This is a genomic window from Hydrogenophaga sp. 2FB (genome assembly GCF_005503365.1).
Lineage (GTDB): Bacteria > Pseudomonadota > Gammaproteobacteria > Burkholderiales > Burkholderiaceae_C > Hydrogenophaga.
This window is the reverse complement of sequence record NZ_SCML01000037.1, coordinates 1-56614: the sequence shown is the minus strand read 5'-3', so window position 1 is coordinate 56614 and position 56614 is coordinate 1. Positions and strand designations below refer to the sequence as shown.

Here is a 56614-nt window from a genome sequence, read left to right as displayed (position 1 = left end):
TGCCCACCATCACCGTGGTGGCGGCCCTGCCGGGTGCCTCGCCCAACCAGCTCGAGAACGACGTCGCGCGCATCATCGAGAACAGCCTGGCTTCGCTGCAAGGCCTGAAGCACATCTACACCAAGGTGCAGGACGGCACGGTCTCGCTGACGGTGGAATTCCGCATCGAGAAGAACACGCAGGAGGCGCTGGACGACGTGCGCTCCGCCGTGGCCAAGGTGCGCAGCGAACTGCCCTCCGACCTGCGGGACCCGATCGTCAACAAGGTCGAGCTGGCCGGTGGCGCGGTGCTGGCCTACACTGTGTCGTCCGACAAGATGGACGCCGAGGCGCTGTCCTGGTTTGTCGACAACGACGTGTCCAAGCAACTGCTGTCCGTCACCGGTGTGGGCGCGGTCAGCCGCGTGGGCGGCGTGGACCGCGAGGTGCAGGTGCTGCTGGACCCGCTGAAGCTGCAGGCCCTGGGCACCACGGCCACCGATGTGTCGCGCCAACTGGCGCGGGTGCAGATCGAAAGCGCGGGTGGCCGCGTCGACCTGGGTGGCAGCCAGCAGCCGCTGCGCACGCTGTCGCAACTGGCCTCGGCCGAGGCGCTGTCGAAGATGGAGATCGCGCTCTCCGATGGCCGCTACGTGCGCCTGGAGCAGATCGCCGAGGTGCGCGACACCGTTGCCGAGCCGACCGCGGCCGCCTTCCTGGACGGCAAGCCGGTGGTGGGCTTCGAAGTGGCGCGCAGCCGGGGTGCGAGCGAGATCGAGGTGGGCGATGGCGTGCGCGCGCGGCTCAAGCAATTGCAGACCGCGCGGCCCGACCTGCACATCACCGAGTCGTTCGACTTCGTGACGCCGGTGCAGGAGGAGTTCGACGCCTCCATGACGCTGCTCTTCGAAGGCGCCTTGCTCGCCGTGCTGGTGGTCTGGCTGTTCCTGCGCGACATCCGCGCCACCTTCGTCTCCGCCGTGGCGCTGCCGCTGTCGGCCATCCCGGCCTTCATCGGTATGTACTACATGGGCTTCACCATCAACGTGGTGACGCTGCTGGCGCTCTCGCTGGTGATCGGCATCCTGGTGGACGATGCGATCGTGGAGGTCGAGAACATCGTGCGCCACATGCGCATGGGCAAGTCGCCGTACCAGGCCTCGATGGAAGCGGCCGACGAGATCGGGCTGGCCGTGATCGCCACCACGTTCACGCTGATCGCGGTGTTCCTGCCCACGGCCTTCATGGCCGGCATTCCGGGCAAGTTCTTCAAGCAGTTCGGCTGGACGGCAGCGCTGGCGGTGTTCGCCTCGCTGGTGGTGGCGCGCGCGCTCACGCCCATGATGGCGGCCTACATCCTCAAGCCCTTCATCAAGAAGGACATCCCGCGCTGGGCCGACTCCAACCCCGTCACACGTGGCTTCTGGCGCTGGTCGAACAACCACGAAGAGCCGGCCTGGCTCAACCGCTATCAGGGCTGGGCGCGCTGGTGCATCCGCCACCGCTGGCTCACCAGCGTCGGTGCGGGCCTGTTCTTCGTGGGCTCGCTGATGTTGATCCCGCTGCTGCCACAGGGTTTCATTCCGCCCGACGACAACTCGCAGACCCAGGTGTTCCTGGAACTCTCGCCCGGCGCCACGCTGGAGCAGACCATCGCCACCGCCGAGCGCGCGCGCCTGTTGGTGGTCGCCGTGCCGCACGTGCGCTCGGTCTACACCACCATCGGTTCGGGCACGGCCGGCTCCGACCCGTTCGCGCCGCAGGGCGCGGCCGAGTCGCGCAAGGCGGCGCTGACCATCCAGCTCGACCCGCGCGGTGAGCGCCCGCGCAAGCAGGGCATCGAAAATCAGATCCGCGAGGCCATGTCCAACCTGCCAGGCGTGCGCAGCAAAGTGGGGCTGGGCGGATCGGGCGAGAAATACATCCTCACGCTCACCGGCGCCGATGCGCACGCGCTGAGCACCGCGGCGCGCGCCATCGAGCGCGACCTGCGCACCATCCGCGGCGTGGGCAGCATCCAGTCCACCGCAGCGCTGGTGCGCACGGAAATCATCGTCACACCGGATCTGGCGCGCGCCGCCGAACTCGGCGTGACGAGCGCGGCGATTGCCGAGACCTTGCGTGTGGCCACGGTGGGCGACTACGACAACGCCCTGCCCAAGATGAACCTGCCCGAACGGCAGATCCCGATCGTGGTCAAGCTCGACGTCGGCGCGCGGCACGACCTGGACGTGCTCAACCGGCTCGCCGTGCCCGGCAGCCGGGGCCCGGTGATGCTGGGGCAGGTGGCCACGCTCGAGTTCGGCGGTGGCCCGGCCGTGATCGACCGCTACGACCGCGCGCGCAACATCAACTTCGAGGTCGAGTTGGCCGGCATCCCGCTGGGCGACATGAAGATGGCGGTCGAGAAGCTGCCCAGCCTGCGCAACCTGCCGCCAGGCGTCTCGGTGCTGGAGATCGGTGACGCGGAAGTGCAGGGCGAACTCTTCGCCAGCTTCGGCCTGGCCATGTTGACCGGGGTGCTGTGCATCTACATCGTGCTGGTGCTGCTGTTCAAGGCCTTCCTGCACCCGGTCACCATCCTGGCGGCGCTGCCCTTGTCCCTGGGCGGTGCGTTCGTGGCGCTGCTGCTGGCCAACAAGAGCTTCTCCATGCCCTCGCTGATCGGGCTGATCATGCTGATGGGCGTGGCGACGAAGAACTCGATCCTGCTGGTGGAGTACGCCATCGAAGCGCGGCGCGAACACGGCCTGAACCGGCTCGACGCGATCCTGGACGCGTGCCACAAGCGCGCCCGTCCGATCGTGATGACCACCATCGCCATGGGCGCGGGCATGTTGCCGATCGCCATCGGCTGGGGCGCGGCGGATGCCAGCTTCCGTTCACCGATGGCGGTGGCGGTGATCGGCGGCCTGATGACATCGACCTTCCTGAGCCTGCTGGTGATCCCGGCGGTGTTCACCATCGTGGACGATGTGTCGATCTGGTTCGCGGGCTTGTTCCGCCGCAAGCCGGCGGTGCACGAACTGCCACCACCGGAACCGGTCGTGCGCTGAAGAAGACAAAGGGGCCAGACGGCCCCTTCGAATTTCAACCTTCCAGCGTCTCCAGCAGCTCCGTTTCCAGCTCGATCTGGCGCTTGTTCACCTGCAGCTGCGCGCCGCTGATGAGGAAGGTGTCTTCCACCCGCTCGCCCAGCGTGGTCACCTTGGCGAGCTGCACGCCGATCTCGTAGCGCGCCAGCACCCGTGAGATGCCGTACAGCAGGCCGGCGCGGTCGCTCGCCGAAACCGACAGCAGCCAGCGCTGCGCCTTGTCATCGGGCCGCAGGTCCACGCGCGGCGTGACCGGGAAGCTCTTGACGCGGCGCGAGAGCCGTCCCTTGACGGGTGTGGGCAAGGGGCCGCGTTCGTCGATCGTGCGGGCCAGGTTGTTTTCCACCATCGCGATGAGTTCGCGGTAGTGCTCGGACATGTCGGGCGCGACGACCTGGAAGGTGTCGAGCGCATGCCCGGTGAGCGTGGTGTGCACGCGCGCGTCCAGGATGCTGAAGTGCGAGCTGTCGAAATAGCCGCAGATGCGGGCGAACAGGTCGCTCTGGTCGCTGGCGTACACCAGCACCTGCAGGCCCTCGACATCGGGCGAGATGCGCGCGCGCACGATGCATTTGTCCGGCGCCACCGGCGATCCCGCATCGGGGTCGCTCTTCGCCGCCGCTTTGGCGTCGGCCTGCCGTTGCTGTGCGATCTGGCGCGAGAGCACGCGTGTGTGCCAGGCGATTTCGTCGGCCTGGTGGCGCATGAAGTAGCTCACGTCGAGCGTGTCCCACAGCGCCTTGTGCGCCATGTGGGGCAGGGCGTGCAGCGCCAGCATGGACAGCGCCTCGCGCTTGCGGCCTTCGATCACCGCACCCGGGTCGGGTGCGCGGCCGCCCAACGCCCGCAATGTGTAGCGGTACAGGTCTTCCAGCAGCTTGCCCTTCCAGGCGTTCCACACCTTGGGGCTGGTACCGCGGATGTCGGCCACGGTGAGCAGGTACAGCGCGGTGAGGTAGCGCTCGTTGCCCACGCGCTTGGCGAAAGCGGCGATCACGTCGGGGTCGCTCAGGTCTTCCTTCTGCGCCATGCGGCTCATGGTGAGGTGCTCGGCCACGAGGAACTGGATCAGCTTCGTGTCTTCGCGCGCGATGCCGTGCTGGCGGCAGAAGGTGCGCACGTCACGCGCGCCCAGGTCGGAGTGGTCGCCGCCGCGGCCTTTGGCGATGTCGTGGAACAGCGCGGCGATGTACAGGATCCAGGGTTTGTCCCAGCCCGCGGCGAGCTGCGAGCAGAACGGGTATTCGTGCGAGTGCTCGGCGATGAAGAAGCGGCGCACGTTGCGCAGCACCATCAGGATGTGCTGGTCCACCGTGTAGACGTGGAACAGGTCGTGCTGCATCTGCCCGACGATGTGGCGGAACACCCAGAGGTAGCGTCCGAGCACGGACGTCTGGTTCATCAGCCGCATGGCGTGGGTGATGCCTTCGGGCTCCTGGAGGATCTGCAGGAAACGCGCGCGGTTCACCGGATCGGCACGGAAGCGCGCGTTCATCACCGGGCGCGCGTTGTACAGCGCGCGCAGCGTGCGCGCCGACAGGCCCTTGATGCCCACGGTGGTCTGGTAGAGGTGGAAGGTCTCCAGAATGGCGTGGGGCTGCTGCACGTAGAGGTTGTCGTTCGCCACCTCCAGCATGCCGCCCTTGTCGAAGAAGCGTTCGTTGAGCGGACGCAGACGGTCGACGCCGGCCACGTCGCTTTGCAGCCGTTCCTGAATATTGAGCAGCAGGATCTGGTTGAGCTGGCTCACCGCCTTGGCGGCCCAGTAGTAGCGCTTCATCAGCGCCTCGCTGGCGCGGCGTGTGCCGCGCGCGTTCGGGCCGGGCTCGGCCGGCGCCTGGGCCTTGAAGCCGAAGGACTCGGCGACCGCGGTTTGCAGGTCAAACACCAGACGGTCTTCGCGCCGGTGGGCCAGCAGGTGCAGGCGCGCGCGGATCAGCGTCAGCAAGCTTTCGTTGGCCTTGATCTGGCGCGCTTCCAGGGGCGTGGCCAGACCCTTGCGGGCCAGTTCGTCCCAGCTGCGGCCCAGGCCCGCGGCCTTGGACACCCACAGAATGATCTGCAGGTCGCGCAGCCCGCCCGGCGACTCCTTGCAGTTCGGTTCGAGCGAGTAGGGCGTGTTCTCGAACTTGTGGTGGCGCTGGCGCATCTCCAGCGTCTTGGCGACGAAGAAGGCCTTGGGGTCCATGGCCTCGGCCAGCTGGCCCACCAGGCTGGTGAAGGCCTGCTTGCCGCCGCAGACGAGCCGGCATTCGAGCAGCGAGGTCTGCACCGTCACGTCCTTGGACGCCTCCTCGACGCAGTCGGCGATGGTGCGCACGCTCGATCCGATTTCCAGGCCCAGGTCCCAGCAGGCGCCGATGAAGCCTTCCAGGCCGGCCTTGAGCACGGCGTCGGTCTCGGGCGAGCTGCCGTCGGGCAGCAGCACCAGCACGTCCACATCGGAATAGGGGAACAGTTCGCCACGGCCAAAACCGCCCACGGCGACCAGGGAGATGCCGGGGCCGAGGTTCGCCCGCGACCAGAGTTCGCGCAGGGTCCGGTCGGTCAGGTGGGAGAGTTGCCGCAGGGCCTTGTGCACGCCACGGGTGGACGAGCCTTGCACGCCCAGTTCGGCGAGCAGGGCAGCCTTGTCGTGGCGGTATTGCTGCCGCAGGGCGCCGAGGTCGGCGGCCTGCGCCCCGTGCGCCATGACCACCTCAGGCAAGGGCTGCAGCCGTCGGCGTCACGAAGGCGGGGGCGGGCAGGCTGCCGGCGGACAGGGTGAGCACCTCGTAGCCGGTGTCGGTCACCAGCACGGTGTGTTCCCATTGCGCGGAAAGGGAGCGGTCGCGTGTGACGATGGTCCAGCCGTCGCCCAGCTCCTTGATGTCGCGCTTGCCGGCGTTGATCATGGGCTCGATGGTGAAGGTCATGCCCGGCTTGAGTTCTTCCAGCGTGCCGGGGCGGCCGTAGTGCAGCACCTGGGGTTCTTCGTGGAAGCGCTGGCCGATGCCGTGGCCGCAGAACTCGCGCACCACCGTGAAGCCATTGCCCTCGGCGAAGGTCTGGATCGCGTGGCCGATGTCGCCCAGGCGGATGCCGGGGCGCACCATCACGATGCCTTTCCACATGGCTTCGTAGGTCACTTGCGTCAGGCGGCGCGCCTGCACCGAGCAGGCGGCTTCGCCACCGATCAGGAACATGCGGGAGTTGTCGCCGTACCAGCCCTCGGGCGTGATGACCGTGACATCGACGTTGAGGATGTCGCCCTTCTTGAGCGGCTTCTCGTTCGGGATGCCATGGCACACCACGTGGTTGATCGAGGTGCACAGGTGGCCGGGGTAGGGCGGGTAGCCGCTGGGCTGGTAGCCGATGGTGGCCGATACCGTGCCCTGCTGCTTCATGTACTCGGCCGCGAGGCGGTCGATCTCGAGCGTGGTGACGCCCGGCTGGATCAGCGGCGTGAGGTAGTCCAGCACTTCGGAGGCCAGGCGGCAGGCGGTGCGCATGCCCGCGATGCCGGCTTCGTCTTTGTAGGTGATGCTCATGGGTGCAGATTATCGCGCGCCCGTCCGAGGCATCCAACAACCATGGACATTCATGGCCGGTTCCGCGCATGGCCCCAAACGAGCGGCGAGACGCCGCGGATTTCCCCGCTGATTGGCACACAATATGACATCGTTCGATGATAAGATTTGTGCCTTTCAACATGCTGGAGATAGCCACATGCGCACCACGCTCGCATTGGACGATGACCTCTTGGCACAGGCGCAACAGTTGACCGGTCAGCTCGAAAAGTCCTCCCTCGTTCGCGAGGCCTTGCGTGCCTTGATTCAGCGCGAAAGTGCCAAACGCCTTGCGTTGCTGGGCGGAACCGAGCCCGCCCTGGTGGACGTGCCGCGCCGGCGGACGACGGAGCGGGCAGACAAAGCGTGATCCTGGTGGACACCTCCGTGTGGATCGACCACTTGCGCAGTGGCGATGCCCGGCTCGTACAAAGGCTCAACCAGGGCGACGTGTTGGGACATCCGCTCGTGACGGGCGAACTGGCACTGGGCAGCATGCGCCAACGGACCACTGTGCTGGAGGCCCTGCAGGCGTTGCCGCAGGCGACGCAGGCCCGCGACGATGAGGTCTTGCATTTTGTCGCGCGACATGCCCTGCATGGACTGGGCATTGGTTGGGTTGACGCTCACCTTCTGGCCTCTGCCCGGCTCACGGCAGGCGCGCAAGTCTGGACGCGGGACAGACGTCTGCTGGCCGCGTGCCAGCGGTTGGGGCTGGCCCACGAGGTGGCGCATTGACACCTGTTTGAACACTTTCATCGGCAGACTTGGCCGATGGCCGCCGGGTAAAATCGCGGGTTTTCCCACCCGTCCCTTCGGGTCAACGCACCTCAGGCTCAAAGTGTCCCTGCACCTGCGCTTTTTTGAAGGCGGCAATGCCGTCAGCGACTTCAAAGTCCAGCAAATCCTGCCCCGTCTCGCGGGCATCTCCGACAAGATCACCAGCCTCTCGGCCCGCTTCGTGCACCTGGCGTGCTTCGACGGCGAGCCGGACGCGACCGCGCTGCAGCGCGTGGGCGAACTGTTGACCTACGGCGAGCCCAGCACGGCGGCCCACGACCAGCTGGAAGCGGCTGGCGCACCGGCTTTGCTGGTGATGCCGCGCCTGGGCACGGTCTCGCCCTGGGCGTCCAAGGCGACCGACATCGCCCACAACTGCGGCCTGGCGCTGCACCGCGTGGAACGCCTGGTGGAGTTCCGCGTGGGCCTCAAGTCCGGCCTGCTGGGCAAGAAGGGCAGCCTGTCGGAAGAGCAGTTGCGCGCCGTGGCCGATCTGCTGCACGACCGCATGACCGAAAGCGTGTCGCTCGACCGCAGCCAGGCGCAAGCCCTGTTCACCGAACTGCACCCCACGCCGATGGAGCAGGTGGACGTGCTCGGTGGTGGGCGCGGTGCGCTGGAGCGCGCGAACACCGACTGGGGCCTGGCCCTGGCCGACGACGAGATCGACTACCTCGTGAACGCCTTCAACGGCTTGAAGCGCAACCCGACCGACGTCGAACTGATGATGTTCGCGCAGGCCAACAGCGAGCACTGCCGCCACAAGATCTTCAACGCGCAGTTCACCATCGACGGCGTGGCGCAGGACAAGAGCCTGTTCGGCATGATTCGCAACACCCACCAGTTGGCGCCGCAGCACACGGTGGTCGCCTACTCGGACAACGCCTCCATCATGGAAGGCAGCGTGGTCGAGCGTTTCGTGGCGCGTGCCGGCGGTGATGCCTCGCCGGCCTACGGCGCGGAAACGGCGACCCACCACGTGCTGATGAAGGTGGAAACCCACAACCACCCGACGGCGATTTCCCCGTTCCCGGGCGCCTCCACCGGCGCGGGTGGCGAGATCCGCGACGAGGGCGCCACCGGCCGCGGTTCCAAGCCCAAGGCGGGCCTCACCGGCTTCACCGTCGGCAAGCTTTGGGGTGGTTTGAGCGACCAGGCGGGCGGCAAGCCCGAGCACATCGCCAGCCCGCTGCAGATCATGACCGAGGGCCCCCTGGGCGGCGCGGCCTTCAACAACGAATTCGGCCGGCCCAACCTGCTGGGCTACTTCCGCGAATACGAACTGGCGGTGGACGGTGTGCAGCGTGGGTACCACAAGCCCATCATGATCGCCGGCGGTGTTGGCGTGATCGACGCCGAGCAGACGAAGAAGATCGAGTTCCCCGCCGGTTCGCTGCTGATCCAGCTCGGCGGCCCGGGCATGAAGATCGGCATGGGCGGCAGCGCGGCCAGTTCCATGGCGACCGGCACCAACGCCGCCTCGCTAGACTTCGACTCCGTGCAGCGTGGCAACCCCGAGATCGAGCGCCGTGCGCAGGAGGTCATCAACCACTGCTGGCAGCAAGGCGCGGACAACCCGATCCTCGCGATCCACGACGTGGGCGCGGGTGGTTTGTCCAACGCGTTTCCCGAATTGACCAACGACGCAGGTCGCGGTGCGCGCTTTGACCTGCGCGCCGTGCCGCTGGAAGAAAGCGGTCTCGCGCCCAAGGAAATCTGGTGCAACGAGAGCCAGGAGCGCTATGTGCTGGCGATCGCGCCGGAGTCGCTGGCCGTGTTCAAAGGCTTCTGTGAGCGCGAGCGCTGCCCCTTCGCCGTGATCGGTGTGGCGACGGAAGAACGCCAACTGGTTCTGGCGGACGCGGGCGCGCAAAGCCCGGTCGACATGCCGATGAACGTGCTGCTCGGCAAACCACCCAAGATGCACCGCGACGTGAAGACCGTGGCCCGCGCACCAGCGCCACTGGACCTCACCGGCGTGGACCTGCAAAAGGCCGTGATCGACGTGCTGAGCAACCCCACCGTCGCCTCCAAGCGCTTCCTCATCACCATCGGCGACCGCACCGTCGGCGGCCTCTCGCACCGCGACCAGATGGTCGGCCCCTGGCAGGTGCCGGTGGCCGATTGCGCCGTGACCCTGGCCGATTTCAAGGGCTTTGCGGGTGAAGCCATGAGCATGGGCGAGCGCACGCCGCTGGCCGCGCTTGACGCCGCCGCCTCGGGCCGCATGGCGGTGGCCGAGGCCATCACCAACCTGTTGGCCGCCCCCATCGAGCTGCCGCGCGTGAAGCTCTCCGCCAACTGGATGGCCGCCTGCGGCGAACCGGGCGAAGACGCCGCGCTGTACGAGACCGTGAAGGCCGTGGGCATGGAGCTGTGCCCCGCGCTGGGCATTTCCATTCCCGTGGGCAAGGACAGCCTGTCCATGCGCACGCAGTGGAAAGAGGGCGGCGAGACGAAGAAAATCACCTCGCCGGTGAGCCTGATCGTGAGCGCCTTCGCCACGCTGGCCGATGTGCGCGGCACGCTCACGCCGCAACTGAACAACCAGCTCGACGACACCACCCTCGTGCTCATCGACCTCGGCAAGGGCCGCTTCCGCATGGGCGGAAGCGTGCTGGCCCAGGTGCTGGGGCAGGGTGGTGGCGAGGCGCCCGATCTGGACGATGCGCAGGACCTGGTGAGCCTGGTCAACGCGGTCAACGCCCTGCGCGCGCAAGGCCAGATCCTGGCCTACCACGACCGCAGCGACGGCGGCCTTCTGGCGGCTGCCGCCGAAATGGCTTTCGCCGGCCACGTGGGTGTGGCGCTCAACGTCGACATGCTCGTCACCGAAGGCGACGGCATCAGCGACAGCCGCGGCGAAATGGGCGACGCCAAGAACTGGGCCAGCCAGGTCAGCGCACGGCGCGAAGAACTCACGCTCAAGGCGCTGTTCAGCGAAGAGCTGGGCGTGCTGCTGCAGGTGCGCACCGAAGACCGCAACGCGGTGATGCAGACCCTGCGCGAGCACGGCCTGAGCAAGCACAGCCACGTCGTCGGCAAGACCCGCCCTGCGTCTTCCACCATCGACGCGGGCAAAGGCCAGCTGCAGGTCTGGCGCGACACCAAGGCCGTGTTCTCGGCCAGCCTGTTCGACCTGCAGCAGGTCTGGGACAGCGTGAGCTGGAAGATCAACCAGCAGCGCGACAACCCGATCTGCGCCGATGCCGAGCACGCGGCCGCAGGACAGCCGGCCGATCCGGGTCTGCATGTCTTCCTTCCACAAGGCAAGGGCGAGGGCCTCAGCGCTCCCGCCTTGAACCTCACCCGCCCCAAGGTCGCGATCCTGCGCGAACAAGGCGTGAACTCGCACGTGGAAATGGCCTACGCCTTCACGCAAGCCGGTTTCGAGGCCTTCGACGTGCACATGACCGACCTGCAGACCGGTCGCGCGAAGCTCGAAGACTTCAAGGGCGTGGTCGCCTGCGGGGGCTTCAGCTACGGCGACACGCTGGGCGCGGGCATCGGCTGGGCGCGCAGCATCACCTTCAACCCCACGCTGTCCGGGCAGTTCAAGGCCTTCTTCGGCCGCAACGACACCTTCGGCCTGGGGGTGTGCAACGGCTGCCAGATGTTTGCCGAGCTGGCCGACATCATCCCCGGTGCCCAGGCCTGGCCGCGCTTCACCACCAACCAGAGCGAACGCTTCGAAGCGCGCCTGTCGATGGTGGAGGTGCTCGAATCGCCCAGCCTGTTCCTGCAGGGCATGGCCGGCAGCCGCTTGCCGATCGCGGTGGCGCATGGCGAGGGCTACGCCAACTTCCACCACCGGGGCGATGCGTCGAAGGCCATTGCCGCGATGCGCTTCACCGACAACACCGGCGCGGCCACCGAGGCCTACCCGTTCAACCCGAACGGCAGCCCGGGCGGCCTCACGGCCGTGACCACCGCCGACGGCCGCTTCACGGCCATGATGCCGCACCCCGAGCGCGTGTTCCGCAACATCCAGATGAGCTGGACCGACCAGGACCCGGCCGCCTTCAGCGCGTGGATGCAGTTGTGGCACAACGCGCGCCGCTGGGTCGGCTGATCGCACAAGCCAGGAGACCACCGCATGGCCATCGAGATTCCCAAGGACGCGCGCGACCAGGCGATCGCCTCGATCCAGCGTTACTTCGACGCGAACATGGACGAGCGCATCGGCAACATCGCCGCCGGTGGCCTGCTGGGCTTCTTCCTCGAAGAGATCGGCCCGGTGGTCTACAACCAAGCGGTGGCCGAAGTGCAGGAGCGCCTGCAAATGCGCGTGTCGGAACTCGACATCGAGGTGCACGAGGACGCCTTCACGTATTGGCGCAAGCGCGAGAAGGCCGGCAAGGGCCGGTGAAGGCCTTCGCGCTCGGCGGCAGGCGTTAGAGTGGCGGCCAACAACCCTCCCAACCCGAGAGAACACGCACCATGGCCGGAACCAGTCTGCTCGCGCTGATCGACGACATCGCCACCATCCTCGATGACGTCGCGTTGATGACCAAGGTGGCCGCGCGAAAAAGCGCCGCCGTGGCCGATGACGTCGCCGTCTTGACCAAGCTGGCCACCAAAAAAACGGCGGGCGTGCTGGGCGATGACCTCGCGCTCAACGCGCAGCAGGTCACGGGTGTGAAGGCCGATCGCGAGTTGCCTGTGGTGTGGGCCGTGGCCAAGGGCTCGTTCATCAACAAGGCGATCCTGGTGCCCACGGCCTTGCTCATCAGTGCGTTCGCGCCCTGGGCGATCACGCCGCTGCTCATGTTGGGCGGCCTGTTCCTGTGCTTCGAAGGGGCGGAAAAGCTGTGGCATGCCTTCGGGCCGCACAAGGCTGAAGACCAGGCGCACCGCGAACAACTGGTCGAAGCCCTGGCCAATGAGAACGTCGACCTGGTGGCCCTGGAGAAGGACAAGATCAAGGGCGCCGTGCGCACCGATTTCATCCTCTCCGCCGAAATCATCGTCATCACGCTCGGCACCGTGGCCGCCGCCAGCATGGGCATGCGCGTGGCGGTGCTGGTGGGCATCTCGCTGATCATGACCCTGGGGGTCTATGGCCTGGTGGCGGGCATCGTCAAACTGGACGACCTGGGCCTGTATCTCAATCAAAAGGCGTCGGCGTGGAAGCAGGCGCTGGGTCGCGGCATTCTCGCGACGGCCCCCTGGCTCATGAAAACCCTCTCGGTGCTGGGCACGGCGGCGATGTTCCTGGTGGGAGGGGGCATCCTGGTGCACGGCATTCCGGCACTGGGCCACGGCATCGAGGAATTTGCGGCCACGCTGGGCTGGATCGGCTCTCTGACCGCGAGTCTGGCGGGCGGCCTGGCGGGCCTGGCGGCCGGCGGCACCGTGCTGTTGGTGATCAGCCTTTTCAAACGCCTGCGCGGCGGTGGGCCCAAGCCCGCCTGAGCGGGCCGCTGCTTTCCCCCATCCGGGTATGGCATCCGCAGGGGCTCGCGCCTAGAATGGCCCGGCCACCCCGCGCGGTCTGCGGCGCCCCCGGACGCCTCGAACCCGCACCCCATGGGCGTGGCATGAAGGGGGTGAGGGCGGTATGGAAGGCATCTTCATCAGCTACCGGCGCGACGACTCGGCAGGCTACGCCGGTCGCCTGTACGACCGACTGACACTCCGCTTCGGCGCCGAACGCGTGTTCATGGACGTCGAGGGCATCGAGCTCGGCGCCGATTTCGTCACCGCCATCGAAGAGGCGGTGAGCTCCTGCCACGTGCTCATCGTCATCATCGGCGACGAGTGGCTCTCCACCCAGGACACCGCGGGCCGACGTCGGCTCGACGACCCGCACGACTTCATCCGCCTGGAGACCGTCACCGCGCTCAAACGCGGCATTCGCGTGGTGCCCGTGCTGGTGGGCGGCGCGCTCATGCCGCGCGCCGAAGAGCTGCCCAAAGACCTCAAGCCGCTGGCGCGCCGACAGGCCATCGAGATCAGCCACAAGCAATGGGAAGCCACCACCGCCGAGCTGATCCGTGCGCTCGAAGGCATGCTGCCCCAGGCCTTGCCCCGCGAGTCCATGCCACAGCCGCTGGTGGACACCGCCGCGCAGGAAGCCAAACCGAAGGACGAGAGAGAGACGGCGCTCCCCGTGACGCGCTCCTGGCGCCTGGTCGGTGGCGCGGCGGCGGTACTGCTGCTCGGGGTGGCGGGAGGCTGGGCCTGGCTGGGGGGCGACCGCGACCAGGAGGATTCGACGCAGGCCACCACCGGGACCTTGTTGACTGCGCAGAAGCCTCCCGACGGCCGTGGCGCGGCCGGACCCGTGGCCCCTTCGCCACCGGCCACGGTGATCGCGGCGGCGACACCTCCTGTGGTGCCCGCCGCACCCGCCACCGTCACGCGCCCGGCGGCGGCCGTGGCAGCCCGGGTGCCGCCGCCGCCGGCCGCGGCGGTTGAGGCACCACCAGCCGCTGCACCCGCGCCCGAACCTGCACCCGCACCCAAGCCCACGATCCCCGTGTTCCAGGCGCAGCCCGACCCGATCGGCGCGCGGCTGTGTTACCTGGTCAACCACGCCGAGAGCCTCACGCTGTCGCCCAAGCCGGGCGAGTTGAAGCGGCTGGTGCGGGACTGCGTGACCGTGGCCGTTACGGAAAAAACCACCTTCACCCTCACGGCGCGCAACGCGGTGGATACGGTGCGCAAATCGATCTCGGTGTCGCCGCGGCCGGTCGCCGTGGCCCCGCCTGCCGCGCCTGCCGCGACGCCTTCGCCCGAAGCCGCGCGGCCCGCGCCCGAGCCCGTGCGACCGGCTGCCGAGGCCAGCACCGGCGCGCCGCGCGTGGGTGAGAGCTGGACCTACCGCACCAGCGGCAAATGGCCGACCAGCCCGAAACGCAGCATCGTCATCGCGGTGCAGTCGGTGGCCAACGGCGTGGTCACGGATGCATTGCGCGCCGAAGGCCTGGCCAACGACACGCGCCGCTCGACCGGTTCACGGCCCATGTTCATGAGCTGGCCCGGCATCGGCAACGAATTCAGCCCTTACCTGGCGGCCTTCATCGACATGGGCCGCATGGAGACCATGCGCGGTTTCGCCACACCGGACATCGAACCGAACTGGGGCCAGTGGTACTCGGAGGCCAAGCGGATCGGCCAGGAGACCGTGACCGTGCCGGCCGGCAGTTTCCAGGCGCACAAGGTCGAGGTGTGGAGCAGCCGCCACGCCACGGGTGGGCCGACGCAGGCCGCCATCGAACCGGTGCGCATCCACTACCTGATCTGGTACGCGGCCGACACCAAGCGCTATGTGAAGATGCAGCGGCGCATCCTGAGTGCGTCGGGCACCGAGAGCGAGCGCGACGTGTTCGAGCTGGTCGCGCGCCGTTGACGCATGTGTGTTCAGTCCATCTGAATGTTGGTGTGGCGCAAGATCTCCACCCAGCGCCTGGATTCGGTGTCCATCAGTTTGGCGGCCTCTGCCGACGTGCCGGGGAAGGGTTGGGCTCCTTGTTCTGCCAGTTGCGCCCCGAAGGCCTTGTCGCGTGAGATCTTCAGCACGGCGTCCTGCAAAGTCTTCACGATAGGTGCGGGTGTGGCGGCCGGCGCCATGATGCCGTACCAGGACTCGAACACAACGTCCTTCACGCCACCTTCGGCAAATGTCGGCACATCGGGGATCTCGGGACTGCGCTTGTGGGCGGCGATGCCCAGCAGACGCACCTTGCCGGCCTGGGCGAATGGCAACACATTGGGCAGGTTGGCGAAGAGCACGTCGATCTGTCCCGCCTGCAGGTCGGTGGTCGCCGGCGCGGCACCCTTGTAGGGCACGTGCGTGAAATTCACCTTGGCGCCGTTGACGAACATTTCGCCCAACAGGTGGTTCATGGAGCCCACGCCCGCCGAGCCCATGTTGACTTTGCCCGGGTGGGCCTTGGCGTAGCTGACGAGTTCCGCGACGGTTTTGACCGGTGTGCTGTTGGACACCGCGAGCACATTGGGCACAGCGGCAAAGGTCGCGACGGAAACGAAGGCCTTGGCACCGTCGTAGGGCAGCTTCTTGTAGAGCAGCGGCTGCACCACTTGCCCCATGGAGGACAGCAGCAGCGTATAGCCGTCGGCGGGCGCCTTGGCGACAAACGCCGCGCCGATGGTGCCTCCTGCTCCCGCCTTGTTGTCCACGACCACCGGTTGGTGAAGCTCGTCGGACAGGCGCTGTCCGATCAGTCGGGCCATCAGGTTCACCGTGCCGCCAGCCGCGAACGGAACGACCAGTGTGATGGGCTTTGCGGGGTAGGTTTGCGCGACGGCACTCATGGAGACGCCAAGCGTGCAGGCGAGGAGGGTGGTGAGCTTGTACATGGGAATGTCTCTCTCTGTCAGTGGGGTTTGTTGACGATCTGCGCGACAGCGCCATCCAGTTCCGATTGCGCCGCCCGCAGTGCTGCACGCTTCTCTTCCAGCCAGCGCCGGTCGGCCATTCGCTCCGCCTGGGCATGTGCCAGAAGGCGCTCGACCTGCCGCGGGCCAATGCTTCCATCGGTGATGCGCGTGTCGACGAACTGGCGGGGGTCCAGGGCCGCTTGCACCAGGTTGTCTGACAAACCCAGTGCCTTGCCCACGGTTTCCAGCGCGGCCTCATCGACCATCGAGCCGGTCAGTTCGTGCGGCGCCATCGACGCCGCCAGGCTGTTGCGCACGACGCGGGCCACGATGTGATGAACCTGCCGGAAAGAAAGGCCACGTTCGCGAACGATCACGTCCGCCAGGTTGCTCGAGGTGGCCCAGCTGTTTCTCAGCGCGTCGGCCATGCGGGTTTCATGAACGATGAGGGTTTCCATCACGCCGGTGAACAGGTCCAGCATCCCTTCCACGGTGTTCAGCGCATCGTCCAGAACGGGGGCTTCGCGCATGGCCTGGTCGCCCGTGCCTTCACCCCGGAACGTGGCCAACGCGGTGGCCACCCACGCGACGGAGGGTCCGGCCGAGCGCCGGATGGTTTCGAGCGCGGTGGGGTTCTTTTTCTGCGGGAAGATGCTGCTGGTGCCGCAGTAGCTGTCATCGCACTCGACCAGTCCAAATTCGGCCGTCGACCAGACATGCAGATCGGTGGCCAGATCGTTCAGGTCCGCCATCACGAACGACAGCGCGCTGAGGGCGTCGACCGCGTAAAACGCCTCGCGGCCCAGCTTGGCGTTTTCCACCAGGCCATCGAATCCGAGCAGGTGCGTTGTGCGCAGGCGGTTCAGGTTCCACGACGTTCCCACCAGACCCACGGTGCCCAGGGGATTGCGGTTCACACGGTTGAAGGCCTGGGTCAGGCGCTCAAAGCTGTCGTGCAGCCGCGAACTGAAGCTCAGCAGATAGTGGCCAAAGACCCAGGGCTGCGCCTGCTGCATGTGGGTGTATCCCGGCATCATGGTGCGGGCATGTGTGCGAGCGCTCTCCGCCACGGCGATCTGGAAGGTGTTGAGCCGCTCCATCACGTCGAGCATGCGATTGCGCTGGTAAAGGCGTCTCACGGTCGCGCCCTGGTCGATGCGGCTGCGGCCCGTGTGCATCTGACCGCCGATGTCCTCGCCAATGGTCGAGAAAAGACGGGACTCGATCTGCAGCAGGAAACTTCCCTTGCGCGCATCGATCGGGAAGTCTTCGGGCTCCATGTCGCGGATGATCTGCAGCTGCTGCAGGATGGCCCGACCCACGTCCGGCTTGATGATGTTCTGCTCCACGAGCATGACGGTGTGGGCGACATCCACGGCGAGAAACTCGTTGAATTTCTTTTTCTCGCCTTGCAGCCGGGGCATTTCGCTGTATTGCAGCTGACGCGCCGCCGCCGGTGATGTCAGGCGCGCATCGCTGAGCAGGATTTCTTCATGGGACATGGCGGTTGGGGACTTGAGCACCCGTGTTGATGGCGATGGCGGAATGATGAAACAGGCCTTCTCCCAATACAACTCCACAAGAAGTTGGACGCGCATAATGAAATGTTATGTTTAACGCTGCCTTTTCCCTCCATGGAACTCCAACCAAGACAGCTGGATGCGTTTCGCAAGGTCATGCTCACCGGCAGCATGACGATGGCCGCCGAGCGCCTGCAGGTGAGCCAGCCCGCCGTGAGCCGACTGATCAAGGACCTGGAGGCGTCGCTGGGCATTCGCCTGTTCAAACGTGAAGGCAACCGCCTGATCCCTGGAGCCGAGGCGCAGAGGCTGTTCCGCGAGGTCGATCTGTTCTACCGCGGCATCGAGCAGATCGAACGGGTGGCGCTGGACCTGCGAACCGCGCGCATCGGCACGCTGCGAATAGCCTCGATGACCACACTCTCGCTGAATCTGCTGTGCGATTGCGTGAACCAGTTTTCCGCGGCGCGGCCCGACGTCAGCGTGTCGCTCGATGTGCGCAACTCCTTGGGCGTCATCGAGCTGGCGATGGCCAATCAGATCGATGTGGGATTCGTTCACCAGATCAACGCCGACCATCCGGGTGTGGAGGTTCACCGCCTGCGCAGCACACCTGCGGTTTGCGCATTGCCTCGCGATCACCGGCTTGCCAGGCAGGATGAAGTGAAGGTGGCCGATCTGGAGGGCGAGGCCATCATTTCGCTCGGGCCGAACAACCCGCTGCGCATCCAGCTCGACGCGGCGCTGCAAGCGGCCGGTGTGCCGTACCGCCGGCCAGTGGAAACCACGCTGGCTTACTCGGCCTGCAATTTCGTGTGTGGTGGACTGGGGCTTGCGGTGATCGATCCGTTCACCGCTGCGCACTTCTCGGATCCGCGCATCGTCTACCGTCCGTTCGCACCCGCGATCGTTTTCGAGTGCTCGTTCATCCTGCCCGCGCATCAACCACGATCCAAGGTGGTCGAGGACTTCATCGTGGTCGTCAGAAAGTCGCTGTCGTCGTATGGCCGGTGATCGTCCCGAGCGTGCAGAATCAGCGGAGAAACCGCCCGATGTTTGTTCAGGAGAGTGACCATGTCCCCAAGCCCCGACGCCGCAAAGGCCGCGTTTGTACTCGTTCATGGTGCCTGGCACGGCGCATGGTGTTGGCGCCGTGTGCTGCCTTTGCTGCGCGGCGCGGGCGTCGAGACGCACGCGGTCACGCTCACCGGCGTGGGCGAGCGCGCCCACCTGCTGAGCCCGGCGGTGGATCTGCACACGCACATCCAGGACGTGATGGGCTTGATCGAAGCCGAAGAATTGAAGCGCGTGGTGCTGGTGGGACACAGCTACGCGGGCGTGGTGGTGACCGGCGTGGCCGATCGCCTGCAGCGCGAGCACCCCGGCATGCTGTCGCACCTGGTCTACCTGGACGCGGCCTTGCCGTACCCGGGCGACAGCTGGAGCAGCCACCAGTCCGAGGAAACGCGGCAAGCGCGCATCGACGCCTCCAAGCCCAGCGGCGGCTTGAGCTTTCCGCCGCCCGACGCCTCGGTGTTCGGCCTCGAAGGCGCCGACCGCGACTGGGTCAACCGCCGCCAGACGCCGCAGCCGTTCCGCCTGTACCAGCAGCCGCTGGACTTCGATGGCGCGCGCGTGGCGGCCGTGCCGCGCACCTTCATCGACTGCACATCGCCCGCGCTGCCCACCATCGCGCCGGCACGCAAGCGCGTGCGCAGCGAGCCGGGCTGGCAGGTGCTGGAGCTCGCCACCGGACACGATCCGATGGTGAGCGAGCCCGTCAAATTGGCGGACATGTTGCTCGGCATCCACCGCGCTGCCACGCCCTGACACATGGCACAGCTGCCGCGCCTGGACCGCATCGACCTGCTGCGCGCAGCGGCCATGCTGTGGATGACCGCGTTCCATTTCTGCTTCGACCTGAATTTCTTCGGCCTGATCCGGGAGAACTTCTACCAGGACCCGTTCTGGACCTGGCAGCGCGTGGCCATCGTCAGCCTGTTCCTGTTCACCGCCGGCCTGTCGCAAGCGGTGGCGGTGCACCGCGGCCAGAGCTGGGCGCGTTTCTGGAAGCGCTGGCTGCAGGTGGCTGGCGCGGCGTTGCTGGTGACCGCAAGCTCGCTGCTGGTCTTTCCCAACAGCTTTGTGTATTTCGGCGTGCTGCACGGCATTGCGGTGATGCTCATCATCGTGCGGCTCACCGCTGGCTGGGGGCCGTGGTTGTGGTGGCTGGGTGCGCTCGTGATCGCGCTCAAGTTTGCACCGCCGTGGGCCATGGCGGCCTGGCCCGCGCTGGACGTGCTCAACATGACCGCGCTCAACTGGCTCGGCCTCATCAACCGCCTGCCGATCACCGAAGACTATGTGCCGCTGGTGCCATGGCTGGCCGCGATGTGGTGGGGCATGGCCGCCGGCCAGTGGGCGCTGCGGCACCGACCGCGCTGGCTGGGTGCCAGCGATACCCAGGCCACGGGTGTGCGCCGCGGGCTGGTCACGCTGGGGCAGTGGAGCCTGCTGTACTACCTGCTGCACCAGCCCGTGATGATGGGATTGATCTGGCTGGGCGTGCAGGTCTTCTGAGCTCGGCGGACATAAAAAAAGCGCGGACTGGCCGCGCTTTTTCGTGTCGAGAAGGGGTCGGGATTATTCGATCTTGGCCTTGTCGCGCAGCGACTTCTGGAACTCCACCAGCTTTTGCTGCTGCATCTGCTGCGCGATCTGCGGCTTGAGTTCTTCCAGCTTGGGAATCACCGCGGTGCGCTCGTCGTCCAGGCGGATGACGTGGAAGCCGAACTGGGACTTCACCGGTGTCTGCGTGAGCTCGCCCTTTTTCAGCTTGACCATGGCTTCGGAGAACTCGGGCACGTAGCTGCCAGCCGCTGCCCAGTCGAGGTCGCCACCGTTGGCGCCGGAGCCTGGGTCCTTGGACTGCTTCTTGGCGATGTCTTCGAACTTGCCGCCTTTCTTCAGGCTGGCGATGATGGCCTTGGCCTGGTCTTCCTTTTCCACCAGGATGTGACGGGCGCGGTATTCCTTGCCGCTGTTGGCCGCGACGAACTTGTCGTACTCGGCCTGGATGTCGGCGTCGGTCACCGGGTTGGTTTTCTGGTACTCGGTGAACAGCGAACGGATCATGATGGTCTGGCGTGCCAGTTCCATCTGGTTCTTGTAGTCCTCGGTGGCCGCGACGCCGCGCTTCTCGGCTTCCTGGATGAAGATCTCGCGCAGCACCACTTCTTCCTTCAACTGCGCGCGCACGGTGTCGTCTATCGGGCGGCCCGTTGCAGCGATCTGCTGCTCCAGCACCGCCACCCGTGCCGTGGGCACGGCCTTGCCGTTGACGATGGCCACGTTCTGGGCCAGAGCCCAGGGCGCTGCCGTGATGAGGGCCGCCGCAGTCAGGGCCGTCAGGGGAAATTTCATGGTGTTCCTCGGGGTGAAAAAAGTATTGGAGCGGCCGCGAAGGGCAGGGTTTCAGCGAACAGGTATCAGAACGTAGCGAGATGATGGACGGGGTAGACCGTTGTCAGCTCTTGATCTCGATGGCCAGCGCGTGCAGGCCGGCGTCGGTGAATTTTTGCAGCGCATCATACACAAGGCGGTGCTGTGCAACGCGGCTGCGCCCGGCGAACGCAGGGCCTCCGATGCGCACGCGAAAGTGGGTGCCGTAGCCCAGGCCGTTGGCCCCCGCATGGCCGGCGTGGGCAGCGCTTTCGTCCAGCACTTCGAGCACCGTGGGTGTGAGCGTCTCGCGCAGACGCGCTTCGATGGCGGCGGCGGTGGGCACGACGGCAGCTTCGCTCATGGCTTCTTCTCCTCCACCGTGTCGTCGTCCTTGAGATAACGCGCGATGTACAGCCCCTGGCCGACGATGAAGATCACCGGGAACACATAGCCCCAGAGTTTGAAGTTGACCCAGTCTTCGGTGGAATAGTAGGCCGCCACGTAGGCGTTGATGCCGGCCATGAACAGGAAGTAGCCGACCCAGGCGACCGTGAGCCGTGCCCAGATGTGGGTGGGCAGGTTGAGCTGCGTGCCCAGCAGGATCTGCAGGAAATTCTTCTTCCAGATCCACAACGCCGCGGCCAGCACGATGGCCATGCTCGCATAGAGCACCGTGGGCTTCCACTTGATGAAGCGCTCGTCCTGCAGGAACAGCGTGAGCGCGCCAAACACCAGCACCAGCACCAGCGTGACCTTGTGCAGCGTCTGCAGCCTGCGGTCGATGGCGTAGATCAGGCCGGTTTGCAGCAGGGTGGCCACCATCAACACGCCGGTGGCGGTGTAGATGTCGGCCAGCTTGTAGGCCAGCACGAACAGTGCGATGGGGAAAAAGTCGATGAGAAAACGCATCACGCCATTATCGGGCTTGGCCTTGCGCCTTCCTTAGGCGGGGCTTTGGCCGCCCACGGCGCAAGGAACTTGCACGGCGAAAGGCACTCACTATGGAGATCTCGAACCCGATCGCTGTCACAACTCAAGGAGACCACCCGGAATGAATGCCCAGGAACAACAGTCCATCCTCACCATCGCCTTGCTGGCGGCGTTTGCCGACGGCAACAAGGCCGATGCCGAACGCGAGGCCATTCGCGGGCTGGCCGAGTCGCTCAACCCCGAAGCGGGTGGTATTGCCTTGCCGCGCCTGTACCAGGACGTGCTGCTCAAACGCGTCTCGCTGGCCGATGCCGTGGCCGGACTGACCGATGCGGGGCACCGCCAACTGGCGTACGAAATGGCGGTGTGCGTGTGCGACGCGGATGGGCGGCAAAGCCCGGCCGAGACTGCTTTTCTGGCAGATTTGAAGGGGCGCTTGAAGCTGGATGCGGGGGAGGCGGCGGCGTTTGAGCGCGAAGCCGATGCCGTCGTGGATGCGGCGGAGTTGGCTGTGCCGGTTTCATCCGGAGGCGTGGTTGGCGGTGCCCTCACCCCAACCCTCTCCCAGAGGGAGAGGGGGCCAGGCACGGCTTCGGCGCCGGTGGTCGCGGCTTCGGTGGCTGCGGGTGTGGATCTGGACAAGTCGATCCTGAACTACGCGCTGCTCAACGGTGCTCTGGAGTTGCTGCCGCAGTCCTGGGCTTCCATGGCCATCATTCCAATGCAGGTCAAGATGGTCTACGCCATTGGCAAGGCGCACGGCGTGGAGCTGGACCAGGGCCACATCCGCGAATTCATCGCGGCGGTGGGCGTGGGCCTGACCTCGCAATACCTGGAGCAGTTCGGCCGCAAGCTGTTGGGTGGTTTGCTCGGCAAAGCTGCCGGGCGCACCGTGGGCCGCATCGGCGGTGCGGCCACGGGCATGGCGTTCTCGTTTGCCACCACGTACGCACTCGGCCAGGTGGCCAAGCGCTACTACGCGGGCGGACGGGTGATGAGCACCGAGTTGCTCAAGCAGACCTTTCAGGACCTGCTCGGCCCGGCCAAACACATGCAGACGCAGTACCTGCCACAGATCCGGCAGAAGGCAGCCACGCTGGATGCGGGCCAGATCATGCAGATGATCCGGCAGTAGCCCCCGCGGTGCGCGCGCCGCTCAGGCGGTCTGCGTGCTGGCTTGTGCCGCCATCGCCTCGGCCGTGATCGTCATCGAGCGCAAGCGCAGCGCCGGGTCGAACACGTCGCTCACGAGAATGAACTCGTCCGCCTGCGTCGCTTGCGCCAGCGATTGCAGGCCTTCGCGCACTGTGTCGGGCCCACCGATCACGGCGATGGCCAGGAAGTCGGCGATGGCGGCCCGTTCCTGGGCGTGCAGGCCCTGCATGAAACCGTCGACCGGTGGCGGCAACTGGCCGCGCTTGCCGGTGAGGATGCCCAGCACGCGCTGATAGGTGCTGCTCGCCAGGAACTCGGCCTCGTCATCGGTCGGTGCGGCAATCAGCGGAACGCCGACCACGGCATACGGCTCGGCCAGCGTGGCCGAGGGCTGGAAGTGGGTGCGGTAGACGTCCAGCGCCTGCAGCAGCAGGCGCGGTGCGAAGTGCGAGGCGAATGCGTAGGGCAGCCCGCGCTCGGCCGCCAGTTGCGCCGAGAAGAGGCTTGAGCCCAGCAGCCAGATGGGCACGTTGGTGCCGGCGCCGGGGTTGGCGATCAGGCGTTGGCCCGGCGTGGCGGGGCCCAGCAGGTGCTGCAGTTCGGCCACGTCGCGCGGGAAATCGGCTTCGGTTTCCACACGGTCGCGCCGCAGCGCGCGCATGGTGTGCGGGTCGGTGCCCGGCGCGCGGCCCAGGCCCAGGTCGATGCGGCCCGGGTACAGCTCGGCCAGCGTGCCGAAAGCCTCGGCCACCACCAGGGGCGCGTGGTTGGGCAGCATGACGCCGCCCGAGCCCACGCGCATGGTGTGGGTGGCGCCCGCGATGTGACCAATCAGCACGGCGGTTGCCGAGCTGGCGATGCCGCTCATGTTGTGGTGCTCGGCCAGCCAGTAGCGCGTGAAACCGAGCGATTCGGCGTGCTGCGCGGTGCGCACGGCGACCGCCAGCGCGTCGGCCACGGTGCCGCCCTGGCGCACCGCGACCAGGTCAAGCATGGAGAGGCGGATGTCTTTGAGCTGTTTCATGCGGGGAGAAAACCTTCGATGGAAAGATAGCGTTCGCCGGTGTCGTAGTTGAAGCCCAGCACCACGGCGTTGGTGGGCAACTCCGGCAGCTTCTGCGCGATGGCCGCGAGCGTGGCGCCCGACGAGATGCCGACCAGAATGCCTTCTTCGCGCGCGCAGCGGCGCGCCATCTCGCGCGCCGGTTCGGCGTCGACCTGGATCACACCGTCGAGCAGGCTGGTGTCCAGGTTGTTGGGAATGAAGCCCGCGCCGATGCCCTGGATGGGGTGGGGCGCAGGCGCGCCGCCGGAGATGACGGGCGATGCCGTCGGCTCCACCGCGAACACCTGGAGCTTGGGCCATCGTTTCTTGAGCACACGCGCCACGCCGGTGATGTGGCCACCCGTGCCCACGCCCGTGATGATCGCGTCGATGCCATCGGGGAAGTCGGCCGCGATTTCTTCGGCGGTGGTGCGCGCGTGCACGTCCACGTTGGCCGGGTTGTTGAATTGCTGCGGCATCCACGCGCCGGGCGTCGCGGCGACGATCTCCTCGGCGCGGGCGATCGAGCCCTTCATGCCCTTTTCGCGCGGCGTCAGGTCGAACGTGGCGCCATAGGCCAGCATCAGGCGGCGGCGCTCGACCGACATGCTGTCGGGCATGACGAGGATGAGCTTGTAGCCCTTGACCGCGGCCACCATGGCCAGGCCAATGCCGGTGTTGCCCGAGGTGGGCTCGACGATGGTGCCGCCCGGCGTGAGCGCGCCGGAGCGTTCGGCATCCTCCACCATGGCCAGGGCGATGCGGTCCTTGATGGAGCCGCCCGGGTTGCTGCGCTCGGACTTGATCCACACCTGCTGGCTCGCATCGCCAAACAGGCTCTGCAGGCGGATGTGGGGCGTGTTGCCGATGGTGTCGAGAATGTTCCGGGCTTTCATGTCGTGCTTATTTGGGTTGGTGTTCGAGCGAGGCGGAATTCATGCAGTAGCGCAGGCCGGTGGGCTGAGGACCGTCTTCGAACACATGGCCCAGGTGCGCGCCGCACTGGCTGCACACCGTCTCCACGCGCACCATGCCGTGCGTGCGGTCGGTGATTTCGGTGATCGAACCCGGCACCGCCTGCGAGAAGCTGGGCCAGCCGCAGCCGGCGTCGAACTTGGTGTCGGCGTCGAACAGCTTGTTGCCGCAGCAGATGCAGTGGTAGCTGCCGTCGGCCCACACGCGTTCGTATTGGCCGGTGTAGGGGCGCTCGGTGTGGGCGTGGCGGGTGACGTCGAAGGCGCCTGGCTCGGCGCCTTTGGCGGCGAGCACCTCGCGCCACTCGGCTTCGGTTTTCTGGATGGGGAAGTTCATGCGATCTCCTTCGGTGTTCTTCTCATGACGAGCAGCTGATTTCGATGTGACTGGCCCAGTCGGGTGGGAAAGCGGCCAGGTCTTCTTCACCGGCGACTTCCTCAAATGGGCGCTCCAGCGCGTTTTGCAACCGGGCGACTTCGCTGAAATCGCCCTGTTTGGCGCGCTGGATCGCGAGCTCACCGAGGTGGTTGCGCAGCACCACCTGCGGGTTGGTGCGCAGCATCTGCGCTTGCGTGGCTTCCGCGTCGAAGGCGGGTTGTGCACCGAGGCGAGTGCGCCACCGCGCGGCCCAGGCATCGAAGGCTTCGCGTTGCAGGAACAGGTCGCGCACGGCGTCCAGCGGGCCGCTCACCGCGTGGCTCAGCCGGCGCCAGAAGATGGTGAAGTCCACCGCATCGGAGGCCATGAGTTTCATCAAGGTGTCGGTGAGCGCAGCGTCGCCGTCCTCCACACGCGCCAGGCCCAGCTTGGCGTTCATGCGCCGCTGCAGCCCGGCGGGCATCAGGGCCTTGTAGGGCTCCAGCGCATCCAGTGCGTCCTGCTGGTCGTCCATCAGCGGCAGCAGCGCCTGGCCCAGCGCGAACAGGTTCCAGTAGGCGACGTTGGGCTGGCGGTTGTAGGCGTAGCGCCCACCCGTGTCGGAGTGGTTGCAGATGTGGCCGGGGTTGAAGGCGTCGAGAAACTGGAACGGACCGTAGTCGATGGTCAGGCCCAGGATGCTCATGTTGTCGGTGTTCATCACGCCGTGGCAGAAACCCACGGCCTGCCATTGCGCCACCATTTCGGCGGTGCGCGCGCTCACGGCTTCGAGCAAGGCGGCATACGGATTGCCAGGCGCGTCGCGGCAGGCGGGGTAGAAGCTGTCGATGACGAAGTCGGCCAACTGGCGCAGTTCGCCGTGCAGGCCGTTGTGCGAGAAATGCTCGAAGTGGCCGAAGCGGATGAAGCTGGGCGCCACGCGCGTGACGACCGCCGCGGTTTCGATCTCTTCGCGGCGCACCGGCGCGGGCGAACCCGTCACGCACAGCGCGCGGCTGGTGGGAATGCCCAGCGCGTGCATGGCCTCGCTACACAGGAATTCGCGGATGGAGCTGCGCAGCACTGCGCGGCCATCGCCCATGCGCGAGTAAGGCGTGAGGCCCGAGCCCTTGAGCTGCACTTCCTGCGGGCCCGAGGCGGTGTGAACCTCGCCCAGCAGAATGGCGCGGCCGTCGCCCAGCTGGCCGGCCCAGTGGCCGAACTGGTGGCCGCTGTAGACGCTGGCCAGTGGCTGCGTGCCGGCAATGGGCAGGTTGCCGGTGAAGGCGTCGAGCGCGGCGGGCGAGGCGAGCCACGAACGGTCCAGGCCCAGCAGATCGGCCACGGCCGGGCTGGTGCCGACCCATTGGGGTGAGGGCAGGGGGGTGGGGGATCGCAGGGTGTAGAAGGCATCGCCCAATGCGGCGAAGCGGTTGCGCCAGGGCAGGCCAAGGTCCAGGCCAGCGGCCATGTCAACGGGTCGGTTCATGCCCGCCATTGTCCCGATTGGCCCCGACATGGCGGGGCGCAGGGTCAATCAATACGCCACGCTGACCGGCGCGTCGTCCTGCAGCCGGCTGCGGTACTGGCCGGGCGACACGCCGAACCAGCGCTTGTTGGCGCGAAAGAAGTTGCTCTGGTCGGCAAAGCCCAGCAGGTCGGCTACCTGGCCCAGCGTGTAGCGCGATTCGGCCAGGTACTTCTGTGCCAGGTCGCGCCGCGCGTCATCGAGCAGTTGCTGAAAGCTGGTGTTCTCGTCGTGCAGCCGGCGCTGCAGCGTGCGGTCGGCCATGGCCAGGCTGCTGGCCACGTCGTCGCGCCGGGGTTCGCCCAGGTGCAGGCGGTGGATGATTTCCTCGCTCACGCGTTGCGCGGTGCTGGCGTTGCCCAGCCGCACCAGGCGCGCCTCGATCAAGCGCTGGTGCATGTCGAGCAGCACCGGGTCGCTGGAGGGCAGGGGCGTGTCCAGGTCCACGCTGTCCAGCAACAGGCGGGTCGCGGGCTGGTTGAAGCGCACCGGGCAACCGAAGGCGCGCAGGTAGGGCGCGGTGTCCACCGGCTCCGCGAAGATGAACTCGGCGGCGCGCGGCTGCACGTCGCGCCGCGTGATCCATCGGCACAGGGTGGACAGCGCAAGCAGGCCGTATTCCTGGCGCTGCCTCGGCACCGGCCGCATGTTGCCGATGTGGCCCAGCACCAGCCAGCATTGCTGCGGGCCCTGAGGCTCGAGTTCGAAGGTGGCGGCGTCGGAGATCACCGCCAGGTAGCGGGCGAAGTTCTTGAGGCCGGCCTTGAGCGTCGGGCTGGCCAGCATGATGTAGCCGACCATGTCGAAGTTGACGTGGCGGCTGGTGAGTTCACGGTCCATGCCCAGCGCCGGATTGCCCGACCACACCACCGCGAGTTCCCACAGGCGGCTGACCTCCTCGGGGTCGAAGCGGGCATCGGGTTTCTGCAACCGCGCGATGTCGATGCCGGCCGTCTCGAACAGGCGCGCCACGTCCAGGCCTTGCGATCCGAACATGTCGGCGATGCCCTTGACCCAGGTGCTGGAACTGGTCCGTTTCATGCGGGGTTGGTGTCGTGAAGTCAGTCGATTGGTCATGTTGCGATAGCGGTGATCGGGGCCTGCGTTCCTAGAATTTCCCGAACGGTTTGCGCTGCACACGAGGACCGGATTCAACGGGATTTCAAGGCACTGCGCAAGCTGTTGTTTACCCCCGAAACAAGGAGACAAGACATGATCAAGAGAACACCGATATGGGTGGGTTGGGGCGTCGGCGCCGCCTGCATGTTGCTTGCCGCATGTGGCGGCTCCGATGGCGCGCCACCCGAGGCACCGAAACCCGAGGTGCGTCAGATTGCCTATGGCACCGTGCAGGGCAGCAACCAGGCCAGCACCAGCGGCACCTACGCCTGGAAAGGCATCCCCTACGCCAAGCCGCCGGTTGGTGCGCTGCGCTGGAAGGCGCCTGTGGTGCCCGACGCCTGGACCGGCACACGTCAGACCACCGCCTTCGGCAACGCCTGCCTGCAGAACGGCCGCATCTACGGCCCGGGCGCGAACAACCGCCACGACGCCACCATTGCCACCACACTCAACACGCCCGTGGGCAGCGAAGACTGCCTCACGCTCAACGTCTGGCGCCCCGCGAGCGACACCACCGGCCTGCCAGTGATCGTGTTCGTCTACGGCGGCAGCAACATCTCGGGCTACACCGCCGACCCGGTGTACGACGGCGCAGCCCTGGCCCGCAGCGCCAACGCGGTGGTGGTGACGCTGAACTACCGCCTCGGTGTGCTGGGTTTCATGAACCTGCCGCAGCTCAAGACCGGCACGAACAACGCCGAAGACTCGGGCAACTTCGCGCTGCTCGACATCGTGCAGGGCCTGACGTTCGTGCGGCAGAACGCCGCCGCCTTCGGTGGCGACAAGGGCAACGTGACGCTGATGGGTCAGTCCGCCGGCGCCATCAACGCCTGGGCACTGATGGCCTCGCCGCTGGCTGCCGGCCTGTTCCACAAGATCGTGCCGCTGTCGGGCGGTATCTCGCTGGCCACCAACCTGCCGCCGGGCACCATCGCCACGCTGAACCCGGCCAGCACCTACCTGGCGCAGGGCAACGGCTTGCTGGCCCGGCAGCTGATCGCCGATGGCCTGGCGGTCGACCTCGTGACCGCGCAGGCCTACATTGCCACGCAGTCGTCGACCCAGATCGCCGACTACCTGCGCGGCAAGGCCGGTGGCACGCTCCTGACCACCTTGCTGCTCAACGGCCTCACGGGCTCCGGGCCGATTCCCGATGGCAGCGTGCTACCCACCGACCCGATCGCCGCCATGGCCGCGGGCCACTACAACAAGGTGCCGGTGCTCGCCGGCAACACGGGCGAGGAGGGCAAGCTCTTCGCGCCCTTCCTCACGCTGTTCGGTGGCCCGCCGGGCTTCAAGATCAACGACGCCGACCGCTTCAACATGATGGCCGCCTTCAACCCCGACGCGCCCAGCGTGCTGACCGAGGGCGACATCATCGACGCCGCCTACCTGCCGTCGAACGCCGCGGGCACCGGCTGGACCGCCCGCACCGCGCAATTGGCCGCCGCTTTCATGGCGCCCAGCCGCGACAACGTGCTCAACACGCTCAAGGCGCAGCAGCCCGAGGTCTGGTACTACCAGTTCGACTGGGCGCAGCAGCCCGCGCCGTGGAACACGGTGTACGGCGCCGCGCATGCGTTCGACCTGCCGTTCCTGTTCGGCAACTTCGGCCCCTCCGTGTTTGCCAACGCCAACAACAGCACCGCCAACCGGCCCGGCCGCCTCGCCTTGTCAGCCCGCATGATGGCCGCGCTGGGCAGTTTCGCCCGCACCGGCAACCCGAACCACGCCACGCTGGGCGCCACTTGGCAGCCCTGGCCCGCGCAGTTGCACTTCAATGCGTCGTTGACCGCCGCGCAGATCAGCGTGGTGCCATGAGCGAGGTGCTGGCGACACGTTGTCACGGAATGGACAGCGAGGGGCTGCTACAGGTGGAACCCCTCGTTTCCCCCAGGGGGCAAACGGCTACGATGGCCGCCACAACCAACCCCTATCGACAGGAGATCCCCATGCTGGGCCAGATGCAGAGCCAACCTCTTTTGATTTCCTCGCTGATCGTGCACGCGGAGCGGCACCACGCCGGTGGTGAAATCGTGTCCCGGCGCGTGGAGGGCGACCTCCACCGCAGCACCTGGGGCCAGATCGCCAGCCGTTCGCGCCAGGTGGCGCATGCGCTGGACGGCCTGGGGCTGGCGCAGGGCGACCGCGTGGCCACGCTGGCCTGGAACGGCTACCGCCACCTCGAGTTGTACTTCGGCGTGAGCGGCACCGGCCGCGTGCTGCACACGCTCAACCCGCGCCTGCACCCCGAGCAACTGGTGTGGATCGTCAACCACGCCGAAGACCGGGCCGTGTGTTTCGACATGACCTTCCTGCCGCTGGTGAAGGCCGTGGCGGCCAAGTGCCCGACGGTGAAACACTGGATCGCGCTGTGCGACGCCGACAAGCTGCCCGCCGACAGCGGCATCCCCGGCCTGCAGAGCTACGAAGCCTGGATGGGCCAGCAGCCCACCACCTACGAATGGCCCACGTTCGACGAGAACTCGGCCTCGAGCATGTGCTACACGAGCGGTACCACGGGCAACCCGAAGGCCGCGCTGTACTCGCACCGCTCCACCTTGTTGCACGCGTTCGGCGCGGCGCTGCCGGATGCCATGTGCCTCTCGGCGCGCGACAGCGTGCTGCCGGTGGTGCCCATGTTCCACGTCAACGCCTGGGGCCTGCCGTACGCGGCGGCGGCCATCGGCTGCAAGCTGGTGTTCCCCGGCCCGGCACTGGACGGCAAGTCGGTCTACGAACTCATCGAAGCCGAGAAGGTGAGCATGGCCGCGGGCGTGCCCACCGTGTGGCAGATGCTGCTGGGCCACCTGCAGGCCAACAAGCTCAAGTTCAGCACGCTCAAGCGCACCATCATTGGCGGATCGGCCTGCCCACCGGCCATGATCAGCGCCTTCAACGACCAGTACGGTGTGGAAGTGCTGCACGCCTGGGGCATGACCGAAATGTCGCCGCTGGGCACGGTCTGCACGCTGAAGAACGCGCAGCTCGCGCTGTCGCCCGAAGAGCAGCTCAAGGTGCGCCTCAAGCAAGGCCGCGGCATCTTCGGCGTGGACATGAAGATCGTCAACGCAGCCGGCGAAGAGCTGCCCTGGGACGGCAAGACCTATGGCGACCTGCTGGTGCGCGGCCCCTGGATCATCGCGAGTTACTTCAAAGGCGAGGGCGGTGACCCGCTGCAGTACGACGCCCAGGGCCAGGGCTGGTTCCCCACCGGCGACGTGGCCACCATCGACGCCGACGGCTTCATGCAGATCACGGACCGCAGCAAGGACGTGATCAAGTCCGGGGGCGAATGGATCAGCTCGATCGACGTGGAAAACATCGCCATGGCGCACCCCTCGGTGGCCATGGCGGCCTGTGTCGGCATGAGGCACCCCAAATGGGACGAACGTCCCATCGTGGTGGTGGTGAAGAAGCCTGGCACCGAGCTCACGCGCGAGGAGCTGCTGACCTTCTACGAGGGCAAGATCGCCAAATGGCAGATCCCCGACGACGTGGTGTTCGTCGAGGCGATCCCGCTCGGGGCCACCGGCAAGATGCAGAAGATGACGCTGCGCGAGCAGCTCAAGGACTACGTGTTGCCCGGCCTGTGAGCTTTGCGCGGGAATTTGTCGCCTGCGCGATAGCTTCCCGGGCAATCCCCTACGCTGCGCCGCACCCGATGCACGTACGCTGCGCACATTCGATTCGTCAACCAGGAGACAAGACATGAAACTGACCATGAAGTTCGTCGCCGCAGCCGCCCTGCTGGCAGCCACCGGCGCAGCGTTCGCCCAGGCGGGTGAAACCGTCAAGATGATCCGGATCGACCCCCTGACCGGCCTGCTTGGCCCCGTGGGCGTGAGCCAGATCAAGGGCTACCAGTTCTTCGCCGAGAAGTTCAGCGGCAAGGGCAACCCGGCCGGCGTGAAGTTCGAAGTCACCCCGATCGACAACAAGCTCAGCCCCGCCGAAAGTCTGAACGCGCTCAAGGCCGCGATCGACCAGGGCGCGCGCTACATCATCCAGGGCAACGGCTCGTCGGTAGCGCTGGCCCTGGCCGACGCGGTCGAGAAGCACAACGCGCGCAACCCCGGCAAGGAAGTGCTGTACCTCAACGACTCCGCCGTGGACCCGGACCTGACCAACAGCAAGTGCAGCTACTGGCACTTCCGCTTCGACGCCGACACCTCGATGAAGATGGAAGCCATGGCCAGCTTCATGGCCAAGCAGCCCGACATCAAGAAGGTCTACTTCCTGAACCAGAACTACTCGCACGGCCACCAGGTCGTGAAGTTCGGCAAGGAAGCCCTGGCGCGCAAGCGGCCGGACATCCAGGTGGTCGGCGAAGACCTGCACCCGCTGGCCCAAACGCGCGACTTCGCGCCCTACATCGCCAAGATCAAGGCCTCGGGCGCCGACACCGTGATCACCGGCAACTGGGGTTCAGACCTCTCGCTGCTGATCAAGGCCGCGAACGAAAACGGCTACACCGGCAAGTTCTTCACCTACTACGCCGGCGTCACCGGCACGCCCACGGCGCTGGGCACCAACGGCGCGGGCCGCGTCTACCAGATCGCCTACAACCACTACAACATGGGTGGGCAGATGGACAAGTGGATGAAGGAGTTCAACGCCAAGTACAACGACGACTTCTACACCGGCTCCACCATCCGCATCTTCGAAATGCTCGGCGCGGCCATGGCCAAGGCCAAGTCCACCGACCCGGTGAAGGTGGCGGCCGCCATGGAAGGCCTCACGGTCAAGAGCTTCAACGGCGAAGTGACCATGCGCAAGAACGACCACCAGCTGCAGCAGCCGCTGTACATGTCGGTGTGGCAGAAGGCCGATGCGAAGTACCCGTACAACCCGGAGAAAACCGGCATGACGCTGGCCCCGGTGGCGGAGTACCCGAACTATGTGTCCAGCACGCCCACCAGCTGTGAAATGAAGCGCCCCGCGTCCTGAGTCGCCAGCGCCTGAAACAGAGCCCGAGCGGGTCGCCGTATCGGGCTCTTTTACTTTCAACGATGAGGAAGGTCTGAGGGAATGGAGTTTTTCATCATCTCGATGCTGAACGGCCTGAGCTACGGGCTCCTGCTGTTCATGCTGAGTTCGGGGCTCACGCTGATCTTCAGCATGATGGGCGTGCTGAACTTCGCGCACGCCAGCTTCTACATGCTGGGCGCGTACGTGGGCTACACCGTGGCGCAGTTCGTGGGCTTCTGGCCGGCGCTGCTGATCGCGCCCATCGTGGTGGGCCTGCTCGGCGCGGCGTTCGAACGCCAGTGCCTGCGCAAGGTGCACAAGTACGGCCACGTGCCCGAACTGCTCGTCACCTTCGGCCTGTCCTACGTCATCGTTGAACTGGTGCAACTCGTCTGGGGTCGCATCGCGGTGGAGTTCCGTCCGCCCGAGCAACTGCAGGGCCCCGTGTTCACGCTCATCAACCATTCCGTCGACGGCCTGCGCATGGTCTGGGGCAACGCGGCGCCCGAACTCTGCAGCGCCGCCGACGCGGCGGTGCGCGTGGTCTGCTCGCCATTCCCCGCCACACGCGGTTTCATGATGCTGGTGGCGGTGGTGATGCTCGCTTCCGTGTGGCTGCTGCTCACGCGCACCCGCATCGGCCTGGTGATCCAGGCCGCGCTCACGCACCCCGACGCGGTCGAATCGCTCGGCCACAACGTGCCGCGCGTGTTCATGCTGGTGTTCGGCGCGGGCTCGGCCCTCGCAGGCCTGGCCGGCGTCATCGGTGGCAGCACCTTCCTCACCGAGCCGGCCATGGCCGCCACGGTGGGCTCGGTGATTTTCGTGGTGGTGGTGGTCGGCGGCATGGGCTCGCTCTCGGGCGCCTTCGTCGCCTCCATCCTCATCGGCGTGATCCAGACCTTTGCCGTGGCCTTCGAGTACTCGCTGCTCACGCTGGCGCAACAGATCGGCCTGCCGCTGTCCGATGCGGTGCGCAACAACTCGTACGTCAAGCTCACGCTGTCGCAGATCGCGCCGATCCTGCCGTACCTGTTCCTGGTGTTGATCCTGATCTTCCGGCCGCGTGGCCTGCTCGGCAAACGGGAGGGCTGAGCCATGACGACCCAACAGACTCAACAGACCCAACACTACGAATTCAAGCCGCTGAATGTCGGCCGCTGGCTCACCTGGGGACTCTTCGCGCTGCTGCTCATCGTGGCGCCGAAGATCTTCACCAGCGGGCTGGGCATGACCGTGCTCTCGCAAATGGGCATCGCCATCATCGCCTGCCTGTCCTACAACATCCTGCTGGGGCAGGGCGGCATGCTCAGCTTCGGGCACGCGGTCTACACCGGCCTGGGCTCGTTCCTGGCCATCCACGCGCTCAACAGCGTGAGCGCCGGGTCGCTGCCCATCCCGGTGTCGCTGGTGCCCATCGCGGGCGGTGTGGCGGGCGTGTTCTTTGCCGTGTTGTTCGGCTACGTGACCACGCGCAAGTCGGGCACCACCTTCGCCATGATCACGCTCGGCCTGGGTGAGCTGGTGTTCGCGCTCTCGCTCATGATCCCCGAGTTCTTCGGCGGCGAGGGCGGTGTCTCGGGCGACCGCATGGTGGGCAAGCCCTTCATGGGCATCACCTACGGTCCGCAGGTGCAGGTGTACTACCTGATCGCGGTCTACACCTTCATCTCGGTGGCGCTCATGTTCGCCTTCACGCGCACGCCGCTGGGCCGCATGCTCAACGCCGTGCGCGACAACCCCGAGCGCGTCGAGTTCGTCGGCTACGACACGCAGAAGGTGCGCTACATCGCGTTCATCATCGCGGGCTTCTTCGCCGGCATCTCCGGCGGTCTGGGCGCGCTCAACTTCGAGATCGTCACCGCCGAGGTGGTGGGCGCGGCGCGTTCGGGTGCCTACCTGTTGTTCACCTTCCTGGGCGGCGCCACCTTCTTCTTCGGGCCGATCATTGGCGGCATCCTGATGGTGCTGGCCTTCGTGCTGCTCTCGGAGTTCACCAAGGCCTGGCTGCTCTACCTGGGCCTGATCTTCCTGTTCATGGTGATGTATGCGCCGGGCGGCATCGCCAGCCTGATCATGATGAACCTGCGCGTGGCCGCCTTCGGCCGTCTGCGCGAGCTGTGGGTGAGCTACATCGCGCTCGCGGGCACGGCGCTCGTGATGCTTCTGGGCCTGGGCGGCATGATCGAAATGGTCTACCACCTGCAGCTCAACACCACACTGGGTTCGGAACTGCGTTTCCTTGGCATTCCGCTGGACGCGCACAGCGCCAGCAGCTGGTTCGGTGCCGCGCTGGTGGCGGTGACGGGCTTCGGCCTGTTCGAGCTCACGCGCCGCATGTTCCTGCGCGAGTGGGGCGAGATCCAGGAATACATCGAAAAAGAAATCAAACGGAGGGAGAGCCTGTGAGCCATGCCCTTGAACTCAAAGACCTGCGCAAGAGCTTCGGCAAGACCGAAATCATCCGTGGCGTGAACCTGGCCGTGAAGACCGGCGAGCGCGTGGGCATCATCGGCCCCAACGGCGCGGGCAAGTCCACGCTGTTCAACCTCATCAGCGGGCGCTTCGCCCCCAGCAGCGGTGAGGTGCTGCTCAACGGCCAGCGCATCGACGGCAAGAAGCCGTTCGAGATCAACCGCGCTGGCCTCTCGCGCAGTTTCCAGATCACCAACATCTTCCCCAAGCTCAGCGTGTTCGAGAACCTGCGCTGCGGCGTGCTCTGGAGCCTGGGCTACAAGTACACCTTCCTGAAGTTTCTTGCCAATCTGGACGACGCCAACGAGCGCGCCGAGCAGTTGATGGAGATGATCCACCTCGACCGCAAGCGCGACGTGCTGGCGATGAACCTCACCTATGCCGAGCAGCGCGCGCTGGAGATCGGCATCACCATCGCCGGTGGCGCCAACGTGATCCTGCTGGACGAACCCACGGCCGGCATGAGCAAGAGCGAGACCACGCGCTTCATCAGCCTCATCAAGGAAGTGACCGTGGGCAAGACCCTGCTCACGGTGGAGCACGACATGGGCGTGGTGTTCGGCCTGGCCGACCGCATCGCCGTGGTGGTGTACGGCGAGGTGCTCGCCTTCGACACGCCCGACGCCGTGCGCGCCAACCAGCGCGTGCAGGAAGCGTACTTGGGCTCGCATGTGGCCGACACACAGGGGGCAGGACACTGATGTTGAAAATCGACAACCTTCACGCCTACTACGGCAAGAGCCACGTCCTGCATGGCGTGGGCTTCGAGGTACAGGCCGGTGAAATCGTGGCACTGCTCGGGCGCAACGGCTCGGGCCGCTCCACCACCGCCAAGGCCATCATGGGCCTGGTGGACTGCAGCGGCAGCATCCACTGGAAAGGCCAGGAGATCCAGGGCAAGAAAGCCTACGAGGTGGCGCACCTGGGCCTGGGCTATGTGCCCGAGAACCGCGACATCTTCCCCACGCTCACCGTGCAGCAGAACCTGATGCTGGGCCAGAAGGGCAAGGGCAAAGGTTCGCGCTGGGGCTTCGAGGACATGTACACCATGTTCCCGCGCCTCAGGGAACGCCAGCACACTGAAGCCGGCGTGCTCTCGGGTGGCGAGCAGCAGATGCTCACGCTGTGCCGCACGCTCATGGGCGACCCGGACCTGATCATCATCGACGAGCCCACCGAAGGCCTGGCGCCCAAGATCGTGGAGCTGGTGGGCGAGTACCTGAAGACGCTCAAGCAACGCGGTGTGTCGGTGCTGCTGATCGAGCAGAAGCTGACCATCGCCATGGCCATCTCGGACCGCGCGCTGGTGATGGGACATGGCAGCATCGTGTTCCAGGGCACGCCCGAAAGCCTTCGTGCCGACCCCTACACGCGCAAGGAGTGGCTCGAGGTCTGACGCTGCCGACCGCCAACAGCGCGGCGCCGGCGCTGTCACGACGCTGACAACACGCCGTGAGGCATTTCATTTCTCAAGAGTCTGAACCGGAAATTTGAGAACTTTTGGATTTGTCTTGTGCTCAACATGCAACAATAAGCGCTCTCGCACGACATTGCATCGGGTGCTATCCTTTTGGAGGCTGCCCGCGTTGGCCCGCAGGCCCCTGGAAGAAATGCAAGCGTGCGTTTCAGGGAGCTGAAGTTGGCGGGGCGGAGAATCCGGGTCCCCTATGGAGCACTATTAGTGGAAGACGCGCAAGGCAGCCCCAAACTCAAACTACTCGTCGCGGACGATCACCATCTGGTGCGTGAAGGCTTGAAACTGGCATTGCGCGAGATCGATCCTCGCGTTGTCGTGATCGAAGCCGACACCCTCGCCAAGGCCATCGAGGCCTATCGCAACCACACCGACATCGATCTCGTCCTGCTCGATCTCACCATGCCGGGGAATACCGGCATGAGCGTGCTGGACGGGTTCGAGCAGAGTTGTCCGGACGCGCGAGTGGTGGTCATATCCGCCTCCTACGACCTGAAAACGGTGCAGGCCGCGGTCCGCCGTGGCGCGCTGGGCTTCATCCCCAAGCTCGCCGGCAAGGACGCGTTGATCAGCGCCGTGCGGTTCATTCTGGCCGGTGGCATCTACATCCCGCTGGAAGCCATGATGGCGATGTCGGAAGACGAGCGCCCCGCGCTTGCAACGCCCAGGCCCTCGGGCGCCGTGGTGGCGTCTCAGACGCCACGCGACGTCGGGCTGCCAGATCGATGTGTTGCGCCAACTGCTCGAAGGCAAATCGAACAAGCAGATCTGTCGCGACATGAACCTCGCCATGGGCACCGTCAAAGGCCACGTGGCGGCGATTCTGGTCGCGCTCAATGTGAGCAGCCGTGCGGAAGCCATTGCCGCGGCGATGAAGATGGGCTGGGCGTCGCTCCTCACCGATGCGCAAGGCGCTCCCCGCGACGCTTGACCGGTGTCCATGACCACCAAAGATGGTGTGCTTCGCGGCGTGCCCTAGCGTGTGGCCGCTGCCGGCTGTTTTGGCAGGGTGAAGTGGAAGGCCGTGCCGGAAGAGGCGAGGGCCTCCACCCAGATGTGCCCGCCGTGGCGCTCCACGATCTTCTTGCAGATGGACAGGCCGATGCCCGCACCTTCGTAGCGGTTGCGCGGATGCAGGCGCTGGAAGGCGGCGAAGACGCGGTCGAAATACTCGGGTGCAATGCCGATGCCGTTGTCCGCCACGGAAATCTGCCAGTGCGACCCCAGGTCCTGGGTGGTGATGCGCACCTCTGGCGATGTGTCGCCGCGGAACTTGAGCGCGTTCCCCACCAGGTTCTGAAACACCTGCATCATGCCGACCGGGTCGGCCGCCACCGATGGCAGCGACTCCCGGATGACCTTCGCCTGGCTGTCGCTGAGGGCTTTGGCCAGATTGGCCAGGGCGTCGTCCAGCGCATCATCGAGCGCCACCGACTGGATCTGTGTGATCGCGCGGCCCGCACGGGAATACTGCAGCAGCGCGTCGATCAGCAGCCGCATGCGTTGCGCGCCGCCGATGATGAACTCGATGAACTCGCGTCCGCTCTCGTCCAGTTGCGACCCGTAGCGCCGTTTCAGCAGTTGGGCGTAGCTGGCCATCATGCGCAGCGGCTCCGTCAGGTCGTGTGACGTGACGTACGCGAACTGTTCAAGATCTTCGTTGGAACGCGCGAGCTCGGCCATGCGCCGCTTGATCTCTTCCTCGGCGGCCTTGCGCCCGGAGATGTCGCGCGCCACGCTGGCGATCACCCAGCGGTCGTGCAGGCGCACCGCGCGGCGGGTCGACTCGATGACGATGACGGTCCCGTCGTCCCGCCGCAGCGGCCGCTCGGTGGTGAACGAGGCCGGGTGGGTGCGGATCAGTTCGGCGTACCGCTCCCGCAGGTCTTCTTCGTTGGCATTCGCCTCGTTCATGACCCACCGCAAGCCACGCGCCAGCAGGGCCTCGCGGCTGATGCCGTAGAGCTTGCCCGCGCCTTCGTTGACGTCCACGTACTCGAACTTCTCCGGGTCGATCACGTAGACGCCGTCGGCCGCCTCGTTCACGACCAGGCGCATAAGATCGAGCTGCTGCCGCGCGATCACGCGTTCGGACAGGTCGCGCATCGTGACGGCGATGATCCATTCGTCCCCCATCGGGAACACATGTTTGGTCAACTCGACGGGGCAGCGGTAGCCCTCCCGGTGGAATCCCTCCACCTCGGCCATCATGGGCTGCGGATACTGGCCCATCAGCTTGATGAAATCGTTTTCCATCGCCTCCCGGTTGGCGTACTCCCAATAGGGACCGTACGGGTGGGCGCCCAGCAGCTTCTCGCGCCGCAGCCGCAGCATGCGGCAGGCCACGTCGTTGGCGTCGAGAACGGTCCAGTTGGAAGGACGGATCAGCAGCATGCCGTCCGGACAGAAGTCGAGCGCCTTCAACAGGCGGTCCAGGCGCTGCGCCGGGCTCAGGTGCCCGGCGTCGGACGACTGCCCCAACGCCACCACCCGGATCGCCACCTCGCCCGATGCGCCGTCCCGCGCCAGACGCAACTCGGTTTCCAGCGTCTTGCCGTCGTGGCAGCGGGTGATCACGCGCTGGGGGGCGTCGGTGTGCAGATCGATCCCACCCCAACCGACATCGGAAAGCGCCACGCCGACGAGCGAGACCTGGGGCATCGCGGGCGCCAGAAACTCGTGCGCGGCACAGTTTGCAAACGATATCTTGCCATCCGCTGCACACAGCCAGACTTCCGACGACAGCTCCAGCACACGCTTGAAATTCATGAGGGCATTTGCAGTGGTTGCCAGGGAATGATAGGGCTCCGCGGCCCCTTCCATGTGGCAGGATGGGCACCCGCGCTGCAAACAGGCCTGGGGACCGGCCCGGACGAGACAAGCCGGTGACACCTGCCTCTTGCGGCGGTGCACAATCTTTCTAGAATCGAACGGTCGTTCTTTTCATGACGAGGGCGTCAACGCCCGCAGAGATTCACTGCCTGACACCAACACATAGGAGCTTCCATGACCGCTGAGTACAAGGTCCACGGCGATGTGGCCGTCATCACCATGAACAACCCGCCGGTCAACGGTCTGGGACTGTCGACCCGACAGGGCATCGCCGACAGCCTGGCCAAGGCCGAGGCCGACCCGGCCGTCAAGGCCGTCGTGCTCACGGGTGCGGGCAAGGCGTTTTCGGGCGGCGCGGACATCCGCGAGTTCGGCTCGCCCAAGGCGCTGGCCGAGCCGAACCTGCTCTCGGTGATCCTGGTGGTGGAAAACGCCTCCAAGCCGGTCGTGGCCGCGATCCACTCGGTGTGCATGGGCGGTGGCCTGGAGCTGGCCCTGGGCTGCCACTACCGCATCGCCGCGCCCGGCACCAGCGTGGCGTTGCCCGAGGTGAAGCTGGGTCTGATTCCCGGCGCGGGCGGCACGCAGCGCCTGCCGCGTGCGCTCGGCGTGGAGCCCGCGCTGAACATGATCGTGAGCGGTGAGGCCATCAAGAGCGAGATGCTGGCGCAAGTGCCCGGCCAGAAGCTGTTCGACAAACTGGCCGCCTCGCCCGAGAGCCTGGCCGAAGAAGCCCTGGCGCTGGCCCGTGAAGTGGCCGCGAAGCATGCCGACGGCAGCGCCTTGCCGAAGGTGCGCAACCTGCCGTGCAAGCACCCGCTGGGCGACGCGTACTTCCAGTTTGCGCGCAACATGGTCAAGGGCATGTCGAAGAACTTCCCCGCGCCGGCCAAGTGCGTGGACGCCGTGGAAGCCGCGACCAAGAAGAAATTCGACGACGGCATGGCCTTCGAGCGCGAGATCTTCATCAACCTGATGTGGACGCCCGAGTGCCGCGCGCTGCGCCACCTGTTCACGGCCGAGCGCGCCGCGAGCAAGATTCCGGACGTGCCGGAAGACACGCCCAGGCGCGAGATCGCCTCCGTGGCCGTCATTGGCGCGGGCACCATGGGCGGCGGCATTTCCATGAACTTCCTCAATGCCGGCATCCCGGTGAAGATCCTGGAGATGAAGCAGGACGCGCTGGACCGCGGCATCGCGACCATCCGCAAGAACTACGAAGCCCAGGTGAAGAAGGGCAAGCTCAAGCAGGACAAGTACGAACAGCGCATGGCGCTGCTGAGCACCACGCTGAGCTACGATGACATCGGCTCGGCCGATCTCGTGATCGAAGCCGTGTTCGAAGAGATCGGCGTGAAGGAAAAGGTGTTCAAGGAACTCGACCGTGTGATGAAGCCCGGCGCGATCCTGGCGTCCAACACCTCCACGCTGGACGTGAACCAGATCGCCAACTTCACGAAACGCCCGCAAGACGTGGTGGGCCTGCACTTCTTCAGCCCGGCCAACGTGATGAAGCTGCTGGAAGTGGTGCGCGGCGCGAAAACCGCCAAGGACGTGATGGCCACGGTGATGACCCTGGCCAAGAAGATCAAGAAAACCGCCGTGGTCTCCGGCGTGTGCGACGGCTTCATCGGCAACCGCATGGTCGAGCAGTACGGCCGCCAGGGCGGCTTCCTGCTCGACGAAGGCTGCACGCCCGAGCAGGTCGACAAGGCCATCGAGAAATTCGGTTTCGCCATGGGCCCGTTCCGCATGGGCGACCTGGCCGGCAACGACATCGGCTGGGCGATCCGCAAGCGCCGCTATGTCGAGAAGCCCGATATGAAGTACAGCAAGACCGCCGACCTGTTGTGCGAAAAGGGCCGCTACGGGCAGAAGACCGGTGCGGGCTGGTACGACTACGTGCCGGGCAAGCGCGATGCGATTCCGAACGCCGAAGTGGTCAAGATGATCGAAGACCACCGCAAGTCGCTCGGCATCACGCCGCGCAAGATCTCCGATGAAGAAATCGTGCAGCGCCTGGTGTATTCGCTGGTGAACGAAGCCGCGCACATCCTGGAAGAGGGCATCGCCAACAAGGCCAGCGACATCGACGTGGTCTACATCTTTGGCTACGGTTTCCCGATCCACCGTGGCGGTCCGATGATCTACGCCGACACCGTGGGCCTGTTCAACGTGGTGCAGAGCATGAAGCGTTTTGCGAAGAACCCGCTGGACGACGCGAAATTCTGGGAGCCGGCACCGTTGCTGGCCCGTCTCGTGGCCGAAGGCAAATCCTTCAACGGCTAAGCGCGCCCAAGACCCCTACAAGGAGAACATTTCATGACCAACGCCGTCATCGTTTCCACCGCCCGCACGCCCCTGGCCAAGAGCTGGAAGGGCGCCTTCAACATGACCCACGGCGCCACCCTCGGCGGCCACGCGGTGCAGCACGCCGTGCAGCGCGCCGGCATCGAAGCCGCTGAAGTGGACGACGTCATCATGGGCTGCGCCAACCCCGAAGGCGCCACCGGCGCCAACATCGCGCGCCAGATCGCGCTGCGCGCGGGCCTGCCCATCACCACCTCGGGTGTCACCGTCAACCGTTTCTGTTCCTCGGGCCTGCAGACCATTGCGATGGCGGCGCAGCGCATCATCGCCAACGAAGGCGATGTGTACGTGGCCGGCGGTGTGGAAAGCATCTCCTGCGTGCAGCAGGAAATGAACACCCACATGCTGGCCGACCCGTGGCTCGCGAAGAACAAGCCCGAGATCTACTGGAACATGCTGCAGACCGCCGAGCAGGTGGCCAAGCGCTACAACATCGGCCGCGATGCCATGGACGAGTACGGCGCCGCCAGTCAGCAGAAGGCCACGGCCGCGCTGGAAGCCGGCCTGTTCAAGGCCGAGATCGCCCCCATCACCGTGACCGCCGGCGTGGCCGACAAGGTCATGGGCCTGATGACCAAGCAGGTGACGGTGGAGAACGACGAAGGCATTCGCGCCGGCACCACCTTTGACGGCATCCACGGCCTGCGCTCGGCGCTGCCGGGCGGCCTGATCTCCGCCGGCAACGCCAGCCAGTTCAGCGACGGCGGCGGTGCCTGCGTGGTCATGAACGAAACGATGGCCGAGAAGCGTGGCCTGCAGCCCCTGGGCCGTTTCCTCGGCTTCGCGGTGGCCGGTTGTGAGCCCGATGAAATGGGCATCGGCCCGGTGTTCGCCATCCCCAAGGTGCTGGCGCGCCTGGGTTTGAAGATCGGTGACATCGACCTGTGGGAACTCAACGAAGCCTTCGCGGTGCAGGTCATCTACTGCCGCGACAAGCTGGGTATTCCGGGCGACCGCCTGAACGTCAACGGCGGCGCGATCGCTGTCGGTCACCCCTACGGCGTGTCGGGCCAACGCCTGACCGGGCACGCGCTGATCGAAGGCAAGCGCCGCGGCGCCAAGCGCGTCTGCGTGACCATGTGCATTGGCGGCGGCATGGGTGCCGCTGGAGTATTCGAAGTGTTGTAAAAGCCCTCCGCGCCGCCTTCGGCGTCACCCCCAGGGGGCGCCGAGAGCGGCCCGGCAAAGCCGGTTCCGCCTCGGCACTGGACAGCGTCTCCTCGCTTCGGCGGGTTGGTTTCTTTGGGAAGAGGGTTCCATGTCATTGCGCCCCACGGTTGATTTCCTGCTGTACGACTGGCTCGACGCGCCCGCCCTCAACGCGCGCGAGCGTTTTTCCGACCACAGCCGCGAAACGTTTGACGCCGTGCTCGACACCTGCGAGCGCATCGCGCGCGAAAAGTACGCGCCGTTCAACCGCGTGGTGGACACACAGGAGCCGCATTTCGATGGCGAGAAGGTGATCCTGCCGCAGGCCACGCACGAGGCGCAGAAGGCCTACGCGGCCAGCGGCATGCTCGGCGCCGCGCAGGACTACGAGGTGGGCGGCATGCAACTGCCTTACACGGTGGAAGCCGCCGCCAACGCGTTCTTCGCCATGGCGTCGGTCAGCATTGGCAGCGGCATGCTCACCACCGGCAATGCCAACCTGTTGATGGCGCACGGCACCGAAGCACAGAAGCAGGTGTTTGCGCTCAACGAATTCAGTGGCCGTTTCTCGGGAACCATGTGTCTGTCCGAGCCGCAGGCCGGCTCGTCGCTGAGCGACGTGTCCACGCGCGCCGTGCCCGATGGCACCGATTTCGAGAACGACCCGCTCGGTCCGCGCTACCGGCTCAAGGGCAACAAGATGTGGATCTCGGCCGGCGAACACGAGCTGACCGAAAACATCGTCCACCTCGTGCTGGCCAAGATTCCGGATGCGGATGGCAAGCTCGTGCCGGGCACGCGCGGCATCTCGCTGTTCATCGTGCCCAAGAAGATGGTGAACGCCGAGGGTGCGTTGACGGGGGCGCGCAACGACGTGGCCCTGGCCGGCCTGAACCACAAGTGCGGCTGGCGCGGCACCACCAACACGCTGCTCAACTTCGGCGAAGGCTTGTACCCCGTGAACGGCGAGTCGGGCGCGGTGGGTTACCTCGTGGGACAGCCGGGCAAAGGCCTGCATTGCATGTTCCACATGATGAACGAGGCCCGCATCGGCGTGGGCATGGCCGCCACCATGCTGGGCATGGCGGGCTACCACGCCAGCCTGGACTATGCGAAGAACCGCCCGCAAGGCCGCCCCATGGGCCCGGCCGGCAAGGACCCGGCGCAGGCACCGGTGCGCATCATTGAACACGCCGACGTCAAGCGCATGCTGCTGGCGCAGAAGGCGTATTGCGAAGGCGCACTCGCGCTGGAGCTGTATTGCGCGCGCCTGGTGGACGAGCAACACACGGCGGACGCCGCCACGGCCGACGACGCGCGCCTGCTGCTCGAAGTGCTCACGCCGATCGCGAAAAGCTGGCCCAGCGAGTGGTGCCTGGAAGCCAACTCGCTCGCCATCCAGATCCACGGTGGTTACGGCTACACGCGCGACTTTCCGGTGGAGCAGTACTGGCGCGACAACCGCCTGAACATGATCCACGAAGGCACGCACGGCATCCAGGCCATGGACCTGCTGGGCCGCAAGGTGCTGATGGAAGGCGGCAAGGGCCTGAGCCTGCTGGCCGGGCGCATCAACGACACCCTTCAGCGCGCGATCCACATTCCCGAGTTCGCCGCCCACGCCAACGCACTGAGCCAGGCGCTGGCGCAAGTGGGTGCCGCCACCAAGGCCGCGTGGGCCACGGGCGAGCCGACCGATGCCTTGGCCAACGCCGTGCCGTACATGCAGGCCTTTGGCCACACGGTGCTGGCCTGGATCTGGCTCGACGTGGCCCTGGCCGCGCAGGCCGCGCCCGCATCGAACGCGCGCACCGGCCGCCTGGCCGCGATGCGCTTCTTCTTCCATTACGAGTTGCCCAAGATCGGCGCCTGGCTGCAGGTGGTGAGCCAGCGCGACCAGACCTGCGCGGCCGTTCCCGAGGAGGCTTTCTGATGGTGCAGCACATCGTCATGTGGAAGATCAAGGCCACCGCGGAAGGCAGCCGCGAAGCGAACATTGCCAAGGCCAAAAGCCTGCTCGAGGCGTGCTCCCATCTGGTGCCGGGCATCAAGCGGTTCGAGGTGGCCACGGCCCAGGCCGACATGGAGTGCACCTACGACCTGGTGCTCAACAGCCGCTTCACCGATCGCGATGCGCTGGCCGCGTACCAGAGCCATCCTTCGCACGCGGCCATCAAGCCGTTCATGCGCGCGGTGGTGGAGCAGCGCCAGTGCATGGACTACGAGATCTGAACCGCGACCGACGGGCGGTGATCGCTGGTGTCGATCCTGCCGCACTTCGGGCATCCATGGAGCAGGAAGCGCAGGGTTGCGCTTTCACCCACCGAGCCGCACCATCTTTCGGCGCCATCAGGAGCTTCACATGGAATACATGATCGTTTTCAAGGAAACCCAGTCCGACTTCGACCGCCGTCCCGACGACGCCTACTTCGGCGCCTGGGGCGCCTACATCACGGCGCTGCACCAGTCCGGGATCACCAAGGGCGGCAACGGCCTGCAACCGCCGCACACCGCGACGCAGGTGCGTGTGCGCAACGGCCAACGCCAGGTGCAGGACGGGCCGTACCCCGACACCAAGGAACACCTGGGCGGCTATTTCGTGATCGACGTGCCCTCGCTCGACCAGGCGCTGGAATGGGCCGCGCGCGCACCGTGTGCCAGCACCGGCAGCGTGGAAGTGCGTCCCGTGCTGCCGGCCATGGACGTGCCGCACGCATGAACACGCAGGCGGCCGAGGCGGCTGCGCTGACGGCGCGGGACACCTACGGTCGCCTGGTCGCCTACCTGGCCTGGCGCTGGAACGATCTGGCCGCCGCCGAGGACGCACTGGGTGACGCGCTTCTCAAGGCCTTGCAACGCTGGCCGCAAGACGGCGTGCCGGCGCAGCCCGAGGGCTGGCTGCTCACCGTGGCACACCGCGAGCTGTTGCAGTCGGCGCGCCACCAGGGCGTGGTGCAAAGGTTGGCCGACGACCCGGTGGTGCGCAGCGTGTTGCCGCGCGAGGACGACGCGGCCCCCGAGCCGTTCCTGAAGGCACACCCGATCCCGGACAACCGGTTGCGGCTGATGCTGGTGTGCGCCCATCCCGCGATCGAGCGTTCGGTGCGCACACCGCTCATGCTGCAGGCCGTGCTCGGGCTGGATGCCCAACGCATCGCCACCGCGTTCCTGGTGTCGCCGGCGGCGATGGCGCAGCGGCTGGTGCGCGCCAAGCAGAAGATCGCGCAAGCCGGCATCCGCTTCGAGGAACCCGAACCGGCCGATCTGCCGCGGCGCACGCACGCCATTCTGGAGGCGGTGTATGCCGCCTACGGGATGGCCTGGGAGCGCCAGGGCGCATCGGGAGAGGAGGCGACCCTCAGCGCCGAACTGGCGACCGAGGCGCTGTACCTGGCCGAGCTGTGCGTGGCCCTGTTGCCCGATGACGCCGAGGCGCGCGGGCTGTGGGCCTTGATGTTGTTCTGCGAGTCGCGCCGCCATGCGCGCTTCGTCTCCGAGCCCGATGGCAGCGAGCGGTTTGTGCCTCTGCACGAACAGGACACGGGCCGTTGGGACCACGCACAGATCGCGCGCGCCAATGCGCTGCTGAGCGACGCCGCGGCACGCGGCCAGCTGGGGCCTTACCAGCTCGAGGCGGCGATCCAGTCGGCCCACGCGCAACGTGCCGTCACGGGCCGCGTGCCCTGGGGTGGCATCGCCCAGCTCTACCAGGGTTTGCTGGAGATCGCGCCCACGATGGGCGCCCGCGTGGGCCATGCGGTGGCGCTGGGCACCGCGCACGGTGCGGCGCGCGGGCTGGCTGCGCTGGACGCGTTGCCGCAGGCCGAGGTGCGCAACCACGCCCCGTGGTGGGTGGCGCGCGCGCACCTTCTGGAGCAGCAGCGCCGATGGCAAGATGCCGCCGAGGCCTTGCGCCAAGGCATGGGGCTGACCGAGGATCCGCGCCTGCGCGCGCACCTCTGGGTCAAGCTGCAGGCCCTGCAGGCCGCGCCTGTGACAGACACCCCCGTTTGATTCACCCACAATGCCCCGAGCGTGTTTTTTTTCATCACAAAGAGGAAGACCCTATGACCCGAACCGTTCCCCAACTCTTCGACCTCAAGGGCAAGACCGCCCTGATCACCGGCGGCTCGCGCGGCCTGGGCCTGCAGATGGCGCATGCGCTGGGCGAGGCCGGTGCGCGCGTGCTGGTGAGTTCGCGCAAGGCCGAAGACCTGGAGAGTGCCGTGGCCGAACTGCAGGCCGCCAACATCGACGCGCGCTGGATCGCGGCCGACTGCTCGAAGGAAGAAGACATCGCGCGGCTGGCCGACGAGAGCCTGCAACGCCTCGGTGACATTGACATCCTGGTGAACAACGCGGGCGCCGCCTGGGGCGCACCGGCAGAAGACCACCCGGTGGACGCCTGGGACAAGGTGATGAACCTCAACGTGCGCAGCTACTTCCTGTTGAGCCAGGCCATCGCCAAGCGCAGCATGATCGCGCGCAAGTCGGGCCGCATCATCAACACCGCGTCCATCGCCGGCCTGGGCGGCAATCCCTCGGGCATGAACACCATTGCGTACAACACCTCCAAGGGCGCGGTGATCAACTTCACCCGCGCGCTGGCGGCCGAGTGGGGCAAGTACGGCATCACCGTCAACGCGATCTGCCCGGGTTTCTTCCCGAGCAAGATGACCGTGGCCACGCTCAAGACCATGGGCGAAGAACAATTGGCCTCGCACGCGCCGTTGCGCCGCCTGGGCGACGACGAAGACTTGAAGGGCATCACCGTGCTCTACGCGTCCGACGCCGGCAAGCACATCACCGGCCAGTGGTTGGCGGTGGACGGGGGTGTCAGCGTGATCACCGGTGGTTAGAAAAGGACCACCCCCGCCGCGCTGCGCGCGACCCCCTCAAGGGGGCGGCACTGGCGGCCCGGCAAAGCCGGTTCCGCGGTGCCCTGGATCCAGACACTTCACCCATTCAGTTGTATCGTTCACCCATGGAATTTTCTGTACGCATCCCTTTTGTTGATCTCCTCGGCTTCAAGCTGCACAAGTTCGAAGGCGGCGAAGCCGAGATCGGTTTCGACCCCGGCCCCGATCACCTGAATTCGTTCGACGTGGTGCATGGCGGCGCGAGCATGACCTTGCTCGACGTGGTCATGGCGCACGCCGCGCGCTCGGTGGAGCCCAACACCGGCGGTGTCACCATCGAAATGAAGGCCTCGTTCACGCGCGCGGCCAAGGGCCCGCTGCACGCGAAGGGGCGCATCCTGCACCGCACCGCCACCCTGGTGTTCACCGAAGGCAGCATCTTCGACGCTGCCGGCAAACTCTGTGCCCATGCCACGGGCACCTTCAAACTGGTGCCACGCCTGCCCACGGGGCCGGGCAGCACCCAGCCCCTCAACCGAATCGCTACCGACTAGGAGTCAGCCATGCCCACCAACCACCAGATCCTTCTCGACAACCGCCCCGAGGGCGAAGCCACGGTGTCCAACTTCAAGCAGGTCACCAGTGAGACCCCCGCGCTGGCCGACGGCCAGGTGCTGGTGCGCCACCATTTTTTGAGTCTGGACCCGTACATGCGCGGCCGCATGAACGACAGCAAGAGCTACGCCGCGTCCCAGCCACTGGGCGAGGTCATGATCGGCGGCACGGTGGGTGAAGTGGCCGAATCGAAGCACCCCAAATTCAAAGCGGGCGACAAGGTCGTGGGCATGGGCGGCTGGCAGGAATACAGCGTGGTCGATGCCAACCAGCCCGGCGCGCTGCGCAAGGTCGACACCACACACGTGCCGCTCTCGCACTACCTCGGCGCGGTCGGCATGCCGGGCGTGACCGCCTGGTACGGCCTGGTGAAGATCATCAACCCCAAGGCCGGCGACACGGTGGTGGTGAGCGCCGCCACGGGCGCGGTGGGCAGCGCCTTCGCCGCGCTGGCCAAAGCGCGCGGCTGCCGCGCGGTGGGGATTGCCGGCGGCCCGGACAAATGCAAGTACGCCGTGGAAGAACTCGGCTTCGATGCCTGCATCGACTACAAGCTGCACAAGGACGCGTACTCGCTGGCCAAGGCACTCAAGGCGGAGTGCCCGAATGGCATCGATGGCTACTTCGAGAACGTGGGTGGCATGGTGCTCGACGCCGTGTTGCTGCGCATGAACACCTTCGGCCGCATCGCCGTGTGCGGCATGATCGCCGGCTACGACGGCCAGCCGCTGCCACTGGCCAACCCCGCGTTGATCCTGGTCAACCGGCTCAAGATCGAGGGCTTCATCGTCAGCGAGCACATGGAGGTGTGGCCCGAAGCACTCACCGAATTGGGCACGCTGGTGGGTACCGGCAAGCTGCGCCCGCGCGAAACCGTGGCGCAGGGCCTGGCTGCCGCGCCGGAAGCCTTTTTGGGTCTGCTCAAAGGCAAGAACTTCGGCAAGCAGTTGGTCAAGTTGATCTGACGATAGAGGAGCGCGCCATGGCCGCCGCGACCACGCACGAGGTGTTCAACCAGCCAGCACCACTGGTGGACGTGAACCTGTTCACCGGCAACCAGGCGATGCAGGCGGCGCTGAAGTTCAACGCGCCGTCGTTGGACACCAAGCCGCTGCAGGCGCTGGGAGCGGTGGTGGGCAGCGGCGAGATGCAGACCCACGCGCGGCTGGCCAATGTGCACACGCCGGTGCTCAAGACGCACAACCGGTTTGGTGAGCGCATCGACCAGGTGGAGTTTCACCCGGGTTATCACGCGTTGATGGCGCAGGCGGTGGGCGCTGGGCTGCATGGCGCGGCCTGGGGCGAGGGCGCCCCGAACCCCCACCTCCAACGCGCTGCCGGCTTCATGCTCTTCACCGAGCTCGAACCCTCTGTCCTCTGCCCGATCTCCATGAGCTACGCGGTCGCCCCCGCGCTCAAGGACAACGCCGCCATCTACCAGGACTGGTCGCCCGGCCTCACCAGCCGCGCCTACGACCCTGCGCTCAAGGTCTGGCGTGACAAGCCCGGCCTCACCATGGGCATGGGGATGACGGAAAAGCAGGGCGGTTCCGACGTGCGCGCGAACACCACGCGCGCCGAGCCCAATGGCCGCGACGCCTGGGGCCAGCGCTTCAGCGTCACCGGCCACAAGTGGTTCTTCTCGGCGCCCATGTGCGACGCCTTCCTGATCCTCGCGCAGACCACCAGCGGCCTCAGTTGCCTGTTCCTGCCGCGCGTGTTGCCCGACGGCAGCTTGAACCAGCTCTTCATCCAGCGCCTGAAGGACAAACTCGGCAACAAGGCCAACGCCAGTTCCGAAGTGGAGTTCGTGGGTGCCAGCGCCTGGCTGGTTGGCGAAGAAGGCCGTGGCATTCCGCAGATCCTCGCCATGGGCACCATGACGCGGCTCGACTGCGCGCTCGGCACCAGCGGCCTGATGCGCCAGGCGCTGTCCATCGCGCTGAACCACACGCGCCAGCGCAAGGCCTTCGGCAAGGCGCTGATCGAGCAGCCGCTGATGAAGAACGTGCTGGCCGATCTTGCGCTCGAATCCGAGGCGTCCACCGCGCTGGCGCTGCGCCTCGCGCACAGCTTCGACCGCGCCAACGACCCGCACGAGCAGGTGATGACGCGCCTGCTCACGCCCGTGGCCAAGTTCTGGATCTGCAAGCGCGGCAGCCACTTCGCGCAGGAAGCCATGGAATGCCTGGGCGGCAATGGCTACGTGGAAGAGGGCGGTGAAGGCGTGATGGCGCGCATCTACCGCGAGATGCCGCTCAACTCGATCTGGGAAGGTGCGGGCAACATCATGGCGCTGGACCTGCTGCGCGCGCTGCGCAAGGCCGACACGGCGGCCGCGCTGGCGCACGAACTCGCGCCCGCGCGCGGCATGCACCCCGCGCTGGACCACCTGGCCGAGCGCCTGCCCCTTCGGGTGGAAGAGATGGCCACCGAGATGGAAGCGCGCCGCCTCGCGCAAGACGTGGCGCTGGCGGTGCAGGCCGCGCTGCTGGCGCAAACCGCGCCCTCGGCCGTGTTCAGCGCCTTCTGCGATTCGCGCCTGGCCGGCCAATGGGGTTACAGCTTCGGCTCGCTCGGCGCGGGCACCGATTTCGACACCATCATCCAGCGCGCCATGCCGCGCTGAACATTTTCAAGGCCCACGACATGCCAGAACCCATCCTCCACCACTACCCCATGTCGCCATTCGCCGAAAAGGCCCGGTTGATGCTGGGCTACAAAGGCTTCACTTGGCAGAGCGTGCACATCCCCAGCGTCATGCCCAAGCCCGACGTGACCGCGCTCACCGGTGGCTACCGCCGCACGCCCATCCTGCAGGTCGGGGCCGACATCTATTGCGACACCGCCCTGATCTGCGATGTGCTTGAACACCGCCAGCCCACACCGCCGCTGTACCACGAGCACCACAAAGGTGTGGCGCGCGTGCTGGCGCAATGGGCCGACACCACGCTGTTCTGGGCCGCCATGGGCTACTGCCTCAGCCCCAAGGGCGCGGCCGCGCTGTTTGGCAGCCAGCCGCCCGAAGTGGGCCAGGCCTTCGCCGCCGACCGCGCCGCCATGCGCGGCGGCATGGTCGGCCTGCGCGTGGGCGACGCCACCGCCGCCTTGCGCAGCTATCTGCGCCGCCTCTCGACCATGGTCGAGGAACAGCCCTATCTGCTGGGCGACGCGCCCTGCGTGGCCGATTTCGCGGCATACCACCCGCTGTGGTTCATCCGGGTGATCAACCCCACGATGGCCGGCATTCTTGACGCCACGCCGCACGTGATCGAGTGGATGGACCGCATGGCGGCCATCGGCCACGGCACGTCCTCCCAGCTCTCGTCCACCGACGCCATCGCCGTGGCCGCCGCCGCGCAGCCCGCGCCGCTGCCCGATGACGTCTTCCAGAACGAACACCGCATCGAGCTCGGCAGCCGGGTGACCGTGGCGGCCGAGGCCTTTGGCCAGGAGCCCACCGAAGGCCTCCTGCGCGCCGCCACGCGCACGCGCTACACGCTGGAACGCACGGACGAGCGGGCGGGCCTGCTGCACGTGCATTTCCCGCGCATCGGCTATGTGTTGAGGGAAGTGCGCGTTTGAGCTCCCATCCCCTGAACTGGCGCTGCCTGCCTTTCGATGCCCTCCATGCCCGCACGCTCTATGCCCTGTTGCAACTGCGCACCGAGGTGTTCGTGATGGAACAGACCTGCGTGTTCCAGGACATGGACGGCGCCGACGCGCAATGCTTCCACCTGCTGGGCGAGCGCGATGGCGAGCTGCTGGCCTATGCCCGCCTGGTGCCGGCCGGTCTGAAATTCACCGAGGCCAGCATCGGCCGCGTGGTCACGCTGCCCGCGGCGCGGGGCGGCGGCCTGGGCCATGTGCTGGTGCGCGAATCGGTGCAGGCCTTGCAGGGCCTGTGGGGCGTGCAGCCCATCCGCATCGGCGCGCAAGCGCGGCTGCAGGCGTTCTACCAACAGCACGGCTTCGTGCCCGACGGCCCGATCTACATCGAAGACGGCATCGACCACATCGAGATGGTCCGCGCCGACTGAGGCAGCTTTCACGCATACACAGGAGACAACGATGATTCAGGATTTCAAAGGCAAGACGGCGGTGCTCACCGGCGCGGGCTCGGGCTTCGGCCTGGAGTGCGCGCGCATCGGCGCACAGCGCGGCATGAACCTCGTGCTGGTGGACGTGCAGCAGGACGCGCTGGACAAGGCCACGGCCGAGATCGAAGCCACCGGCGTGCAGGTGCTGTCGCGCCGGGTCGACGTGTCCAGCCAGGAGCAGATGGAAGCCCTGGCCAGCGCGGTGCAGCAGCGCTTTGGCGCGCCGCACTTCGTCTTCAACAACGCCGGCGTGGGCTCGGGCGGCCTGATCTGGGAGAACTCGGTGCGCGACTGGGAATGGGTGCTGGGCGTGAACGTGTGGGGCGTGATCCATGGCGTGCGCCTGTTCACGCCCATGATGCTCGCCGCCGCGAAGGCCGATCCGAACTGGCGCGGCCATATCGTCAACACCGCCAGCATGGCCGGCCTGCTCACACCGCCCAACATGGGCGTCTACAACGTGAGCAAACACGCCGTGGTGAGCCTGACCGAAACGCTCTACCAGGACCTGAAGCTGGTGAGCGACCAGCTCAGCGCCAGCGTGCTTTGCCCGTATTTCGTGCCCACCGGCATCAGCCAGAGCCACCGCAACCGCCCGACCGAGATGGCCGACGAAGCCGCCACGCAGAGCCAGTTGATCGGCCAGGCCATGACCGACAAGGCCGTGGGTTCGGGCAAGGTCACGGCGACCGAGGTGGCGCAGCTGGTGTTCGACGCCATCACGGCCGACCGGTTCTACATCTTCAGCCACCCGCGCGCGCTGGGCAACGTGCGCGCGCGCATGGAAGGCATCGTCAACCAGACCAACCCGGCCGATCCGTTCCTGGAACGGCCCGAGATTGGTGTAAACCTGCGGGCGGCGCTGCGCGCCGGCTGACCATGGGCGAGGGCGGCCACACGCTGTTTCCCACCGCCATCGGCACCTGTGGCATTGCCTGGGGGCCGGGCGGCGTGGTCGCGGTGCAGTTGCCCGAGGCCGATGCGCCGCGCACCCGCGCGCGGTTGCTCAAAGGCCTGCCGCCTTTGCCGCAGGTGGACCAGCCACCCGCCGCGGTGCAGACGGCCATCACCGGTGTGCAGGACTTGCTGAAAGGCATGGCGCGTGACTTGATGGAGATCGAGCTGGACATGGCCCGGCTCACACCCTTCCAGCGCGAGGTCTACGCCATCGCGCGCGCCATTCCCCCGGGCCAGACCCGCACCTACGGCGAGATCGCGCGCGAACTCGGTGACGTGGGCCTGTCCCGCGCGGTGGGGCAGGCCATGGGCCACAACCCGTTCGCGCCCATCGTGCCCTGCCACCGCGTGTTGGCGGCAGGCAATCGGCCCGGCGGTTTTTCCGCCGGCGGCGGTGCCGTCACCAAGCTGCGCATGCTGGCGATCGAGGGCGCGCTCGAGCCGGATCTGTTCGACGGAGCCGGCGGATGATCACCGCCACCGAACTGCTCTCGGGCGCTGTTCGGGTGGTCGACTACCGCTGCAGCGCCGGCCCCTTCGAGCGGCCGTTCACCGAACTGCACGAAGGCCACTCGGTCTCCTACGTGCGCAAAGGGACCTTCGGCTACCGGGTGCGTGGCGAATCGTACGAACTGGTGGCCGGCTCGGTGCTCGTGGGCCACCCGGGCGACGAGTTCATGTGCACGCACGACCACCACGTCTGCGGCGACGAATGCCTGGCGTTTCACCTCTCGCCCAGCTTCGTGGAATTGGTTGGGGGTGACCCGAACACCTGGCGCACGGGCGGGCTGCCGCCGCTGCCCGAACTCATGGTCCTGGGCGAACTCGCGCAGGCCGTGGCCAGCGGCCGCAGCGATACCGGCCTGGACGAAGTGGGCTTGTGGTTCGCGTCGCGCTTCGTGGATGTCGTGACGGGCCGCCAACGGGCGCCACCCACGGCGGCCGATCGCGACCGCCGCCGTGCCGTGGAGGCCGCGATGTGGATCGCGGCCCATTCGCACGAAGACATCGACCTGGACCGCGCAGCCCGCGAAGCCGCCCTGAGCCCGTTCCATTTTCTGCGGCTGTTCTCGCGCGTGCTCGGCGTCACGCCACACCAGTACCTCGTGCGCTCGCGGCTGCGCCACGCCGCGTGGCTGCTGGCCGACAACGACACGCCGGTGACCGACGTGGCGCTGGAGGTGGGCTTTGCCGACCTCAGCAACTTCGTGCGCACCTTCCACCGCGCGGCCGGCGTGGCGCCACGCGACTTCCGGCAGGCCGCGCGAACCGGTCCGAAGCAAGACCGCAAGATTCTCCAAGACCGCGTGACGGCCCTGATCGACGATGGACGCCTCATCCATCCATCGACCAGGAAGCCATCACCATGTACGACCACATCGGACTGAAAGTCAACGACCTAGCCGCGAGCATCCGTTTTTACGAAGCCGCGCTCGCACCGCTGGGCCACGTACTGGGCTCGCACGACGACACCTATGCCGGCCTCGGCCCCAAAGACGCGCCCGCGCTGTGGCTCTACGCGACCCGGGGCGCCAAGGGTCCGGGCACGCACATCGCATTTCGCGCCGCCGACCACCAGGCGGTGGACGCGTTCTACAAAGCCGGCCTGAAGGCGGGTGCCACCGACAACGGCGGCCCGGGCCCGCGCCCGGACTACAGCCCGACCTACTACGCGGCGTTTCTGATCGACCCCGACGGCAACAACGTCGAAGCCGTCTGCCCCTGAACAGGAGAAGCACCATGGCCACCATCCACAAGGAAGTGATCGTTGAAGCCAGCCTGGACCAGGTCTGGGACGCGCTGCGCGACTTCAACGCCGTGCACCAGCGCCTCGCACCGGGCTTCGTCACCGACTGCCGCGCCGAAGAGGGCGCGCGTGTCGTGACCTTCGCCAACGGCATGGTCATGCGCGAGCTGTTCGTGGGTCTGGACGAAGACCTGCACCGGTTGAGCTACGCCGCCGTGGGTGGCCAGCTCGCGCACCACAACGCATCGGCGCAGCTGTTCGCCGAAGGTGCCCAACGCACACGCTTCGTCTGGATCACCGATGTGCTGCCCCACGGGCTGGCGGGCTTCATCGACACGATGATGGAGCAGGGTGCGGCCACGATGAAGCGGGCGTTGGAGGGCGAGGGCGCTGTGGGGCGCCTGAGCTAGCATGACGGTCATCGGCCGAGGCTGTGTGGAAACGCCTGCGGGATCTTAGTATGCCGAACCGTCGCGCTGCGATGGGCTTGCAAACCGTAAATGCCATCCAGTAGTCGTGATTGCGGCGTTGACGAGTTTGGCCCGCGGTGATTCCGCTGCGCACCATTCAAGCAGCGCAAACAGGCTCACGCCCCCGCCAGCCGCATCGCCTTCATCGTTCTCGTCATGCCCAAGATGGCGATCACCCGCTTGAGGTTGTAAGCCAGCACGTGCAGGCTCATCTCGGTGCTCACATGTGCCAGCGTCTTCATCAGGAAGTGCGTCGAGCCCATCCAGTGCTTCAACGTGCCGAACACATGCTCGACGGTGCGCCGTCGCAAGGTCATGGCATCGGGCTTGCGGTCCAGTCGCTGCTGCATGCGCTCGAGCACCTCTTCATGTTCCCAGCGCCGGATGCGCCGGTAGCTACTGGGCGTGCACTGCGCCTTCATCGCGCAGCCCGGGCAGGCGCTGGTCCAGTAGAGATGGACATTGAGCCCAGTCTTCTCCAGCGTGCTGAAGCGGTAGACGGCCCGCTCGCCCGCAGGGCACTGGTACTCGTCGTCCTTGACGATGTAGATGAAGTCGCTCTTGTCGAAGCGCCCCTCGGCCTTGGCGTTGGAAGTCATGGGCTTGGGCACGAAGGCGGCGATGCCCGCGTCCTCGCAGGCCTTGATCTGCGGAGCGCTGAAGTAGCCACGGTCGGCAAAGGCCTGCAGCTTCTTCGCGCCCATGGACTCGCGGGCCGCCCGCGCCATAGGGCTCAGCTGTGCCCGGTCGTTGCCGACGTTGGTCACCTCA

General features: G+C 66.5%; 50 protein-coding genes and 1 pseudogene (1 of these 51 cut by a window edge). 37 read left to right on the top strand and 14 right to left on the bottom strand.

Going from position 1 to position 56614, the window contains the following annotated elements:
- On the top strand, positions 1-3035 hold the 3' portion of the coding sequence (locus FFS09_RS20395) for an efflux RND transporter permease subunit (protein WP_137920738.1). 124 nt of this gene lie to the left of the window's left edge; the window shows 3035 of its 3159 coding nt (coding positions 125-3159); its start codon lies off the left edge, out of view; it ends in the stop codon at positions 3033-3035.
- Positions 3036-3069: 34 nt separating this feature from the next.
- Here FFS09_RS20395 and FFS09_RS20390 read toward each other — a convergent pair whose 3' ends face one another.
- Together FFS09_RS20390 and map are read right to left on the bottom strand one after the other, a co-directional pair.
- A complete protein-coding gene (locus FFS09_RS20390) occupies positions 3070-5766 on the bottom strand; it encodes a [protein-PII] uridylyltransferase (RefSeq protein ID WP_137920748.1) in 2697 nt (898 codons plus the stop codon).
- 7 nt (positions 5767-5773) lie between these two features.
- A complete protein-coding gene (gene map, locus FFS09_RS20385; RefSeq protein WP_137920737.1) occupies positions 5774-6604 on the bottom strand; it encodes a type I methionyl aminopeptidase in 831 nt (276 codons plus the stop codon).
- Between the two features lie 178 nt (positions 6605-6782).
- Here map and FFS09_RS20380 point away from each other — a divergent pair, with 178 nt between their 5' ends.
- From FFS09_RS20380 to FFS09_RS30905, 6 genes are all read left to right on the top strand, one after another.
- A complete protein-coding gene (locus tag FFS09_RS20380) occupies positions 6783-6992 on the top strand; it encodes a type II toxin-antitoxin system VapB family antitoxin (RefSeq protein WP_137920736.1) in 210 nt (69 codons plus the stop codon).
- The gene (locus FFS09_RS20375) at positions 6989-7360 is read left to right on the top strand and encodes a type II toxin-antitoxin system VapC family toxin (protein WP_137920735.1); all 372 of its coding nucleotides are present in this window, start codon (positions 6989-6991) and stop codon (positions 7358-7360) included. The genes FFS09_RS20380 and FFS09_RS20375 overlap by 4 nt, the downstream gene beginning before the upstream one ends.
- 103 nt (positions 7361-7463) lie before the next feature.
- Positions 7464-11474 (top strand): phosphoribosylformylglycinamidine synthase, encoded by a 4011-nt coding sequence (gene purL / locus FFS09_RS20370; protein WP_137920734.1) that lies wholly within the window; start codon positions 7464-7466, stop codon positions 11472-11474.
- 24 nt (positions 11475-11498) lie between these two features.
- Positions 11499-11771, top strand: coding sequence for a DUF2164 domain-containing protein (locus FFS09_RS20365; protein ID WP_137920733.1), 273 nt, complete (start codon positions 11499-11501; stop codon positions 11769-11771).
- Between the two features lie 71 nt (positions 11772-11842).
- Positions 11843-12817, top strand: coding sequence for a DUF808 domain-containing protein (locus FFS09_RS20360; RefSeq protein WP_137920732.1), 975 nt, complete (start codon positions 11843-11845; stop codon positions 12815-12817).
- Positions 12818-12962: 145 nt separating this feature from the next.
- Positions 12963-14756 (top strand): toll/interleukin-1 receptor domain-containing protein, encoded by a 1794-nt coding sequence (locus FFS09_RS30905; protein WP_212745129.1) that lies wholly within the window; start codon positions 12963-12965, stop codon positions 14754-14756.
- A gap of 11 nt (positions 14757-14767) precedes the next feature.
- Here FFS09_RS30905 and FFS09_RS20350 read toward each other — a convergent pair whose 3' ends face one another.
- Both FFS09_RS20350 and argH read right to left on the bottom strand, forming a co-directional pair.
- The gene (locus FFS09_RS20350; protein WP_137920731.1) at positions 14768-15727 is read right to left on the bottom strand and encodes a Bug family tripartite tricarboxylate transporter substrate binding protein; all 960 of its coding nucleotides are present in this window, start codon (positions 15725-15727) and stop codon (positions 14768-14770) included.
- A gap of 17 nt (positions 15728-15744) precedes the next feature.
- Positions 15745-17250, bottom strand: a complete 1506-nt coding sequence (gene argH / locus FFS09_RS20345; protein WP_137920730.1) for an argininosuccinate lyase — start codon at positions 17248-17250, stop codon at positions 15745-15747.
- Positions 17251-17352: 102 nt separating this feature from the next.
- On the opposite strand from argH, the gene FFS09_RS20340 reads away from it, so the two are divergent.
- The 3 genes from FFS09_RS20340 to FFS09_RS20330 are packed head-to-tail and all read left to right on the top strand — an operon-like array spanning position 17353 to position 19848.
- Positions 17353-18282, top strand: coding sequence for a LysR substrate-binding domain-containing protein (locus tag FFS09_RS20340; RefSeq protein ID WP_354595885.1), 930 nt, complete (start codon positions 17353-17355; stop codon positions 18280-18282).
- 60 nt (positions 18283-18342) lie between these two features.
- Complete coding sequence (locus FFS09_RS20335) at positions 18343-19098, top strand: alpha/beta fold hydrolase (protein ID WP_137920728.1); 756 nt, start codon at positions 18343-18345, stop codon at positions 19096-19098.
- A 3-nt stretch (positions 19099-19101) separates the two neighbouring features.
- Positions 19102-19848, top strand: a complete 747-nt coding sequence (locus FFS09_RS20330) for a heparan-alpha-glucosaminide N-acetyltransferase (RefSeq protein ID WP_137920727.1) — start codon at positions 19102-19104, stop codon at positions 19846-19848.
- 63 nt (positions 19849-19911) lie between these two features.
- Here FFS09_RS20330 and FFS09_RS20325 read toward each other — a convergent pair whose 3' ends face one another.
- The 3 genes from FFS09_RS20325 to FFS09_RS20315 all read right to left on the bottom strand — a co-directional run bounded on the left by FFS09_RS20325 (position 19912) and on the right by FFS09_RS20315 (position 21621).
- Entirely contained in the window at positions 19912-20691 is a 780-nt protein-coding gene (locus FFS09_RS20325) for a peptidylprolyl isomerase (protein WP_137920726.1), read from the bottom strand.
- 103 nt (positions 20692-20794) lie between these two features.
- A complete protein-coding gene (locus tag FFS09_RS20320) occupies positions 20795-21073 on the bottom strand; it encodes a BolA family protein (RefSeq protein ID WP_137920725.1) in 279 nt (92 codons plus the stop codon).
- The gene (locus tag FFS09_RS20315) at positions 21070-21621 is read right to left on the bottom strand and encodes a septation protein A (protein WP_137920724.1); all 552 of its coding nucleotides are present in this window, start codon (positions 21619-21621) and stop codon (positions 21070-21072) included. The genes FFS09_RS20320 and FFS09_RS20315 overlap by 4 nt, the downstream gene beginning before the upstream one ends.
- Before the next feature lie 142 nt (positions 21622-21763).
- Between FFS09_RS20315 and FFS09_RS20310 the strand changes: the two genes are divergently transcribed.
- Positions 21764-22777: a YcjF family protein gene (locus FFS09_RS20310; protein ID WP_137920723.1), complete on the top strand. Its 1014-nt coding sequence runs from the start codon at positions 21764-21766 to the stop codon at positions 22775-22777.
- A gap of 21 nt (positions 22778-22798) precedes the next feature.
- Here FFS09_RS20310 and FFS09_RS20305 read toward each other — a convergent pair whose 3' ends face one another.
- The 5 genes from FFS09_RS20305 to FFS09_RS20285 are packed head-to-tail and all read right to left on the bottom strand — an operon-like array spanning position 22799 to position 27743.
- Positions 22799-23821, bottom strand: a complete 1023-nt coding sequence (locus FFS09_RS20305; protein WP_137920722.1) for an LLM class flavin-dependent oxidoreductase — start codon at positions 23819-23821, stop codon at positions 22799-22801.
- Positions 23818-24738 (bottom strand): cysteine synthase A, encoded by a 921-nt coding sequence (gene cysK / locus FFS09_RS20300; protein ID WP_137920721.1) that lies wholly within the window; start codon positions 24736-24738, stop codon positions 23818-23820. Before cysK ends, FFS09_RS20305 begins: the two co-directional genes overlap by 4 nt.
- Before the next feature lie 7 nt (positions 24739-24745).
- A complete protein-coding gene (msrB, locus tag FFS09_RS20295) occupies positions 24746-25153 on the bottom strand; it encodes a peptide-methionine (R)-S-oxide reductase MsrB (protein WP_137920720.1) in 408 nt (135 codons plus the stop codon).
- Between the two features lie 22 nt (positions 25154-25175).
- On the bottom strand, positions 25176-26663 hold the full coding sequence (locus FFS09_RS20290; protein ID WP_137920719.1) for a protein adenylyltransferase SelO: 1488 nt from the start codon (positions 26661-26663) through the stop codon (positions 25176-25178).
- Positions 26664-26711: 48 nt separating this feature from the next.
- Complete coding sequence (locus tag FFS09_RS20285) at positions 26712-27743, bottom strand: AraC family transcriptional regulator (RefSeq protein WP_252374452.1); 1032 nt, start codon at positions 27741-27743, stop codon at positions 26712-26714.
- Positions 27744-27914: 171 nt separating this feature from the next.
- On the opposite strand from FFS09_RS20285, the gene FFS09_RS20280 reads away from it, so the two are divergent.
- The 9 genes and pseudogenes from FFS09_RS20280 to FFS09_RS31220 all read left to right on the top strand — a co-directional run bounded on the left by FFS09_RS20280 (position 27915) and on the right by FFS09_RS31220 (position 37675).
- Complete coding sequence (locus FFS09_RS20280) at positions 27915-29645, top strand: carboxylesterase/lipase family protein (protein ID WP_137920718.1); 1731 nt, start codon at positions 27915-27917, stop codon at positions 29643-29645.
- Positions 29646-29776: 131 nt separating this feature from the next.
- Positions 29777-31420 carry a 3-(methylthio)propionyl-CoA ligase gene (locus tag FFS09_RS20275; protein ID WP_137920746.1) on the top strand — a complete coding sequence of 548 codons (1644 nt, stop codon included), beginning with the start codon at positions 29777-29779 and terminating at the stop codon, positions 31418-31420.
- Between the two features lie 115 nt (positions 31421-31535).
- Positions 31536-32774 (top strand): branched-chain amino acid ABC transporter substrate-binding protein, encoded by a 1239-nt coding sequence (locus FFS09_RS20270; RefSeq protein ID WP_137920717.1) that lies wholly within the window; start codon positions 31536-31538, stop codon positions 32772-32774.
- A gap of 81 nt (positions 32775-32855) precedes the next feature.
- Positions 32856-33890: a branched-chain amino acid ABC transporter permease gene (locus tag FFS09_RS20265; protein ID WP_137920716.1), complete on the top strand. Its 1035-nt coding sequence runs from the start codon at positions 32856-32858 to the stop codon at positions 33888-33890.
- A gap of 3 nt (positions 33891-33893) precedes the next feature.
- Positions 33894-35204: a branched-chain amino acid ABC transporter permease gene (locus FFS09_RS20260; RefSeq protein ID WP_137920715.1), complete on the top strand. Its 1311-nt coding sequence runs from the start codon at positions 33894-33896 to the stop codon at positions 35202-35204.
- Complete coding sequence (locus FFS09_RS20255) at positions 35201-35971, top strand: ABC transporter ATP-binding protein (RefSeq protein WP_137920714.1); 771 nt, start codon at positions 35201-35203, stop codon at positions 35969-35971. The genes FFS09_RS20260 and FFS09_RS20255 overlap by 4 nt, the downstream gene beginning before the upstream one ends.
- On the top strand, positions 35971-36666 hold the full coding sequence (locus FFS09_RS20250) for an ABC transporter ATP-binding protein (protein ID WP_137920713.1): 696 nt from the start codon (positions 35971-35973) through the stop codon (positions 36664-36666). The genes FFS09_RS20255 and FFS09_RS20250 overlap by 1 nt, the downstream gene beginning before the upstream one ends.
- 222 nt (positions 36667-36888) lie before the next feature.
- Positions 36889-37266 (top strand): annotated as a pseudogene (locus tag FFS09_RS31595) (response regulator transcription factor); the annotation flags it as partial.
- Positions 37267-37522: 256 nt separating this feature from the next.
- A complete protein-coding gene (locus tag FFS09_RS31220; RefSeq protein ID WP_252374450.1) occupies positions 37523-37675 on the top strand; it encodes a helix-turn-helix domain-containing protein in 153 nt (50 codons plus the stop codon).
- A gap of 44 nt (positions 37676-37719) precedes the next feature.
- Here the strand turns inward: FFS09_RS31220 and FFS09_RS20235 are convergent, their stop codons facing one another.
- Entirely contained in the window at positions 37720-39513 is a 1794-nt protein-coding gene (locus FFS09_RS20235; RefSeq protein WP_171020113.1) for a PAS domain-containing sensor histidine kinase, read from the bottom strand.
- Between the two features lie 237 nt (positions 39514-39750).
- On the opposite strand from FFS09_RS20235, the gene FFS09_RS20230 reads away from it, so the two are divergent.
- The 17 genes from FFS09_RS20230 (at position 39751) to FFS09_RS20150 (ending at position 55783) form a co-directional block, all read left to right on the top strand.
- Positions 39751-41865, top strand: a complete 2115-nt coding sequence (locus FFS09_RS20230; protein ID WP_137920710.1) for a 3-hydroxyacyl-CoA dehydrogenase NAD-binding domain-containing protein — start codon at positions 39751-39753, stop codon at positions 41863-41865.
- A gap of 33 nt (positions 41866-41898) precedes the next feature.
- The gene (locus FFS09_RS20225) at positions 41899-43074 is read left to right on the top strand and encodes an acetyl-CoA C-acyltransferase (RefSeq protein ID WP_137920709.1); all 1176 of its coding nucleotides are present in this window, start codon (positions 41899-41901) and stop codon (positions 43072-43074) included.
- 130 nt (positions 43075-43204) lie between these two features.
- Positions 43205-45028 carry an acyl-CoA dehydrogenase gene (locus FFS09_RS20220; RefSeq protein WP_137920708.1) on the top strand — a complete coding sequence of 608 codons (1824 nt, stop codon included), beginning with the start codon at positions 43205-43207 and terminating at the stop codon, positions 45026-45028.
- The gene (locus FFS09_RS20215) at positions 45028-45327 is read left to right on the top strand and encodes a Dabb family protein (RefSeq protein ID WP_137920707.1); all 300 of its coding nucleotides are present in this window, start codon (positions 45028-45030) and stop codon (positions 45325-45327) included. Before FFS09_RS20220 ends, FFS09_RS20215 begins: the two co-directional genes overlap by 1 nt.
- Positions 45328-45457: 130 nt before the next feature.
- Complete coding sequence (locus tag FFS09_RS20210; protein WP_137920706.1) at positions 45458-45814, top strand: YciI family protein; 357 nt, start codon at positions 45458-45460, stop codon at positions 45812-45814.
- A complete protein-coding gene (locus FFS09_RS20205; RefSeq protein WP_137920705.1) occupies positions 45811-47109 on the top strand; it encodes an RNA polymerase sigma factor in 1299 nt (432 codons plus the stop codon). The genes FFS09_RS20210 and FFS09_RS20205 overlap by 4 nt, the downstream gene beginning before the upstream one ends.
- A gap of 53 nt (positions 47110-47162) precedes the next feature.
- On the top strand, positions 47163-47954 hold the full coding sequence (locus tag FFS09_RS20200) for an SDR family oxidoreductase (protein ID WP_137920704.1): 792 nt from the start codon (positions 47163-47165) through the stop codon (positions 47952-47954).
- A 125-nt stretch (positions 47955-48079) separates the two neighbouring features.
- The gene (locus FFS09_RS20195; protein WP_137920703.1) at positions 48080-48508 is read left to right on the top strand and encodes a PaaI family thioesterase; all 429 of its coding nucleotides are present in this window, start codon (positions 48080-48082) and stop codon (positions 48506-48508) included.
- A 9-nt stretch (positions 48509-48517) separates the two neighbouring features.
- On the top strand, positions 48518-49534 hold the full coding sequence (locus FFS09_RS20190) for an NADP-dependent oxidoreductase (RefSeq protein ID WP_137920702.1): 1017 nt from the start codon (positions 48518-48520) through the stop codon (positions 49532-49534).
- Between the two features lie 17 nt (positions 49535-49551).
- Positions 49552-51198, top strand: a complete 1647-nt coding sequence (locus FFS09_RS20185) for an isovaleryl-CoA dehydrogenase (protein ID WP_137920701.1) — start codon at positions 49552-49554, stop codon at positions 51196-51198.
- Positions 51199-51218: 20 nt separating this feature from the next.
- The gene (locus tag FFS09_RS20180; protein ID WP_137920700.1) at positions 51219-52154 is read left to right on the top strand and encodes a glutathione S-transferase family protein; all 936 of its coding nucleotides are present in this window, start codon (positions 51219-51221) and stop codon (positions 52152-52154) included.
- Positions 52151-52609, top strand: a complete 459-nt coding sequence (locus FFS09_RS20175; RefSeq protein ID WP_252374449.1) for a GNAT family N-acetyltransferase — start codon at positions 52151-52153, stop codon at positions 52607-52609. Before FFS09_RS20180 ends, FFS09_RS20175 begins: the two co-directional genes overlap by 4 nt.
- Before the next feature lie 31 nt (positions 52610-52640).
- On the top strand, positions 52641-53546 hold the full coding sequence (locus FFS09_RS20170; RefSeq protein WP_137920699.1) for an SDR family oxidoreductase: 906 nt from the start codon (positions 52641-52643) through the stop codon (positions 53544-53546).
- A gap of 2 nt (positions 53547-53548) precedes the next feature.
- Positions 53549-54097 carry a methylated-DNA--[protein]-cysteine S-methyltransferase gene (locus FFS09_RS20165; RefSeq protein ID WP_137920698.1) on the top strand — a complete coding sequence of 183 codons (549 nt, stop codon included), beginning with the start codon at positions 53549-53551 and terminating at the stop codon, positions 54095-54097.
- Positions 54094-55014 (top strand): AraC family transcriptional regulator, encoded by a 921-nt coding sequence (locus FFS09_RS20160; protein WP_137920697.1) that lies wholly within the window; start codon positions 54094-54096, stop codon positions 55012-55014. Before FFS09_RS20165 ends, FFS09_RS20160 begins: the two co-directional genes overlap by 4 nt.
- Complete coding sequence (locus tag FFS09_RS20155; RefSeq protein WP_137920696.1) at positions 54993-55352, top strand: VOC family protein; 360 nt, start codon at positions 54993-54995, stop codon at positions 55350-55352. Before FFS09_RS20160 ends, FFS09_RS20155 begins: the two co-directional genes overlap by 22 nt.
- A 14-nt stretch (positions 55353-55366) precedes the next feature.
- Positions 55367-55783 carry an SRPBCC family protein gene (locus FFS09_RS20150; protein WP_137920695.1) on the top strand — a complete coding sequence of 139 codons (417 nt, stop codon included), beginning with the start codon at positions 55367-55369 and terminating at the stop codon, positions 55781-55783.
- A gap of 176 nt (positions 55784-55959) precedes the next feature.
- Here the strand turns inward: FFS09_RS20150 and FFS09_RS20145 are convergent.
- Positions 55960-56614 (bottom strand): transposase (locus FFS09_RS20145; RefSeq protein WP_171020112.1); only part of this gene is annotated, 655 nt, incomplete at its 5' end.

What these genes read in the sequence shown, in the direction of transcription:
- FFS09_RS20390 (WP_137920748.1), bottom strand. Translation starts at nt 5,766, where the DNA reads ATGGCGCACGGGGCGCAGGCCGCCGACCTCGGCGCCCTGCGGCAGCAA.
- map (WP_137920737.1), bottom strand. Translation starts at nt 6,604, where the DNA reads ATGAGCATCACCTACAAAGACGAAGCCGGCATCGCGGGCATGCGCACC.
- FFS09_RS20380 (WP_137920736.1), top strand. Translation starts at nt 6,783, where the DNA reads ATGCGCACCACGCTCGCATTGGACGATGACCTCTTGGCACAGGCGCAA.
- FFS09_RS20365 (WP_137920733.1), top strand. Translation starts at nt 11,499, where the DNA reads ATGGCCATCGAGATTCCCAAGGACGCGCGCGACCAGGCGATCGCCTCG.
- FFS09_RS20360 (WP_137920732.1), top strand. Translation starts at nt 11,843, where the DNA reads ATGGCCGGAACCAGTCTGCTCGCGCTGATCGACGACATCGCCACCATC.
- FFS09_RS30905 (WP_212745129.1), top strand. Translation starts at nt 12,963, where the DNA reads ATGGAAGGCATCTTCATCAGCTACCGGCGCGACGACTCGGCAGGCTAC.
- FFS09_RS20350 (WP_137920731.1), bottom strand. Translation starts at nt 15,727, where the DNA reads ATGTACAAGCTCACCACCCTCCTCGCCTGCACGCTTGGCGTCTCCATG.
- argH (WP_137920730.1), bottom strand. Translation starts at nt 17,250, where the DNA reads ATGTCCCATGAAGAAATCCTGCTCAGCGATGCGCGCCTGACATCACCG.
- FFS09_RS20340 (WP_354595885.1), top strand. Translation starts at nt 17,353, where the DNA reads ATGTTATGTTTAACGCTGCCTTTTCCCTCCATGGAACTCCAACCAAGA.
- FFS09_RS20335 (WP_137920728.1), top strand. Translation starts at nt 18,343, where the DNA reads ATGTCCCCAAGCCCCGACGCCGCAAAGGCCGCGTTTGTACTCGTTCAT.
- FFS09_RS20330 (WP_137920727.1), top strand. Translation starts at nt 19,102, where the DNA reads ATGGCACAGCTGCCGCGCCTGGACCGCATCGACCTGCTGCGCGCAGCG.
- FFS09_RS20325 (WP_137920726.1), bottom strand. Translation starts at nt 20,691, where the DNA reads ATGAAATTTCCCCTGACGGCCCTGACTGCGGCGGCCCTCATCACGGCA.
- FFS09_RS20320 (WP_137920725.1), bottom strand. Translation starts at nt 21,073, where the DNA reads ATGAGCGAAGCTGCCGTCGTGCCCACCGCCGCCGCCATCGAAGCGCGT.
- FFS09_RS20315 (WP_137920724.1), bottom strand. Translation starts at nt 21,621, where the DNA reads ATGCGTTTTCTCATCGACTTTTTCCCCATCGCACTGTTCGTGCTGGCC.
- FFS09_RS20310 (WP_137920723.1), top strand. Translation starts at nt 21,764, where the DNA reads ATGAATGCCCAGGAACAACAGTCCATCCTCACCATCGCCTTGCTGGCG.
- FFS09_RS20305 (WP_137920722.1), bottom strand. Translation starts at nt 23,821, where the DNA reads ATGAAACAGCTCAAAGACATCCGCCTCTCCATGCTTGACCTGGTCGCG.
- cysK (WP_137920721.1), bottom strand. Translation starts at nt 24,738, where the DNA reads ATGAAAGCCCGGAACATTCTCGACACCATCGGCAACACGCCCCACATC.
- msrB (WP_137920720.1), bottom strand. Translation starts at nt 25,153, where the DNA reads ATGAACTTCCCCATCCAGAAAACCGAAGCCGAGTGGCGCGAGGTGCTC.
- FFS09_RS20290 (WP_137920719.1), bottom strand. Translation starts at nt 26,663, where the DNA reads ATGAACCGACCCGTTGACATGGCCGCTGGCCTGGACCTTGGCCTGCCC.
- FFS09_RS20285 (WP_252374452.1), bottom strand. Translation starts at nt 27,743, where the DNA reads ATGAAACGGACCAGTTCCAGCACCTGGGTCAAGGGCATCGCCGACATG.
- FFS09_RS20280 (WP_137920718.1), top strand. Translation starts at nt 27,915, where the DNA reads ATGATCAAGAGAACACCGATATGGGTGGGTTGGGGCGTCGGCGCCGCC.
- FFS09_RS20275 (WP_137920746.1), top strand. Translation starts at nt 29,777, where the DNA reads ATGCTGGGCCAGATGCAGAGCCAACCTCTTTTGATTTCCTCGCTGATC.
- FFS09_RS20270 (WP_137920717.1), top strand. Translation starts at nt 31,536, where the DNA reads ATGAAACTGACCATGAAGTTCGTCGCCGCAGCCGCCCTGCTGGCAGCC.
- FFS09_RS20265 (WP_137920716.1), top strand. Translation starts at nt 32,856, where the DNA reads ATGGAGTTTTTCATCATCTCGATGCTGAACGGCCTGAGCTACGGGCTC.
- FFS09_RS20260 (WP_137920715.1), top strand. Translation starts at nt 33,894, where the DNA reads ATGACGACCCAACAGACTCAACAGACCCAACACTACGAATTCAAGCCG.
- FFS09_RS20250 (WP_137920713.1), top strand. Translation starts at nt 35,971, where the DNA reads ATGTTGAAAATCGACAACCTTCACGCCTACTACGGCAAGAGCCACGTC.
- FFS09_RS31220 (WP_252374450.1), top strand. Translation starts at nt 37,523, where the DNA reads ATGAACCTCGCCATGGGCACCGTCAAAGGCCACGTGGCGGCGATTCTG.
- FFS09_RS20235 (WP_171020113.1), bottom strand. Translation starts at nt 39,513, where the DNA reads ATGAATTTCAAGCGTGTGCTGGAGCTGTCGTCGGAAGTCTGGCTGTGT.
- FFS09_RS20230 (WP_137920710.1), top strand. Translation starts at nt 39,751, where the DNA reads ATGACCGCTGAGTACAAGGTCCACGGCGATGTGGCCGTCATCACCATG.
- FFS09_RS20225 (WP_137920709.1), top strand. Translation starts at nt 41,899, where the DNA reads ATGACCAACGCCGTCATCGTTTCCACCGCCCGCACGCCCCTGGCCAAG.
- FFS09_RS20220 (WP_137920708.1), top strand. Translation starts at nt 43,205, where the DNA reads ATGTCATTGCGCCCCACGGTTGATTTCCTGCTGTACGACTGGCTCGAC.
- FFS09_RS20215 (WP_137920707.1), top strand. Translation starts at nt 45,028, where the DNA reads ATGGTGCAGCACATCGTCATGTGGAAGATCAAGGCCACCGCGGAAGGC.
- FFS09_RS20210 (WP_137920706.1), top strand. Translation starts at nt 45,458, where the DNA reads ATGGAATACATGATCGTTTTCAAGGAAACCCAGTCCGACTTCGACCGC.
- FFS09_RS20205 (WP_137920705.1), top strand. Translation starts at nt 45,811, where the DNA reads ATGAACACGCAGGCGGCCGAGGCGGCTGCGCTGACGGCGCGGGACACC.
- FFS09_RS20200 (WP_137920704.1), top strand. Translation starts at nt 47,163, where the DNA reads ATGACCCGAACCGTTCCCCAACTCTTCGACCTCAAGGGCAAGACCGCC.
- FFS09_RS20195 (WP_137920703.1), top strand. Translation starts at nt 48,080, where the DNA reads ATGGAATTTTCTGTACGCATCCCTTTTGTTGATCTCCTCGGCTTCAAG.
- FFS09_RS20190 (WP_137920702.1), top strand. Translation starts at nt 48,518, where the DNA reads ATGCCCACCAACCACCAGATCCTTCTCGACAACCGCCCCGAGGGCGAA.
- FFS09_RS20185 (WP_137920701.1), top strand. Translation starts at nt 49,552, where the DNA reads ATGGCCGCCGCGACCACGCACGAGGTGTTCAACCAGCCAGCACCACTG.
- FFS09_RS20180 (WP_137920700.1), top strand. Translation starts at nt 51,219, where the DNA reads ATGCCAGAACCCATCCTCCACCACTACCCCATGTCGCCATTCGCCGAA.
- FFS09_RS20170 (WP_137920699.1), top strand. Translation starts at nt 52,641, where the DNA reads ATGATTCAGGATTTCAAAGGCAAGACGGCGGTGCTCACCGGCGCGGGC.
- FFS09_RS20165 (WP_137920698.1), top strand. Translation starts at nt 53,549, where the DNA reads ATGGGCGAGGGCGGCCACACGCTGTTTCCCACCGCCATCGGCACCTGT.
- FFS09_RS20160 (WP_137920697.1), top strand. Translation starts at nt 54,094, where the DNA reads ATGATCACCGCCACCGAACTGCTCTCGGGCGCTGTTCGGGTGGTCGAC.
- FFS09_RS20155 (WP_137920696.1), top strand. Translation starts at nt 54,993, where the DNA reads ATGTACGACCACATCGGACTGAAAGTCAACGACCTAGCCGCGAGCATC.
- FFS09_RS20150 (WP_137920695.1), top strand. Translation starts at nt 55,367, where the DNA reads ATGGCCACCATCCACAAGGAAGTGATCGTTGAAGCCAGCCTGGACCAG.